This is a genomic window from Crossiella cryophila (genome assembly GCF_014204915.1).
Taxonomy (GTDB): Bacteria; Actinomycetota; Actinomycetes; order Mycobacteriales; family Pseudonocardiaceae; genus Crossiella; species Crossiella cryophila.
In genome coordinates this window covers 8,798,307-8,855,977 of record NZ_JACHMH010000001.1, presented here as the reverse complement: position 1 = coordinate 8,855,977, position 57,671 = coordinate 8,798,307, and the positions used below count along the sequence as shown (strand labels likewise).

Genomic DNA, 57,671 nt, shown 5'->3' with positions numbered 1-57,671 from the left:
GTTGACCTGGCGCTGACCCAGCCAGAAACCGCTCTGCCGATCGGCGTCCTGGGACAGCGCGGCGAACGCGGACTCGTCGGGGCCCGCCCGGTCCTGCCTGACCCACGCGGTGACCGCGAAGCTCTGGTCGGTGCGCAGCACGGACTCGCCGGTGCGCACGGTGTCGTTGGCACCGTCGAGCCGCACGCCGTTGCCCACCGCGCCGGGGGCGAACCGGGCGCCGGAGCGCAGCGTCATCGGCGTGCCGCCGGGCACGTTGTTGGCCGCGGTCGTGCCACTGTCCTCGTCGAACTTCCACTGCCCTGCCTGGACATTGCCGAGGCCGACCAGCGCCCGCACCTCATTGCCCAGCAACGCCCGGTCGTAGAGGCGGACCTCGTCGATCCCGCCCTTCCAGTGCTGCCCCAGTGAGCCTGCCCGGCCGATCTGGACCTCGCCGAAGGCGTTCCACAGCGCCGTGTTGCGCTGCGTGTCCCGGACCAGCGTGCCGTTGACGTACAGCCGCAGCGTGTTCACCCCGGCGTCGTACACCCCGGCGAGGTGCGTCCACGCCCCCGGCTGCGGCAGGCCGGCCGGGGAGGCGGCGAAGTCGTTGTCCGCGGCGGTGTCGGCGTGCCGGATGCCGAAGCCCCAGCTGTTGTTGTCCAAATAGGACAGTTGGAAGCCGGGCAGCGCCGTGCCGAGCTGGCTGACCGCGGTGGCGTTGTGCCCGGTGTGGCCCGGGTCCAGCCTGACCCAGGCGGACACGCTGAAACTGGTGTCGGTGCGCACGGTGTGCGGGGCGGTGAGCTGACCGTGCACCCCGTCCAGCGCGACGGCCGAGCCGACCGCGCCCGCGTCCGTCCAGTTCGAGCCCGAAGGCGAGCGGGTGGCGTCCCGGTCACCGAGATCGGCCTCGTCCCTGGTGTGCCCGTCCAGCGGCCACAGCGATTTCGGGCCGACCCCGGCACGCACGTAGAACCGGTACTGCGTCACGGGACTGACGTGGCCAGCCTTGTCCACACTGCGCACGAACAGGGTGGCCGGCCCGCCGCTGACGGGCGGCGCCAGGGTCACATCGCCGTCGCCGCCCAGGCGGGAGGCGTTCACCCGGATGTTGGGCGGATCGGTGAAGGAGTAGAGGTAGTGGTCGACGTCGTCGACACCGTTGGCCATGAAGTAGAACTTGTCGGCGACACCGGGACCGCCGTGCCACGCGTTGTCCGGCCGGTACAACGCGCTCTCCACCTTCGGCCCGATGGCAGGCGGGGTCCGGTCGATCACGAAGGACGGGCCGGCCTTCCACTGTTTGCTGTCCACCCAGCCGTCGTTGCCGGCCATGCTCCAGCTGTAGGTGTCCCCGTCGCGCTTGTCGGACAGGTCGAACGAGGCGGCGAAGGTGGAGCCGGAGTGCTGCTGCCCGGCGTCCAGCCACTTGCCTTCCTTGGGCAGCTGCGGCCCGTAGACGAAGACCCCGCCCTGCAGGCTGCCGCCGTCCTGGTCGGTGATCCGGCCCTTGAGCAGGACGCGGTCACCCTTCAGGTAGGACTTGCCCGCGCAGTGCGTGCACGGCTTCAGCACCGGATCGGTGGTGAGGTCCACCGCGTCGTCGGGGAAGTGGTTGTACTCGATGGTCAGGTGCGGGTAGCTCTCCGGACCGCCGTCGGGCTCGGTCTGGACGTAGAAGCGCTTCCACCCCGCGACGCCCGCCTCCGCGCGGTCCTTCAGCCCGAGCACCAGCCCGGTCCAGCCCTCGCTGGCCGCCGCCTGGGCCTGCGCCTTGATGTCGAACCCGGCCCAGTTCGGGCCACAGGTCTCGCCGGACTTGAACACCGGACGGCCGCTGCCGACCAGGTTGTTGGCGTGCCAGGCCGGCTGGTTGTTCCAGGTCGTGTCCGGCCCGACGTAGTTCAGGACGTGCAGGTCCATGTACGGCACCTGGCTGAAGTCACAGGTGTTCGCCCACTTCCAGCCCTGCTTGATGAGGAACTGCGCGTTCTTGATGAGCGTGCCCCGCAGCGGGACGGCGTCGAAGCCGAAGATCGCCCGGTCCACCGAGCCGTTCCCGTCCTCAGGCGACACCCCGATCCGGGCCACACCCCGGTACCGCGCCCGGTCGTCCTCCGGCGCCCGGTTCCAGTGCGGGGTGCCCGGCCAGCCGCTGCGCACCAGGGACCAGCCGTTGGTGCGCGGCGAGTGGTAGCTGTACTGCGGATCGATGGTGATGGGCAGCTTGGCCGCCGGATCGGTCAGCAGCGCGCGATCCGGCGTCAGGACGAGTTCCCCGCCCCCCACCGCGACCCCGACCGCGGCCGTGCGCTCGGCGCCGTCCCACATGCTCGCCGCCGGCGCGCTGAACACGGTCGCCCCCTCGGCGTTGACCGCCCTGAGCGCCCCCTTGGCATCGGTGCTCAACCTGACACCCTTGACGGTGAGCCCGAAGGCGATCCTGGCCAGCGCGGGATCGGCGGCCGCCGCCCGCGTCTTGACCACCAGCTCGTGCCCGAACCCCTCCCGCCCGGACCTGGCCCGCAGGTCGACTCCGGGCAGCACCTCGGGATAGGTCGCGGTATCACCACTGACCACCGGCGCGGGCAACGGCCGCGGCCAGGTCAACGCGATTTCCGCCGCACCCGCGGTCAACCGCGCGAACGGCTGTGCCCCACCCCCGGAGAACACCACCTCCGCCGTAGCCGCCTTGGCCGCGAACGACCCGTCCGAACGCTTGCCCAGCCGCGGATCCAGCTCAACCCAGCCGCCATCCCGCCTGACCCGCTCCGGAACGACCGACTGCTCCATGGTCATCGTCCCGCCGGGATTGGCGAAGAACCGCGCGTTCTCCGTCTTGAGCCCAGCCACCTCGACCTTCGTGCCCTGCCGACGAGCCGCGACCAGCGCCGCCCGCTCCTCCCGCTCCTCCCGCACCTCCGCGACCACCGGCTGATCGGCCTGCCGCCCACCCACCGGCCCCCACGCCACCACCACGCCCCCGGCCAACGCCAAGGCCACACCCCCGGCGACAAGTCTCCGCACGCCCAATTCCACTCCCTGGTGTGAAGGGCGGCCCATCCCCAGCGGGCCGCCACCCGAGAGATTTTGCGAAGGAGCCCTTCCAAATTCCTTCAACGCCGTTTGAATCACTTTTGAAGAGGGTGGTTGACCATCAAAACCCCAGCTCAAGCGGCATGCGGGATGGAAGGTTAAGTGGACGATGAAACCCTCGAACACTCGCTCGTGACCCGGTAATGTAAACCGATTCGCCACTCCTGGAGAGTCGAGGCGGGAAGTGTGGAGAATCGCGACAGGATTACGCTACTGAATTCCGGGTGGGATTTCCGCCTGTGATCGACCGGAGCGCGGGACAGAGGCCCCGGAGAACGCTGTCTCCAGGGCCGCACCGTGGACGGGGACGCGGAGTCGCTACCTGCTGCCCGCGCGCCGAGGATTCCGCGCACGGTAGAACCCGGTGACGAACGGGCGCACCACCTCGCCGCCGAACCGTTGGTGGACAAGGGTTTCCAAGGCGTCCAGCAGCTGTGCCCGTTCTTCGGGCGGATGACTCAGCACGAGCGCCATCGAGGCGTACAACGTGCGCAACCGGGCGGCGTCCATCCGCAGTTCGGACCGGATCACCTCGCCGCCGAACTCGGTGAACCCGGCCTTGGCGAAGTAGGCACGGTGCAGTTCGGCGTCGAGCTGAAACGGCGGGCCACCGGGGTCCATCACGGTGCCGGGCGACATCCCGAGGATCTCTTCGGCGGCCGCGTCGAACGCGTGTGGCCTGGCGGGATCCTCGAACATCATCCACCAGAGCGCGACCCACCCGCCGGGCCTGACGATCCGGCGCAGCTTCGCCAGACCGGTGTCCAGGTCAACCCAGTGGAAGGAGGTCGCGGCGACGGCGAGATCGAAGCCGCCCTCGGGTAACCCGGCCTCCTCGAACGGCGCTGTGATGACCTCGAGTGCGCTGTTGTCGTGCGTGCGCCGGAGAAAGTCGGCGAGAGGCGCGCTGGGCTCGACCGCGGTCACGGCGGCGCCTCGCGCGAGCAGCCGTCGGGTGACCAGGCCGGTCGCCGGGCCGATCTCGATCACCCGGGTGCCAGGCCCGAGGCCGCATTCGTTCGTGAGGATCTCGTAGACGCGGTCCGGGTAGTCCGGCCTTCCGGCGTCGTAGGACTCGGGGTCCTGGCCGAAGAGATGCCTGCCCTGCGCGACGTCGAGCTTCCTGGCCCCCATGGCGTCAGTTTAGTGGGGTGCTCGTGGGTGGCACTCACGAGCGGAGCAGTGGCACCAGGTTGCCGGGTTCCATTCGTATGGGTCGAGGCACCGCGGGTACCGGCGACTTCGCCTGGCGCATAAGCACTCAGTAGGCCGTGCTCCCCATTTGCTCCCCACAATGGCAGATGGCCTGCCGATGAAGATCATCGGCAGGCCATCTGACCAGGAATAACCGGTTGTGGGCGATACTGGGATCGAACCAGTGACCCCTTCGGTGTGAACGAAGTGCTCTCCCGCTGAGCTAATCGCCCGGGTCTTCCCGCCCTGCCTTCCGGCCGGGCAGGAAGAACATTACACGATCCACTCGCTAGCGCGAAAACGGGGTCCGCAACCAGGAGATGTCCAGGTCAAACCAGCCGGCGATCATGCCGAAGACGTTGAGCAGCCACAGGGTGAGCAGGACGATGAGGCCGGTGGCGGCCAGGACGCCCCAGCGGACGGCCCAGTGTTGTCTGCGCAGCCAGTGGGTCCAGGCGTCGTACTTGGACTTGGCGTAGGTGAGGGCCTTGCCCGCCCAGGCGAACTCGGTGGCCAGGATGGCCAGGCCGGCGAAGACGACCAGCCAGCCTGGGCCGGGGTAGGGGATGAGCACGACGCCAAGGGCGAGGACCAGACCGCCGACCACGCCGACGGCGATGCGGAAGACGAGTCGCAGGGTGGGGTTGCCGCGGATCCTGGCGGCGAAGCCCCAGCGTTGGGCGAGGCGGTCCAGCACGTGTGGCTGGGCGCCTTCCTTGGTGAAGCCCGCTGATTCGGCGGGGTGTTCGGAGGTGCTGCTCAGCGCCTACTCCAGGATTCCTTGGCCCACGACGGTGGTCGGGGTCGTGGGTGCGGCACGCCCGTTCTCCAGGGACACCGCGTAACCGGTGAACTGCGGCGCGTTGTCGGGCCAGCTTACGGTTCTCGGCTCGATTTCCGGGCCTGCCACGTCGAAGGCGCCCAAGGCCCGTGGGGCCTGGCCTGCGCCGGCGACGCCCCACAGGACGTAGGTCTGCTTGGCCTGGTCGTTGGCCGGGAGGTCCATCGGGACCACCACGCCCCGGTTGCCCGCGGCGACCACCATGGCCACCGGGTGACCGTCGCCCGCGGCGCCGATGAGGGCCCGGCGCATGTTGGGGTCGCCGACCAGTTGCACGGCCTTGGCGAGCGCGGCGGAGCGGCCTGCCTCGGCATCGCGTTCGGCGCCGAGTTGGACGACCCGGATGCCCAGTCCGCCGATGGCGACCACGGCGAGCACCGAGGCGGCGATGGCCAGCAGTGTCCGCCGGTTGCCCGGTCGGGCTGACTTCCGGGCGCTTCGCCGGATCGAAAGTTCATCATCAGGCTGCCGTTCGCCGACCGTTGACGACGCTTCGGCGATACCGCCGGAATGGCCGTCCGGGCGGGCGGGCACCTGGGGTTCCTGCTCGATTCGGGCGAGCAGGTTCGCCCGAAGGTGGACTGGCGGATCTTCCTGTGGGACACCGCGACCGAGTTCCGCGCTGATCTCCTGGGTGGCCGCGACCACGTCCTGGCAGCGCGGGCAGCCGGGCAGGTGCGCCTCGAACTCGGCCACCTCGGCCGGTTCCAGCACGTGCAGCGCCCAGCCGGTCGCCAGTTCCTCATGGGGGCAGTCCTGGCCCCGGTAGTCCGTGTTCACCGCTGCTCCCCGAGATCCCGGTCCTGTTCGTTCCCGCCGGTCAGCAGGGTGCGCAGCCTGCGCACCGCGGCGAACATGCGTGATTTCACCGTGCCGAGCGGGACACCGGTCAGCGCCGAGACCTCGCACTGGGTGTAGCCCCCGTAGTAGGCCAGCACGACCACTTCCCGCTGCTCGCCGGTCAGCTCGTGCAGGGCGTCGCGCACCTTCTCGCCGAGCACGCCGGCGATCGCCGCGATGTCGGCTCCGGGGTGCTCCTGCTCGCTGACCAGGGCCTGTTCCGCCTGTGCGGCCGATCGTTTGCGCTGGGTGTTCTCCCTGCGCACCGCGTCCACCGCGCGGTGGTGCACCACCGTCAGCAGCCAGGTCGACACGCTGCCCCGCTGCTCCTGGTAGCGGCCGGGATCCCGCCACAGTGTGAGGAAAGCCTCCTGCACCACGTCCTCGGCGAGCTGGGTATCGACACAGACACGTTTGGCCAACGAGTACGCCTGTCGGCAGTACCGGTCGTACAAGGCTGCGAACGCTACGCGGTCGCCTTCCGCCAACCGGGTGACAAGCTCGCCGTCGGTCACTCCTCCGGCGGGCCTGCCAGTCTGGGCGGCGGTGCTAGCGTGGTCGAGCCGTGCAGCCGGGGATCTCGGCCGATCAGCAACCAAGGGGTTCCTCACATCCAGCGTTCGCACGAGGGCGCGGACCGGTTCAGGCTAGACCTCGACGCCAAATCCAGAGACGATGACTGACCACTCAGCGCAACATTCTGGTCGCCCACCGAAGTAGTTCTGCCCCGGATGGGTGATCTATCGACAATAGGCGAGCGCAACTGGCCACTCTCGCGTCACAAATACATCGCACGGCCGTTCCCAGGGCGGCAGGCAACGGCAGCAGTGCAGAAAGGCGGGCGACGATGCGCAACGACCATGTGACCCTCCGCTCCACGGCGGTCTTCGATCTTCTGGCCCCGCGGACCCCCGCGGTCCCGGTGCAGGTCGAGCTTCGCTACGACACCCGTGACCCGTACGCGGTGGTAGCCGCGTTCCGGACCGGGCGCACCGGCTGGGTCGACTGGGTCTTCTCCCGCGACCTGCTCGCCGACGGCCTGATCGCCGACGCCGGCGACGGCGACGTCCGCATCCGCCCGGCCGTTGACGACCCCGAGGTCGTCGTGATCGAACTCAGCTCCCCGTCCGGCCACGCCATGTTCGAGGCCTCCGCGCAGGAGCTGGCCGACTTCCTGGACCGGACCTACGACCTGGCCGCCCCTGGCAACGAGAACCTGTGGGTCAACATGGACGAGGCCCTCTCCCAGTTGCTCTCCAACGACCTGAGCTGAGGAAACGGCGCGCGGTGCGGCGCGCGCCCGCGGTGGGGGACCCCCCGATTTGATCCGGATCCCCCTCGTCGGATAAGGTTCTCCTCGTTGGACGGCAAGAGCGAAAACCCCCGGTAACACAGGGGTAAGCACCACGGAAACTTCGCCAGGCCGAACGCACGCGGATGTAGCGCAGCTGGTAGCGCATCACCTTGCCAAGGTGAGGGTCGCGGGTTCGAATCCCGTCATCCGCTCTGGGCGGCTCGATCACGGGCCGGACCTCTGGAGGATCACGATCTTCGGATCGGGAGTCCGACAGGGAACGGCGGAGTGGCCGAGTGGCTTAGGCAAGGGCCTGCAAAGCCCTGTACGCGGGTTCGATTCCCGCCTCCGCCTCGGACGATTAGCTCAGCGGGAGAGCACTACCTTGACACGGTAGGGGTCACTGGTTCAATCCCAGTATCGTCCACTTAGTAGTTCAGAACGCCCGTCGGTGAAGGTGCCGACGGGCGTTCTGCTGTTTGGGCGGGGTTGCCGGGCTGGGGGTTTGATGGCGATCTACGAAGACCTGTCTCGCTACACCTACCAGCCGGTCGGGAAGTTGGGCGCCAAGGTGCTCAATGTCGGCTGGCTCGGCGCCGGGGTGGAGTTCGATCGGGGCGAGCCTGCGCCGGAATTCGTTGACTCGCTGCGGAAGTTGGCTGCTTTCGAGTCCGTGCGTCAGGCCAGGGGATACCACTACTGCTGGCTGTGTCAGGCGGTGCCGGGGTACGACTGGGAACCTGCTGAGATCCGCTGTGCGGAGCAGGAGCGCGGGGTGCTCACCCTTGGCAGCGCTGAGATCCACGTGCCTGGCGCCGGCGGAGTCGGCTACGCGGCTCCGGACCTGATCTGCCACTACGTGCTCGCGCACCAGTACTCGCCGCCGGCGGAGTTCGTTGACGCGGTGCTGGCGGCGAGTGCGCGTGGCGATGCGGAGTGGGTGCGGGTGAAGGCGGCGTTGCCGGTGGGCGCCGTGGTGCGCGGCGTCTCGGATTCCTGGAACTGGTTGGGATTGCGGGTCGAGCTGCGCGCGTTCCCGGGGGTCGGCGCCGGGGTGTCGTTCCGGGAACTCGGGGTGAGTTCCGTTGCCGAGCTGGACTTCGATTTCAGGGCTGCGCGGGAATTCGTGGTGCTGGACCACGAGGACGTGCGGCGGAAGATCGTGCTGCGGTTGGCCTAGGTCAGCCGGTGACGTCGATGACGGCCTTGGTGAACTCGCGCGGTGCTTCCTGGGGCACGTTGTGGCCGATGCCGGGGAGAACCCGGTGGTCGTAGCGGCCGGTGAACTTGTCGCGGTAGCCGGCGCCGTTGGCGGCGGCCCCGTCGAAGTCGCTGGCGATGGTGATGGCCGGGATGCTGATCATCGGGGCGGCGGCGAGTTTCTGTTCCAGGGCATCGTATTGGGGTTCACCGGGGGCCAGGCTCAGGCGCCAGCGGTAGTTGTGCACCACGATGGCGACGTGGTCGGGGTTGGCGAAGGACTGGGCGGTGCGCTGGTAGGTGGCGTCGTCGAAGTGCCACTTCGGTGAGCCGGTCTGCCAGATGAGTTTGTTGAACTCGGCGCGGTTGCGGGTGTAGCCCTGCACGCCGCGTTCGGTGGCGAAGTAGTACTGGTACCACCAGCCGAGTTCGGCCGCGGGCGGCAGCGGTTGCTGGTTGGCCTTGAGGTTGGTGATCAGGTAGCCGCTGACCGAGACCAGGCCGGTGAATCGTTCCGGCCAGAGCGCGGCGAGCACGGTGGCGGTCCTGGCGCCCCAGTCGAAACCGGCGATGGTGGCGCGCTGGATGCCCAGGGCGTCCATGAAGTTGATGATGTCGGTGGCGACGGCGGTTTGCTGGCCGTTGCGGGTGGTGGCGGGGGACAGGAACGTGGTGCTGCCGGAGCCGCGGAGGTAGGGGATGAACACGCGGAAGCCCGCGGCGGCCAGGGCGGGGGCGACGTCGACGTAGCTGTGGATGTCGTAGGGCCAGCCGTGTAGGAGGATGACGGGTTTGCCGTTGGCGGGGCCGGTTTCGGCGTAGCCGATGTCGAGTACGCCTGCCTTGATCTGTTTGATCGGGCCCCAGGTGGGGGTGTTGCCGGGGCTGGCGGTGGCGGTGGAGGTGGCTGGGGGTGGGGGCTGGGGCTGGGTGGCGCTGGGGCCTGCGGGGGTGCAGCTCGTGAGGGCGGCTGTGGCTGTGAGGGCGGCCAGGGCCTGGGTGAGCTGTCTCCTGCTGATCATGCGGACCACTCCTGCGACGGGGTTGCGTTTCCGGACACGTCGGGACGGTAGGGAGGGGGAGGGGGTGTTCGCGAGCATCGGGTGACGTTGTTGGCGTACGTCATGGGGGGCTTTTGGCGTGTTGGCCGTTCTCGTACGGCGTGTTGGCCGTTGTTGTACGGAGTGTTGGCCGTTGTGGGCGGGTTGGTGCACGAGCGAGGGTCAAGATCAAGGGCGTCCTCGCCGGACGGGCAGAAATCAAAGGATGGGGGGGAAAGTCAAAGACAAGAGCGCAGAGCAGTGCTCGTACGGTTCCCCCATCCCCGTCAGCCCTCCGATACCAAACCACATCCCGGGCAAGCGGCCGGTCGCGTTGGGGTTCGCCGGGTGGCGGTTTGTGTTGCGGGCCGCTTGCCCGGGATGCGGTGTGTCCTCTCCAGGCTGACGGGGATGGGGGAACCGCTCGGAGAGTGTTGAAAAGCCACCCCGGCTGCCTGTCCTCGGGCTTCGCCCGGTCGCGGCGCGTGTTCACCGCCTAGCCGCAGCGTTCCCGGGCTTCGCCCGCTTGCCCCCAACGCTCACCGCTCCGGGCTCCGCCCGCCCGGCGTCCCGCAACGGCCAACTTGGTGTCCCACAACGGCCAACATGCCGTACGACAACGGCCAACTTGGCGTACGAGATCGGCCAACACTCGGGTGGGGGTGGGGTGGGGTGGGCTGGGTCTATGTCTGGGGGGCATTGGTGGGTTGGGGGCGGCATTTCTCGGGGGTGGGTTTGGGTTGTAGTTTTTGGGGGAGCGGCTGGGAATGGCCGGTGGGGATTGTTTTTGGGTTTGGATTGGGGTTGTTGTGGCTGTTGGTGTGCGGCGGGTTGTGGTGGTTACGGGGGCTTCGCAGGGGATTGGGGCTGCTCTTGTTGCGGGGTATCGGAAGTTGGGGTGGGGGGTGGTGGCTAACTCTCGGAACATTGGTGAGTCGAGGGATCCGGGGGTTGTTGCGGTGGCTGGGGATATTTCGGAGGTGGGGACTGCTCGGGCTGTTGTTGAGGCTGCGGTGGGGGAGTTTGGGCGGGTTGATACGTTGGTTAACAATGCTGGGGTTTTTTTGGCTAAGCCGTTTGTTGAGTATACGGCGGAGGACTATGCGGGGGTGATGGGGGTTAATGTGGCTGGGTTTTTTGGGGTTACTCAGTTGGTGGTGGAGCGGATGCTTGTGCAGGGGGATGGGGGGCATGTTGTCAATGTGACTACCACGTTGGTGGAGCATGCGCTTAGTGCGGTGCCTTCGGTTTTGGCCTCGTTGAGCAAGGGTGGGGTGCAGGCGGCTACCAAGGCGTTGGCTGTGGAGTACGCGGGGCGGGGGATTCGGGTCAATGCTGTTTCGCCGGGGGTGATTGCCACTCCGATGCATTCGGTGGAGACGCATGCGGCGTTGGGTGGGTTGCATCCGTTGGGGCGGATTGGGCAGGTGGGGGACGTGGTGGATGCGGTGTTGTTCCTGGAGAATTCCTCGTTTGTCACCGGGGAGATTTTGCATGTTGATGGCGGGCAGAGTGCTGGGCACTGAGTGCGGGTTGCTTTTTTCTGGATTGGAAGGGGTTTGTTGTGCCTTTTGTTAGTGTTCGGGTTACTCGGGAGGGTAGTTCTCCTGGGGTGGAGGCGGTTACCGAGTCGGAGAAGGCTCGGGTGATCGCGGGGGTTAGTCAGGTTTTGCTGGATGTTTTGGGCAAGCCTTTGGAGTCTACTTTTGTGGTGATTGAGGAGGTGCCTTTGGGGAATTGGGGGTGGGGTGGGATGCCGGTGGCGGATTATCGGGCTACACGGGCTGTGGGGGGATCGGGCAGCAGTTGACGGCCGCGGCCGCGGCGGCCTCGATGAAGTGGCGGAGTCTGCGGTCCCGGTGCTGGGGCTGGAAGGCGATGGACACGGGGCTGGTGGGGGCGCCGATCAGCGGGACGAAGCGGACGGCGGGGTGGATGTTGCGGCGCATCGCCACCTCGGGGACCACGCCGATGCCTCGGTTGGCCGCCACTGATTCCAGCCACTCGTCGAAGTTGCGGGTTTCGATGATCCGCCGCGGGCCGTCGCCGTCCGGCCAGGACCAGGGGCCGGTGGTGCCGCTGACGGTGTTGACCACCAGGGGCCAGTCGGGGACCTCGGTCCAGTGCAGGCGGTCGGCGCCGGCGAGTTTGCAGTTGGCCGAGCAGACGGCGACCCGGACCTCGTCGAACAGGTGCAGCACCTTGGTGGCAGGGGTGGATGGGTGGCTGCCGCGGACTACCGCGACGTCGACCTTGCCCTCCTCGACCGCGGCCAGGGGGTCGTCGATGCGGATCAGGGAGACCGAGTTGCCGGTGGCCTTCTCGTAGTTGCCGACGGTGGTCTGGGCCCAGGGGTCCGGCAGCAGCCAGCTGAAGCCGAAGCGGATGGTGACCTGGGCTTTCACCGAGGCGAGGGTCTGGTCCATCGCGGTGAGGACCTGCTGGGCCCTGCCCAGGAAGTCGGCGCCGGTGGGGGTGAGGGCGACGTGGCGGGAGTCGCGGTCGAACAGCCGTACTTCGAGGGCGGCTTCGAGCTGTTTGATCGTCCTGGTCAGTGCGGGCTGGGTGACGATCAGGTGTTCGGCGGCCCTGGTGAAGGACAGCTGCTGGGCCACTGCCACGAAGGCACGCAAATGCCGGAGTTCGACGCCCATGACCGGCAAGTGTAGGCGGGGCCTGACGCCTGGGGGCCGGGTTCAGGCGGGGGTGGCCGGGTATTCGAGCAGGCGCTGGGCGGGGGTGAAGTTGGTGAAGGACCAGGTGCGCACGCCGTCGGGCCAGATCAGGGTCAGCTCGCCCTCGGCCGGGTGGTAGACGGCGGTGTGCAGGGTGCCCGCGCCGGTGGTGTAGCCGGTGCGGTGGCGGGGTCGGGTGAGCATGGCGGCGATGGCTTCGGAGACCTCGGGCCAGTGCCGGGTGCGGCCGCGCTGGGTGGGTTCGCCGGGGGTGAGGCGGTAGCCGGCGCGGGCGCCGGTGGCGTCGATGACGGTGAGGTCGTGCGTGCTGGCGGTGGGCCAGCAGGCCAGGACCTCGTCGACGGCGGCGACGGTGGTGCAGTGTTCGAGCAGGTGGCGGACGAGTAGCGGTCCACTGAGGCCCTCGGTGTGCCGGTGGTCGCCGCCGGAGGTGAGGGAGACGGCCAGGCCGTCCTCGTTCATGCCGTCCAGCAGGCCCCACAGGCCCGAGGTGGTGCCCAGGACGCGGCGGGTGCCGAGTTTGCTGAGCCACAGCGTGGACTCGTGCTGGTTGACGTCGATGTCCAGGTTGCGGATCAGGGAGGCGCCGCCGGTGCCCTGGGCACCGGAGACGACCGGGGCCGGCGGGTTGACGTGGGTGAGGAAGGCGGGCAGGTCCGGGTCGGGCAGCCCGGCGGCCTCGGCCAGGTCGGCGGCCAGGTGCGCGAGCGGGGAGCTGGTCAGGGACAGCACCGTGGTGCGCCAGGTCTGGGCGTCCGGGTGGTCGGCGGCCGTGGCCCGCAGCCGGGGCCAGTGCCTGCGCACGTGGTCGCGCCAGGCGGGGCCGGGACTGGCCTCGGCGAAGGCCCGGAACGTTGTGGAGCAGCGGATGTCGCCGGTCACCTGGCACCTCTCGGAGTCGCGGATCCTCGCTGCCCGATCGAACCCGCGGGGCCCTCGCGCGGCCACGCGGACAGACCGGCAGAAGGCCGCCCAGGCCCGGTTCTGCCGGTCCTTCCGCGTGGCAGCCGGGTGCCCTGGCGGGTGGACTCAGCGGCAAGAACTTCGCGATCTCGAGGGAGGTCACCGTGAGCACCGTGGCCGAGCTGCACGCCGAGCACCGGGAGGTCCTGCTGCGTTTCGCCCGCCGCCTGTTGCCGGGTGATCCGCACCGGGCCGAGGACGTGGTGCAGGAGTGCATGTTGCGGGCCTGGCGCAACAGCGAGACGTTGGCCGCGAAGGACGCCAGGGTGCGGGCCTGGCTGTTCACCGTGGCGCGCAACCTGATCGTCGACTGGGCGCGGCGGGACAACGCGCGTCCGGTGCTGCTGGACGACGATGATTTCGACGCGCTGCCCAGTGGCACGGACTTCGCCGACGAGGTGCTGGAGCGCTGTGTGGTGGACCAGGGGCTGGCGCGGCTGAATCCGATGCAGCGGCAGGCTTTGGAGCAGGTCTACCGGCTGGACCAGACCCGGTTGCGGGCGGCGGCGGTGATCGGGGTGCCGGTGGGCACGGTGAAGTCCAGGGTGCACCACGCGACCATCGCGATGACCGAGGCGCTGGCCGCGCACGGGGTCACCGCGGCGGGCTGGTGAGCGGGCCGGGTCAGGCGGATTCGGGTACGGCGAGGCCGAGTTGGGCGGCGAGCCGGCCCGCGGTGCCGCGCACGGTGGGCGAGTCGTAGCGGGCGCATTCGGCCAGCGCGCGCACCCGGTGCTCGCGGGCCTGGGCCGTTTCCCCGCAGTCGTCGGCGAGTTCGGCCAGCAGCACCAGCATCTCCACCCTGGCCTCGGACCAGCGGGCCTCGTCCAGGCTGGACAGCAGTTGTTCCCTGGCCTCGGCGGGACGGCCGGCCCGGATCAGCACCCGGCCCCGCAGGAAGCGCACCCGGGACAGGCCGGTGGACACCTCGTGTTTGCGGAACAGCGTTTCGGCCTCGTCCAGCAGGTCCAGCGCGGTGGTGACCTCGCCGGTGGCGGCCAGGCTGTCGGCCAGCCGGGTCAGCACCATGGACAGCAGTTCGTCGTTGCCGGGGGCGGTGGCCGAGCCGCGGTAGTGCGCCTCTGCCAGCCGGTTCACCGCCACCGCCTCGGGGTATTCGCCTGCCACGTGCAGCATCGCGCCGAGCATGGACAGCGCGAGGTGTTCGCCGTTGGGGTAGCCGGCTCGCTCGAACAGTTCGACCGAGCGGCGGGCGAGCCGGATGGCCTCCTGCGGGGTGGTCAGCCGTCGTTCGATGCCGGACCGGTAGTACCAGGCCCAGGCTTCGGCGAGCAGGTCGTCCGCTGCCACCGCGGCGGCCACGGCGAGCTGGTTCGCGGCCAGTGCCTCGCGGGCCTGGCCGCAGAGCGCGTAGTGCGCCCAGGCCAGGTAGTTGAACTGTTCGGCGCTGGCCTTGACCTCGCCGAGGGCCTGGGCCGAGGCCGCGCCGGCGCCGAAGACCTCCAGCCACAGTTCGCCGGTGCCGCGCAGGTCGGAGTACCAGTGCATGGCGGTGGCCAGGTCGAGGACCTTGCGGTGTTCGCCCGCGGCGGCGGCACAGCGCACCGCACCGCGCCAGTGGGCTTGTTCCAGGGCCAGCCAGGTTTTCGCGGTTTCCCGGTCGCGCACCGGGTCCGGGCCGTCGATGGTGCTCGCCGGGTCGGGCTGGTCGTGGTCGAAGTACAGGGCGGCCTTGGTGGCCACCGCGAGCAGCCAGTCCCGCATCCGCTCGTTGGCCGCGCGCACGTCCTCGGCGGTCTCGTCCAGTTCGAGGCGTTCCCTTGCGAAGACGCGCAGCAGGTCGTGGCTGGTGAAGCGGCCGGGAATATCGCTGAAGCCGAGCAGGCTGGCGTCGGCCAGCTCCTCCAGGGCGGCCTCGGCCAGGTGTGCGGGCTGCCCGGAGACCACCGCGGCCAGCTCGACCGAGGTGTCCGGGCCTGGCACGAGCGCGATCCGCCGGAACATCCGGGCGGCCGCGGGTTCGAGGTGGTGGTAGGACAGCTCGAAGGCGGCGCGCACCTGCAGGTCGCCGGCGGTGAGCACGGAGAGCCTGCGGCGTTCGTCGGCGAGCTGGTCGGCCAGGTGCGCGATGGTCCACTGGGTGCGGCTGGCCAGCCGGTTGCCCGCGATGAGCAGGGCCAGCGGCACGCCGCCGCAGAGGGTGGCGACCCGGCGGGCGGCCTCGTGTTCGGCGGCGACCCGGTGGGTGCCGGCGACCACGCCGAGCAGTTCGACCGCGCGGTCGCCGTCGAGCAGTTCCAGCGCGACCCGGTGCCGCGCGTCCAGTCCGGCCAGGGTGCTGCGGCTGGTGACCAGCACCATCGAGCCGGGGCTGGTGGCCAGCAGTGGGCGGATCTGGGCCTCGGAGGCGGCGTTGTCCAGCACCAGCAGCACCGAGCGGTCCTGCAGCAGTGAGCGGTAGAGGGCGAGGCGGTCGTCGGGGTCGGCCGGGATCTTGCGTTCGTCCACGCCGAAGCCACGCAGCAGCCGGTGCACGGCCCGGTCCGCGGAGAGTGGTTCGGGGTCCATGCCGCGCAGGTCCAGGAACAGGCAGCCGTTGCCGAACAGGCCGGTCAGCCGGTGTCCGGCGTCCACGGCCAGTGCGGTTTTGCCCGCGCCGGGCGGGCCGTGCACCACGGCGAGCTGGAGCCGGCCGTTGGCTTCGGCGTCCTTGGCGAAGGCGGTCAGCGCGCGCTGGTCGCGTTCCCGGCCGGTGAGTTCGGTGAGCACCGGCGGCAACGCGCAGACCGCGCTGGCCTTGGCCGTCTCCGGGTGCACCGGTTTGTCCTCGGCCACCGCGGTTTTGCGGCCGGCGCGGGCCAGTCCGATGAACTCGCCTGCCTCTTCCGGCGTCAGTTCCAGGCCGGTGACCAGTAGTTCCACCGTGCGCCGCTGCGGGCTGAGCGCGCGGCCGCGTTCCATGTCGCTGATCGCGCGCACGCTCACCCCGGTGCGTTCGGCCAGTTCCTCCTGGGTCATCGACAGCCGAAGCCGGTAGAAGCGCAGGAAGTCGCCGAACGCCGTCGTGGGCACCCGGTCATTCTGCCATGGCGACTTCCCGCCATTTCCCTGGTTATCCGGCGGTCAGGGCAGGTCGGCTGGTAGCAGCAGGCGGAGGTCGTGCACGGTGGGCGCGCTGGTTCCGCTGAGCCGCCCTGCCTGGCGGGTCATCATGGTTTCCAGTACCTGCCGGGCGTAGCGGGCGTTGCCGAAGGTCTCATCGCGTGGCACGGCGGCGAAGTGCTCGCGGACCGCGGTGATCGTCTCCGGCGCGCATTCGTAGCCGTTGCCGCCCGCCATCCGGTGCACGATGGTGACCAGGTCGTCGGTGCTGTAGTTGGCGAACTCGATGTGCCGGGAGAACCGGGAGGCCAGGCCGGTGTTGGAGGCCAGGAAGGTGCGCATCTCGGCGGAGTAGCCGGCGACGATGACCACGGTGTCGTCGCGGTGGTCCTCCATCAGTTTGACCAGGGTGTCCACGGCTTCCTGGCCGAAGTCGCCGCCGGCGCCGCCGACCGGGGTGAGCGCGTATGCCTCGTCGATGAACAGCACGCCGCCGCGGGCGCTGGTGAAGGCTTCCCTGGTGAGGTGCGCGGTGTGGCCGATGTAGCGGCCGACCAGGTCGGCGCGGGCCACCTCGACCAGGTGGCCCTTGCGCAGTACGCCGAGTGCGGCGAGCAGTTCGCCGTAGAGCCGGGCCACGGTGGTCTTGCCGGTGCCGGGTGCGCCGGCGAAGACCAGGTGGTTGCTGATCGCGGGCACGGGCAGTCCGGCCTGGCGTCGTTGCCGGGCGGTGGCGATCAGGTTGACCAGGTCGTTGATCGCCTCCTTGACGCCGCCGAGGCCGATCATCGAGTCGAGTCGCTGACGCAGTCCGGCCAGGGTGCTCTCGTCGTCGGGGGCGCCGGGATCCGCGCCGCCGGGCACGTCGGCCGGGAGCAGCAGGGACAGGCTCTGGTCGTCCGCCTCGGTTTCGTTGGCCAGCCGGAACGCCTGGCGGTCCACCATTTCCTCGAACACCTTGCGTGCGGCGCGGCCGTTGCCGAAGTCCTCACCGCGGGACATCTGTCCGAAGTGGACGGAAAGGGTGGTCCGGGTCTCCTCGGGCACCTGGTACTGGTGGGCGCCGCACATGCGCTGCACGATGGTGACGAGTTCGTCGGTGGTGTAGTTCTCGAACTCGATGGTGCGGGTGAACCGGGAGGCCAGGCCGGGGTTGGACTGCAGGAAGGCGTCCATTTCCTTGTGATAGCCCGCGGCGACCACGACCAGGTCGTCGCGGTGGTCCTCCATGAGTTTGACCAGGGTGTCCACGGCTTCCCGGCCGAAGTCGGGGCCGCTGCCCTTGCCCTGCGCGGTGAGTGTGTACGCCTCGTCGATGAACAGCACGCCGCCGAGGGCCTTGGTGAAGGTCTCGGTGGTCTTGATCGCGGTGCCGCCGACGATCTGCGCGACCAGGTCGGCGCGGGCCACCTCGACCAGGTGGCCTTCGCGCAGCACGCCGAGTTCGGCCAGGATGCTGCCGTAGAGCCGGGCCACGGTGGTCTTGCCGGTGCCGGGTGGTCCGGCGAAGATCAGGTGCCGGCTGGTGGGCGGGGCGATCAGTCCGGCTTCCTGGCGGCGGCGGGCCATTTTGTTGAGGTTCACCAGGGTTTTCACCTGGTGCTTGACCGCGGTGAGGCCGACCAGGGCTTCCAGCTTGGCCAGCGGCGCGTCCTCGTCGGGCTCGGCCTGCTGGGTCTGCTGGGCGGGAGTGGGTTCGGCGGTGGTGGTGGCGGTGCTGCCGTCGGTGTCCGGGGTGCGGTTTCCGGTGCTGGTCAGGTTTTCCACCGACAGCCGGGTGGTGGGCACGGTGACCCGCAGGCCGCTGCCGGTGTTGTCGGCGGTGGTGCAGTCCAGCACGCTGACCGCGTCCGCGGAGTCGATCCGCAGGCCGTCCCGGCCGTTGCCGCTGAAGTCGTCTGCGGTCAGTTTCGCCCGTGCGCCAGCGGAAAGGTGCACGCCGTGGCCGGTGCAGCGGCGGACCGAGGAGCGGGAGAGCACGAGTTCGCCGCCGTCGGCGACCAGCACACCGTCCGAAGTGGACTCGCCGATCTCGCAGTCCCGCAACGAACCCACGCCACCGGGTCCGATCAGCACGCCGGGTCCGGTGGACTGGCGCACCCGCAGGGAGCTGACGTACGGGCTGCCGCCCTCGGACACGCTCAGCCCGGCCTGCCCGGCTTCCCGGATCTCGCAGTCCTCCAGGCGGCCGCGGCCGTTGCCGGTGACCTCGATCCCGTTGCCCCGGCAGCCTTCCAGGGTGGCGCGGCGCAGCAGCGGGTTGGCCGCGGCGGCCACCTGCACGCCGGGTCCGGCGGTGTCCCTGATCTCCAGGCGGTCGAACTCGGCGGTCGCGCCGTCGGTGACCAGCAGGCCGACCGACTTGCCGCCACGCACGGTGGTGCGGGTGAACGACGGTCCGCTGGCCTCGTCGACCTGGATGCCCGCGCCGCCTGCCTCGGCGACCTCGCATTCCTCGAAGGAGCCCCGGGATCGGCCGGTGACCCGGATGCCCGCGCCGCCGGTGCGGGTGGTGCGGCAGCGGCGCAGCACCGGGTCCGCGCCCTCGGCCACGGTGATGCCGTCGCCGGTGGTGCTGGTGATCCGGCATTCCTCCAGCACCGGCGAGGCGTGCGTGCTGATGAACACGCCGCTGGCGGTGTCCCGCACGGTGGTGTCCAGCACGCGGGTGGCGCTGTCCTCCTCCAGGGCGATGCCGGGGCGTTCGGTGGCGGAGATGTCGCAGTGCGCGATGGTGCCCTGGGCCTGGCCGTTGGCGCAGACGCCGTTTCCCTTGGCGTGCCGCAGGGTGCAGTCGCGGACCACCGGGTTGCCGCGTTCGGCGATCACCACCGCGGAGGTGTGCACGTGCTCGATGACGCAGTCCTCGATGGTGCTGGGCGCGGGGGAGGTGACCACGATCCCGGCGCCCGCCGGGTTGGTGACCCGGCAGCCGCGCATGGCCAGGGAGCCGGAGTTGCGGGCCAGCACCGCGGTCCAGGCGGCGCCGATGATCTCGCAGTCCTCGACGGCGGCCTGGCCGCGCGCGATGTCCACCGCGGGCAGATCCTCGTGCTGGCCGCGCAGGACAAGCCCGGTGATCTTGACCGCCTCGGCGGCGAGCCGGAGGACGCTGCCCTGCCGGGACACGACTTCCACGCTGCCGCGGGCGTCGCTGGCCGCGATGGTGACCACCTTGGTGACTTCCAGGGACTCGTCGTAGCGGCCGGGCAGCACGGAGATCACCGTGCCGTTGCGGGCGTCCAGCAGCGCGGCGGAAATGGTGCGATAGCCGCTGTCCCGGTCCACCGTGAGCACGTGCCGTGACACGGGCGCTCCCCTCATCGTCGGTCCTCCGCATCGGGCAACGCAGTGGGGGGCGGATTGGGTTCACTTGCGCCCGGTCCTGCCGGTGGTTCTGCGTGTTCGGGGGTTGGCGGGGCGTGTTGCACTGGCCAGATGAGGCGACAGCTCGCAGTGGCCTGCGCGACCTTCGTGCTGGCCGCGAACGGCGGCGTGGCGGCCGCGCAGGACACCGTTCTCCCGCAGATCCCGCAGGTGTTGCGGGCCGGTCAGCCGTGCACCGGCTCCTCCGGCAAGAAGATCACCGAGACGCCGTGGCAGTTGCCGTACCTGGGCGCGGACCGGTTGTGGCCGTTGAGCACCGGGGCCGGGGTGACCGTGGCGGTGGTGGACACCGGGGTGGACTCGACCGCGGTGCCGGTGGAGGCGCTGGGGGACGCGGGCAAGGACTGTGTGGGCCACGGCACAGTGGTGGCCAGTCTGATCGGCGCGCCGGTGCGGGAGGGGTTCAAGTTCGCTGGGCTGGCACCGGGGGCGCGGGTGCTCGCGGTGCGGGGGACGGACAAGTCCGGGGTGCCGAGTGCGGGTGGGATCGCGGGGGCGATCGACGCGGCGGTGGCGGCGGGGGCGCGGGTCATCTGTGTTGCGGTCGGGGTCGCGGAGGCGGATCCGGGTCTGGGCAAGGCGATTGAGCGTGCGCTGGCCGCCGGGGCGTTGGTCGTGGCGGCCGCTGGGCCGGACAGCTTGCCGAACAAGAAGGTGGAGCCGGGGCCGTACTACCCGGCGGGATTTCCCGGGGTGCTCGCGGTGAGTGCGCTGGGTCCGGACGGGAAGGCCGAGGCCGGTAGCCCCGGAGTCCTTGCCGCACCAGGGAATCTGGTGGTGGGCACCGGGCCGGGTGGCGGGCAGGTGGTTGGGTCGGGACCGGCGTTCGCCGCCGCGCACGTCGCGGCCGCTGCCGCGCTGATCCGGGCCTACCGGCCGGAGATCACCGGTAGTGAGCTGGCGAAGCGGTTGCGGGACAAGGCGTATCGGCAGCCGGGGCTGGCCATGCTCGACCCCCTGGCCGCGTTGACCGCGAACCAGGCCGAGGCCCCGGTGACCGCGCGCCGTGAACCGGTCGCGCTGGCGGCGGTGCCGGATACCGTTGGGCCGCAACGGTCGGCGTTGATCGTGGCCGGGATCGTCGCGCTGGCCGGGTGCCTGCTGGGTGCGGTGGCCGTGGTGGTGCCACTGGGCCGCCGCCGCGGGTGGCGCGGCGGCGGCCGGTGATCACTTCGCGCTGAGCGCGGCCTCGTGGGCCGACAGCGCGGTCTGCACCAGGGTGGTCCCGCGCCGGGTGGCGTACTGCGCCCGGCCCGGGATCAGCGTGCGCGGCCGGACATCGCCGAAGACCAGGCCCTCGGAGTTGGGGCAGGACAACAACAGCACCGGGGTGTTGACCTCGACCAGTCGGCGCAGCAACGGATCGTTGCCGCCCCGGCCGATGCCGTTCGCGCCGCGGGCGACCACCAGGTGCAGGCCGAGCGCGTTGCCCTGGGCGAGTGCGTCGAACAGCGGCTGGAAGGCGTTGCCAGAGGAGGTGGTGACCATGTCGTAGTCGTCGATCACCACGAACACCTGCGGACCACTCCACCAGTCCCTGGCCCGCAGTCGCGCGGGTGAGATGTCCGGGCCGGGCAACCGGGTGTGCACCGCGCGGGCCACCCCGTCGATGAGTTCGCGTACCGAGTCCGCGGCCACCGCGTAGCCGAGCTGGTGTGCCTCGGGCACCGCCTCGTAGAGGCCCCGCCGGTAGTCCACGGTGATGATCCGGGCCTCTTCCGGGGTGTAGCGACGGGTGATGCCGTCGATGACCAGGCGCAGCAGGTTGGTCTTGCCGGTCTCCACGTCACCGACGACCAGCAGGTGCGGGCTGTCGGCGAAATCGTGCCAGAGGGGTTCCAGTTTCTGGTCGTCCAGGCCGAGTGGGATGCGCACATCCTGTTCGGGCGCGGGCAGTTCCGCGTGCGCCAGCACCGGGGGCAGCATCCGCACCGGCGGCGCGGCGGGTCCGGTCCAGGCGGTGGCGATCCGGTCGACCAGGGTGGCCACGTGTTCGGTGACCTCGCCGTCGACGCCGTCCAGGGACGGGAGTGCGGTGCGGAAGTGCAGTTCCTTCTCGGTGAGGCCGCGGCCGGGGATCTTCGGCACGGTGGCCGCGGCCCGCATGTTGATCACCGAGTCGACCGGGTCGCCCAGGCGCAGTTCCAGTTGGGTGCCAACGAGATCGCGCACCGCCGCGGCGATCTCGCTCCACCGGCCGGAGGCGAGCATCAGGTGGATGCCGTAGTTGAGACCGCGGGCGGCGAGTTCGGCGAAGACGGGCAGCAGGTCCATGAAGTCCTGGCGGATGGTGGACCAGCCGTCCACCACCAGGAACACGTCGCCGTGCCGTTCGCCGGGGAACTCGCCAGCGGCCCGCCTGCGCCGGTAGGCCGGCATGGAATCGACCGCGTGGTCGGTGAAGAAGCGTTCCCGGCGGGCCAGCAGGGCGGTGACCTCGCCGATGGTGCGGTGGATGCGGTCCAGGTCGAGGCGTCCGGTCACGCCACCCACGTGCGGCAGGCGTTGCAGGCCGGACAGGGTGCCGCCGCCGAAGTCCAGGCAGTAGAACTGGACCTCGGCCGGGCTGTGCGTGAGCGCCAGGGCGGTGATCAGGGTGCGCAGGGTGGTGCTCTTGCCGCTCTGCGGCCCGCCCACCACGGCCACGTGCCCGTCGGCGCCGGACAGGTCGACGATCAGTGGATCCCTGGTCTGCTCGAACGGCCGGTCCACCAGGCCGATCGGCACCCGCAGTCCGCCGCGGCCGGGCCAGTCGGCGGCGCACAGGCCGTGTTCGAGGGTGATCTCCAACGGTGGCAGCAGTTCGTCCAGGGAACTGGGTGCGTCCAGTGGCGGCAGCCACACCCGGTGCGCTGCCGGACCGCTGTCCCGCAACCGATCCACGGCCACCTCCAGGAGGCTGTGCGTGGAGACCTCCGGTTCCGGCGTGGGGGTGGGTTCGGGTTCGACCTCCCGGTTGGCCACGAACCGGGCGGTGAACGGCACGATCTGCTGGGCCACCACGGCCTGTTCGACGTTGCGGCGGGCGGTGCGGTGCGGGCCGGAGACGTAGGCGGCCTTGAACCGCTCCAGCGCGCCGACGCCGTTCTTGAGGAACCCGTTGCCAGGATCGGCCGGGAGTTGGTAGGCGTCGGGCACGCCGAGCACGCCGCGGCTTTCCATGGCGGAGAAGGTACGCAGGCCGATCCGGTAGGACAGGTGGGATTCGAGCTGGTGGATGCGGCTCTCGTCCAGGCGTTGCGAGGCCAGCAGCAGGTGCACGCCCAGGGATCGCCCCAGTCGGCCGATCATGATGAACAGGTCCATGAAATCCCGGTGCGCGGCCAGCAGTTCGCTGAACTCGTCCACCACCACGAACAGCGTGGGCAACGGGTCCAGTGGTGCGCCCGCGGCCCGCGCGCGTTCGTAGTCCAGGGCGGAACTGTGGTTGCCCGCCTTGCGCAGCAGTTCCTGGCGGCGGACCAGTTCGCCGTGCAGGGCCTCGCGCATCCGGCCCACCAGAGCGGCCTCATCGGCCAGGTTGGTGATCACCGCGGAGGTGTGCGGCAGGTCGTCCAGGCCGAGGAAGGTGGCGCCGCCCTTGAAGTCCACCAGCACGAAGTTGAGGATCTCCGAGGAGTGGGTGAGGGCAAGGGCGAGGACCAGGGTGCGCAGCAGTTCGGACTTGCCGGAGCCGGTGGCGCCGATCAGCATGCCGTGCGGACCCATCCCGGCCTGCGCGGATTCCTTGATGTCCAGTTCGATCGGCGCACCGTTCGCACCGACGCCCAGCGGCACCCGGAGTCGTCCGCCGGGACGCGGTGCGGCCCAGCCAGCGGCCACGTCGTGGGTCTGGATGTCCTTGATGCCCAACAGGGTGGTGAGGTCGAAGTCGGCGGACAGCGGTTCGGCGGAGCGGCGGGGCGCGCCCATCCGGTACGGCGCGAGCCGCGTCGCCAGCGCGGACGCGGTGGCCAGGCCCAGCCCGTCCGGCCGGCCGAGATCGCCTGCCACCTCCTTGTTGTGCTGGTCGACGGTGATCAGCTTGAGCGTGCCGTCCTCGATCCGCAGCCGCAGCGTTTGTGGATCGTCCTGTTCGGACAGTGCGCCGGAGAGGTCGAGCACGGTGGTGTTGCGGTAACCCGGTCCGGCCAGGCGCGCGGTGGGCGGGACCGGCACGCCGTCGACGAACACCATCACGCACGGCTCGCCGCGATCCGGCACGGCGTCCGGGTCGAAGGCCGGGCGACTGGCGAACTCCTCGCCGAGCGCGGTGTCCAGTTCGGACAGTGACTCCACCACCAGGCGGGTGGCGCCCGCACCGTCGGTCTCGTTCGGGTGCAGGTTGTGCGGCAACCACTTCACCCACTCCCAGTCCGCCCGGCGCTCCGGCGGGGTGAGCAGCACGATGCGCAGTTCGGCGGGGGAGTGGAACACCGCGAGGTGCGCGATCACCGACCTGGCCAGCGCCCTGACCCGCTCCTCGTCCCGCTGATCCGCCACCCGCAACAGGATCCGGGCGAAGGAGGGCAGGAACACCGCCACCGGCTGGTCGGCGACCGTGCCGTAGGCGTGGATGAACCGGCGCAGCGCGTGCGCGGACAGCGGTTCCAGATCGTCCACCGGCTTGGTGGACAACGGGTTCAGCCGCCAGGCCAGCCGTTGCGGACCGAGGGCGACGCGCACCTCGCCGAAGTCCTCGTCCTGGGCGTCCCGCTCCCACATCCTGCTCGTGCCCGGCAGCGACCACAGCGCGGCCGGGTCCGGATGCCGCCAGGCGAGTGCTTCGCGTTGGCGCAGCACGACTTCGCGCACCTTGCGGCGGGACTGGGCCAGGTAACGCAGGTAGTCCCGGCGGGCGTCGTTGAGCTTCTGCCTGCGCTCGCCCGCGCTGCGGCCCAGCTGGCCGATCAGCATGGCCATCGAGGACACCGTCATCAGCCCGGCGGCCAGATAGCTGAAGGCGCCGTTCTCCCCCGGCCGCACGAACAGCAGCACGGTCGCGGTGGAGGACAACGCCATCGGCAGGTACATCATGATCGCGCCCGCGCTGCGCTGGACCTCCGGCAGCGTGGGTGGTTCCTGGATGCTCAGCTCGCCCTCGGGCATCTCCGGTCCGGGCCTGCGCTGGCCCTTGCGGAACGTGATTACACTCAAGCCCGGATTCCTTCCCTAGCGGACGTGCTGTGGTGGCAGCTCCGCAACAGGTGACGAAATCCGACCACGCGACGGTTCACTCCGGTGCCGCGCGTCGGTCGCCGAGGAAAAGGCGTGTGCCATGGCGACCACTTCCGGGCTGTGCAAACTCCGGGTCCGGACCCCCTCCACCGGCTTCGAGCTGGCCGTGCCGGGGGACATCCCGCTGATCGAGATGATGCCGACCATCCTCGGCTACGCCGGGCCTGACCTGGCCGAAGCCGGGCTCGAACACGACGGCTGGACCCTGCAGCGACTCGGCGAGGCCCCACTGGACCAGGAGGCCACCGTCGACGCGCTCAACCTGCGCGACGGCGAGACCCTGCACCTGCGGCCACGGCGCGAGCAACTGCCGACCGTGCACTTCGACGACATCATCGACGGCCTCTCCACCGAGGCCCGCGACCGCGCCGACACCTGGAGCCCCGACGCCAGCCGGTGGACCCTCCTTGGCGGCCTGCTCGCCGTGCTCACCCTCGGCTTCGGCGTGCTGGCCACCGCCCCGAACACCTGGCCGATCCTGCTGGCCGCCGGACTGGCCGCGGTGTTCCTGCTGGTGTGCGCGGCCACCGCGGCCCGCGCCCTGGGCGACCAGCCAGCCGCACTCGCCCTCGCGCTGGCCGCGGTCCCGTTCGTCGGGCTGGCCGGATTCCTCATCCCGGACGGACCCGCCGGCGAGGTGCTCACCGGGGCCCGGATCCTGGCCGCCTGCGTGGCCGGTGCGGGCGCCGCCGCGCTGGGACTGGCCGCGGTGGCCGGGTCCGCGCCGGTGTTCGTCTCGGTCGCCACCACCGGCCTGCTGTGCGCCACCGGTGGGCTGGTGATGATGCTCACCGGGGCCGGCGCGGCTGCCTCGGCCACCGTGATCGCGGTGCTCGCCGTGCTGCTCGGCGCGTTCGTGCCCAGGGTCGCCTTCCGGCTGTCCGGACTGCGGCTGCCCGCGCTGCCCACCAACGCCCAGGAGTTGCAGGAGGACCTCGAACCGCACGCCGGGGACGAGGTGGTGGCCAAGGGCCGGATCGCCGACGCCTACGTCACCGCGCTGTTCGCCGCGGTCGGCGCGGCCTGCGCGGTGGTGCTCACCTTCGTGGTGCAAGATCCGTCCTGGCAGGCCACCACCTTCGCCGCGGTGCTCAGCGCGTTGCTGCTGGTGCACGGCCGCGCGCTGGGCAGTGTGTGGCAGCGGCTGTCCGTGCTGGCACCCGGCGGGTACGGCGTGCTGTGGCTGCTGCTGGCGGTGCACGAACGCGCACCCAAACCCCTGGCGCTGGTGATCGGACTGTTCGTGCTGGCCGCGGTGCTGATCGTGGTCCGCTGGACGCTGCCCGGCCGCAGGCTGCTGCCGCAGTGGGGGCGGCTGGCCGACATCGCGGAGAGCGTGGCCGCGTTCTCCCTGCTGCCACTGGGATTGTGGCTGCTCGGCCTGTTCGCGTACATGCGCGGGATCGGGGGCTGAGCCGTGAACTCCAAGACCGACCAGGTCCAGGCACACCGATTCATGATGGGCCGGCTGTCCTCCGCGCTGCTGCGGGTGGACCCGGACGCACCCGAGAGCCCACTGCACCGCACCTACCGGGGCAGCACCATCGGCGGCCTGATCGCCACCCTGGTCTGCCTCGGCCTGCTGGTGTTCGGCCTGATCTCCCCTGGCGGCAACACCTCCTGGAAGGTGGAGGGCGCGCTGGTGGTCTCCGACACCACCGGCGCCCGATTCCTCTACGCGGGCGGGAAACTGCTGCCGGTGCTCAACCTGGCCTCCGCCAAACTCGTCGCCGGGGACCGGCTGGTGGTCAAGCACGTGGCCGATGCCTCGCTGCGGGACGTGCCCAGGGGTGACGCGCTGGGCATCATCGGCGCGCCCGACGCGCTGCCCACACCCGCCAGGGACCCGTGGGAGGTGTGCGCGGCGGTCGGCCGGGACCAGGCCGGGAGCACCGCGCTGCGGATCGGCGGCGGCTCCGGGCGGGCGCTCGGACCCGACGACGCCGTGGTGGTGATCACCCCGGACGGCGTGACCTCCTTGCTGTGGCAGGGCAAGCGGCACCGGGTCGCGACGAACCGGGGTGCGCTGGATGCCCTGGACGGCATGCCGCAACCGGTCAAGGCCCCCGCCGCACTGCTGGACGCGTTGCCGGTCGGCCCGGACTTCGCACCGCGCACCCTGGCCGGACTCGGCGCGCCCGGACCCGCGCTGGGCGCGGTGGACTCGCGGATCGGCCGGTTGTTCACCGTCTCCGGCGAACCATCCCAGCGCTATGTCCTCACCGGCACCGGACTCGCGCCGATCTCCGAGCTGGAAGCCCGGTTGCTGACCGCGGATCCCGAACTCCGCCGCGCCGCCTACGGTGGCGGCGAGGTGCTGGTGACCCCGCTACCCGGCCGCCTGGTCAGCGAGAACCTGGCCAAGGCCGAACCGCCGCCGCCGGTCAAGCCACCGCGCGCGGTGACCCTCCACAGTGGACAGAGTCTGTGTGCGCTGGTTACGCCGGATGGCGGCACCCCGCGAACTCAGCTCACCGTGTCCGACCAGGTCGCCGCGGTCGGCGCGCCGCCACTGGCCCAGCCGGGCATCGCGCCGCCGTGCGCGCGGGTGGACCGGATCACGGTGCGGCCGGGGACCGGTGCGCTGGTGAAGGCCACCGCCGCCTCCGGACGGCTGGGCGACGCGCTGTACCTGGTGACCGACACCGGCGTGAAGTACCCGGTGCCGCCCGAGGGCGCCAAGGCCCTGGGCTACGGGGCCACCGCCGCCGTGGGGCTGTCCACCAGCCTGCTGGCGTTGCTGCCGACCGGGGCGGCGCTGGACCCGGCCGCGTTGCGTGGTGGCGGCACCGTGCTGCCCGCGGCGACCGCCTGCACTTCCTGACCGGCGGAACCGCAGGCGGTTTCTGCCGGTGGTTCAGCATGGTCCGCCCGCCCGCGAGTTGATGTCCTGGGGGCGGAGCGCACCACGGGAAAGGACCCCACCGGATGAGCACGCCGTACTTCCAGAAGACCGACACCGGCATGAAGGGTGGCTACCAGGCCATCCAGACCTGCCTGGACAGCTGCCGCGCCATCGGCGGCGCCGTCGCCAACATCTCCACCGACCTGCGCGGGAACTGGCAGGGCCAGGCCTCCCAGACCTTCCTGAACAACCTGCAGGCCTGGATGGAGGACTACAACCGGATCGTCAACTCCCTGGACGAGATCGGCGAACTGGTCGGCATCAGCGACCAGCAGATGAACGACGTCGAGGCGGACATCGCGCTGCTCTCCCAGGGCGCCTTCACCGGTGGCGACGGCGACCGGGTTTTCCGTTCCCTCACCTCCTGATCACCGCACCGCAGCAGAGGAGCAGCAGCATGCACGACGGATTCTCGGTCAGCGGCAACCTCCCGCACCTGGCCGACCAGATGCAGGCCCAGACCAAGGCGATCCTGGACGCGCTGGCGCAACTGCGCAGCCAGATCAAGCCGATGGCCGAGACCTGGACCGGTGACGCGGCGAGCATGTGGGAGCAGGTGCAGGGCACCTGGACCAGCGCCACCAACGACATGCAGACCCGCTTCGGCAAGGCCCAGGTGACGCTGAACCAGTCCTACGACAACTACCGGCGCACCGACGCGAACATCGCGGGCAAGTTCACCGGACTGTAAGCCGGGATCCGGTACTGGGAAAGGGAAACGGGCATGGGTGACGAGAAGCCGGACAGCGGGGACATCAAGATCACCGTCTCCCGGTTGCAGCAGTTCCAGAGCAAGGTGCTGCAGCCGATGGTCGACGAGCTGGCCGGCAACGAGCACGTGCGGGAACTGTCCTATGTGCTCGATGAGAAGACCCGCAGCCTGCTCGCGGGCTCGGAGAGCTTCCAGCCTGCCAAGGTGCTGATGGACCGGTACGAGTCGGCCACCGGCACCGCGCCCACGCTGCACACCCAGTTCCAGGAACTGCGGACCTCGCTGGAGCGGCTGAACAAGAACATCGGCGACGTGGTGCGGATCGCGCTGGCCGGTGAGGACGAGAACATCAAGCTGTCCACCGAACTCAGCGCGTACCAGCTCGGCGTGATCTTCGGCGGCAAACCGGCCGCCGGGCCCGGCACCGGCGGGAGCTGACCCGCGATGGCCAACGAAGCCCCACTCGGTCCGGTGGACTGGTCGAAGTGGACCTGGGAACAGGCCCTCAACATCTTCCAGGACGGCGCCACCTATCCCGTCGTGCCCAACCGGCAGACCGTGGCGGGCGCGAAGTGGCTCAAGTGGGACTGCTGGAGCGCGGTCAACGGCGAGCTGGGCAAGAGCGGCGACAAGCACGAGTACTACGTCAAGTACGCCACGAACTGGATGAACTACTGGGGTGTGGCCGACACCGACTCGGAAACGCTCACCAAGCCGATGAACGAGTTCTACGGCAACGCGCGCAAGATCGTGGACTCGCTGCGGGCCGGGGTGAACACGGTGGCGCAGCCGGAGACGTTCAACCGGGCCTTCCGCACCCTCAACGGCGCCAAGGATCTGCTCAACTCCCAGGCGGCCAAGCTCAAGGCGGAGCAGAAGACCATCGGGCACAAGGGCGACGACCTCCAGGGCGCGGGCGCGACCGCGTTCTGGAAGTTGCTGGGCGGCCTGGTGTACAAGTGCGAGGACGTGGTGCGCCAGCTCGGCGTGCGGCAGGGACACGCCTGGAACGCGCTGGCCGATGCCCAGGGCTGGCTGGACAACCCGGCCACCAAGGAGATCGACGAGGCCAAGGGCGGCCTGCTGGTGGCCATCGACAAGATCTCCGCCGCCTACACGGACTGGTTCTCCGCCAAGCCGGTCAGCTACGACACCGGGATCTTCGGCCGGATCACCAGCACCGGCTCGGCACTGGCCTGGCCGGGCGGCGCGTTCACCGCGGTGTGGACCTGCGAGGAGTTCCGCCAGGACCTCAAGGCCAACGAACCATCCGGGTCCAGTTACTGGAGCGGGGGCGAGCAGTTCCCGCGCAGCAGCAAGATCGGCGCGGACGCCCGCAACGCCGCGTTCTGGAACACCCTGGAGGAGATCGCCAAGAACCTGTGGCTGGAACACCTCCGGACCACATTGGACGGTCCGGCGGCCAAGGCGGTGCAATCCCTCGGCGCCAGCTACAACGAGGCCGCGACCTACCTGCCGACCATCATCACCCCGGTCCAGCTCGACCTGAGCAACCCCAAACCGCCGCCCCCGCCCGGCGGTGGTCCGCCGCCGCCCCCACCACCCGGTGGGCCCAAGGACGGACCGCCCAAACCGCCGCCGGGCAAGGACGGTCCGCCGAAGCCGCCAGGCACGGGCGGACCCAAGGGGCCCAAGGACGGCAAGGGAAATCCGCCGCCACCCATCCCGAACCCCGGTTCGCAGGGGCCGGGCACGGGCAAGAAGGATCCGACCAACCCCAACGGCCCCAACGGTCCCAACCGGCCGGGCCCGGACTCGGTGCTGAAGGTGCCCGGCAAGTCCACCATCGGCGCCGACGGCGTGGTGCGCGGCCCGGACGGCAAGCCGTTGCTGGACGCCTTCGGGCGGCCGATCATCGTGCCGCCCGGGTCCCGGATCAACTCCGACGGTGAGATCGTCGGCCGCAACGGGACCAAGCTCACCGAGAAGGACCGGCTGTCCCGGCCGGAGACCACCGCGCCGGGCGACAAACCCGCCGAGTCCGAACTGGACAAGTACCTCAAGTCCCTGCGCGGCAACAACACTCCCGCCCCGCCGACCCTGCTCTCCAACACGCCACCACCGCCGTCGGTGACGCCGAAGGGGCCACTCGGACTCCACAGTGGAGGGTCCAGTTCCGGGCCCTCGCTGGGTTCGGGCGGCGGCCAGCACCAGCAGCAGGGCGCACCTCCGCCGCCGGCGTCAAAAACAGTGACCACCGAGGGCGGCCCGTCGCTGCTCAAGGACCCGCCGGGCACCGGTGGTCAGGGCAACGGACTGGGTGGAGTGCCGTTCTACCCGCCCACCGCGGGCGGTCCGGGCGCGGGCGCGCCTGATCAGAACAAGGGTGAACGCGACCGGTCGACCTGGCTGGCCGAGGACGAGGAGACCTGGGGCACCGACCCCAAGCTGATGCCCGCGGTGCTGGGTCGCCGCAGGCGGGGCCGGGCCACCGCCGGCGGCCCCCGCAACCACGCACCGGGAGGATCCGATGGCCGACTGGCTGGCGGCACAACTGCACCAGGCCATGGACACGCTGAGGGAACAGCGTGACCGGATCGAATCGGCGAAGGCCGACCTCGCGGCCCGGACGGCCTCGGCGACCTCCGCGGACCACCTGGTGACGGTGACCGTGGACGCGCAGAACGCGGTGGTGGGACTGAAGTTCCACACCGCCAAGTACCGCACCATGCCGCCCGAACAGCTCTCCCGCACCCTCCTGGAAGTGCTGGAGCGGGCCCGCGCGGAAATGGCCGAGGTGACCCTGGAGGTCTTCGGGCCGTTGCTGGACCAGCGGGCCGACCTGCGGGCCGCGATGGCCGGGGAAACCCCGGCGGATGCCGCGTTCGCCGCGATCTGGGACGAGGCGCCGCCGGACGCCCTCCGCCGCGAGCGGGGCTGATCGGCATGCGCTGGGACGAGGCCATCAACTTCTTCAGCGACAACGGGGTCGCCACCAGCACCTACCCCACGGTGCCGGAGCGGGCCACCGTGATCGCGCCGCGCTGGCTGTCCTCGGACTGCTTCCGCAGACCACGCGGACCGGCCAACCACCTGCCCAGCAACATGTGGCACGTCGAGACGATGACCCTCTACACCTCCTACTACGGGGTCGCCGATCCGACCTCGGAGCTGGAACAGGCGATGAAACCGTTCTACGCCAACGGCGCCAAGATCCTGGACGCGCTGCTGTCCGACTACAGCACGGTGGCCAACCGGGCCACCTTCGAGCGTGCGGGCAGCACCCTGAAGGGCGCGGCCGACTGGCTCACCGCCCAGGTCACCCCGCTGAAGACCGAGCGCGACCAGGTGGGTCACCGCGGCGACCACTTCCAGGGCACGGGCGCGAACGCGTTCTGGAACGTGCTCGACGACCTGATGTACAAGTGCGGCGACCTGGTCGCCCAGCTCAGCAAGGTGCGCACGGCCTGGGACGCCCTCGGCGATGCCAAGGAGGCGCTGCGGCAGGCCACCGTGACGCTCAACGACGGCTACCAAGAGTGGCTGGGCGAGAAGTCCTTCAGCTACGACACCGGACTGGGTTTCCCGGTCAGCGGCAAGGGATCCGCGCTGGCCTGGCCGGGCGGCGCGATCACCGCGATCTGGACCTCACCGGAGCTGGTGGCCGACTTCCGCGCACACGGGCCACGGGACTACCACAAGGACGAGGAGAGCTACCCGAGGAGCACTCTGCTCGGCGGCAAGGTCACCGAGGGCGGGATGTGGGAGCGGCTGGAGATCGCGGCCAAGAAGATCTGGGGCGACCACCAGGCGGCCACTTTGGACGTCGCCGCGACCAACGCGATCACCAAGCTGGACAAGGACTACCGGGCCGCCGCCACGCACCTGCCCACCGTCGTCACCCCGGTCCGGTTCGTGCTGCCACCGGGATCGGGCCCCGGCCCCGAAACCGGGCCTGGCCCCGGACCCGGCCCGGACGGCGGACCCGGCGCACCCGAGGGCGGCGGCGGGCAGAGTGAGATCGGCGGCGGCTCCGTGCCACCGCCACCGCCGCCCGGCCTCGGCCCGAACCCCGGTCCGAAGGGGCCGACCAGCGTGATCAGCGGGCCCAACTCGATGATCAAGGTGCCAACCGGATCGCACGTCGGCACCGACGGCACCGTGTACGGACCCGACGGCAAACCCGTGCTGGGCCCGGACGGCCGACCCATCATCGTGCCGCCTGGGTCCAGGGTCACCCCCAACGGCAACATCGTCGGACCACGCGGAAACGGTCGCCTGGAACAGAAGGACCGCATCCGCCAGCCCTTCCAGCCGCCGGGCGGCAGCGGACCGCAGACCGGCGGCCAGTCACCGGTGGAGCGCTACCTCCAGTCCCTGCGCCGCACCCCGCCGCCGCTGCCACCCCTGCGCCCGCCCAACGCGGCACTGCCGATGACCATGTCCAGCGCCGACCCGCTGTCCGTCCACAGTGGACTTGGTCCGGCCGGTGGCGGCAAGGTCGGCCTGTCCCCGTCGGCCACCGCGCCGTACACCGCCACCGGCGGCGGCAAACCGGTCGTGCCGACCCTGGGTGGACCGTCCGGTGTGGACGGTCCGAAGGGGAACGCCGGGAACGGCGGCGTGCCGTTCCACCCGCCCACCGCGGGCGGACCCGGCGCCGGCGCGCAGGGCAAGGGCGACCGGGACCGGGACACCTGGCTGGCCGAGGACGAACAGACCTGGGGCACCGAGACCGTGGTGGCCCCTGGCGTGCTGGGCCGCCGCAAACGCCGGACCCGGTTCGCCACCGGCACCCGGCTCGGCGCGCCCGCGCTGCCCGGCCCGCCGCCGGGACTGGACGACCGGACCGCCGGGCACGGCACCGCGAACGGATGAGGAGCACAACACCATGAGCAGCAACGGGATGGCCGCCGACCCGGACATGATCGCCTACGTCGGCACCCAGTTCCGGCCGATCGCCCAGCACCTGTACCGGCTCGGCCAGGGCGGCGAGGAACGGCTGGCCCTGCTGATCGCCGCCTGCGGGGACGACGACATGGGCCGGGAGATCCGGGAACAACTGCTGCCCACCGCCAAGATCATCGAAGAGGCGGGCGGCTCGATCGGCGCGGCGGTGGAGAACACCGGCAACGTGATGTCGGCGCTGGCCTTGCAGCTCAAGGCGATGGAGCGGAACAACGCGGCCAACGTCGGCCACGGGTTCAAGCGCTGACCAGACAGATTCAGCACAGAGAGCGGGAACCAACCATGTCCACCGAGAGCCAGGCCGCCACCGGCGTCGCGGTCAGCACCCCGGAACCAGCACCCGCCGCGCCGGCGGAGACCACCGTGGCGACCGCGCCGGTCGCCGCCAAGGCCCAGGCGGCCGGGACCGTGCCGCCGGTGGTCGAGGGCGGCACCGCGGTCAGCGGATCGGCGCCCGGCAAGGTGTCCAAACCGGTGATCGTCGCGGCGGCGGTCGCGGGCGCCGTGCTGGTCGCGCTGCCGATGAGCCTCAGCGGTCTGCTGGAGGACAACGGCCCCGGCGAGGGCCCGGCGCCCACCGGGTACGCCCAGGCAGGTCAGCCCGCCAACGGTTTTGTGCCGGGAGTGGCCGATCCCACCGTCGACAACGTCACCGGCTCCACCCTGGCCCAGCCGTCCCCGCCGCCACCGGGCCCGCCCGCCACCGGCCAGCCCGGTCAGCCGGAGCAGAAGTCCGGTGAGTCGGCCAACCCGGGAACCCCTGCCGCACCGGGGAATCCGCCAGCGGGCAACCCGCCACCCCCGCCCCCGCAACAGGGTCAGCAGCCGCACAAGGCGCAGGCGCCCACCTACGAGGGCATGGCCGGGCCGGGATGTGCCGGCAGCACCAGGTTTTCCGGGGTCGGGTTCTACCGTGACGGCAAGGCGGGCTGGGTCGACCAGGGCAACGGCGGCTGCGGCACCTCCTACGTCTCAGTGCCGATGTCCGGCGACGCGAACAAGGACGACAGCAGCGCGTACGGGCTGTGGACCTTCAACACCGGCCCGGTGACCACCGGCAACTGCACGGTGTTCGTGTTCGTGCCCAACGGGAACGCCACCCAGGTCGGCGGCAGCCCGACCTCCTACCGGGTGTTCGACCGGTTCGAGATCGGCAAGGGCAGCCCGATCGGCAGCTTCCAGGTCAACCAGGTCGCCCAGCGCGGCAAATGGGTGCAGGTCGGCCAGTTCCGGGTGAACGGGGCCAAGCTCGCGGTCCAGCTGCTCACCAGGGGCAAGGACTGGGACGGCTCCGGCAAGACGTACGCGCACCACGCCGCGGCGATGGTGAAGGCCCAGTGCCAGGCGTGATCACCGCCTAGGTCCAGGCTCAGGTCCACTGTGGAGGTTCGGTGCCCAGCAAGTTCGACGGCGGAGACTTCGGCGATGTGCCGGCCTGGGCCCGAACCCTCCTGGAAATCCTCGGCATGTCCTGGCCTGCCGCCAACCAGCACCGGTTCCGGCGGCTGGGCGAGGACTACGACCAGGTGGCGCGGAAGTACGCGGACACCCCGCAGCTGATCGCCGACATCGAGAAGCAGATCCGCCAGCACTTCGACATGGGTGCCGCGGAACAGTTCCGCACCAGCATGAAACCGCTCACCGACGGCTCGCCCAACCTGCTGGAGGAGCTGTCCACCGGTGCCAAGGGCATCGCCGACGGCAGCCGCAAGATCGCGCTGCAGGTGGAGTACGCCAAGTACTCCGCGATCGGCCAGCTGTTCCTGCTCGCCTACGAGATCGCCATGGAGTACGCGCTCTCCGCGATCACCGGCGGCGCCTCGCTGGCCAACCTCACCTGGCACTACGCCGCCACCCGCCAGTACCTGATGGCGATCTTCAAACAGCTCACCAGGGTGGCCACGCTGGAGGTCTTCATCGGCGTCTCCGGCGGCCTGATCATCGACGCCGTGGTGCAACGCCTGCAACGCGAACGCGAGTCCTGGGACACCGAGGCCACCATGCAGACCCTGCTCTCCGGGGTCATCGGCGGTGTCATCGGCGGCACGGTCGGCGAACTCGGCGAGGCCCTCGGCCGCAAACTCGGTGGCCTGCTCGGCAAGGACTACAGCAAACTCGCCACCGACGACCTGAAGAAGTCGGTCAAGGACCTCGACCTCCCCGGCGCCGACACCTGGCTCAACGACCTCGGCCGCACCCTGTCCGACCGCGCGGGCAAGGAACTCGGCAACCCCGCCACCGCGTTCACCAAGCAGTCCATCGAGAACTTCGCCAAGCAGACCGGCGACCGTTTTGTGGCCGCCTTCGGCAAGAACCTGGGCGAGGACACCGCGCGTCAGCTCGGCCGCGACTACGCGAAGTCCTTTGTGGACAACTGGGCGCGCCATGGCCTTGACGGAACCCCTGCCTTCCGCAACAGCCTGCGCGATGTCCTGGCGCCACAGTCCGGCAAGCTCGGCAAGGACGCGGTGCGGTTGCTGTCGCAGGAAGTGCCGGATGTACTGGCCCGCAACACAATCGACCACCTGGGTGGGAACCTGGCGGCGAAGGCGGCCATGTACAGCACGATGTTCCTGGCCGAGGGCGTGTCGGGGGTCATGACGATGGCGGTCATGGCGCAGATCGACGGGCAGGAGGTGGGGGCGGCTGAGTATGGGATGGGGTTCCTGAGCGGCACGGTGATGGGTGGGATCGGGCACGGGATCGAGCATGTCGGGACGAATGCGCTGGATTCGGTGGTGAATGCGGCGAAGGAGAAGCTTGGGGCGTTGACGGGGGGTGTGGCGGGGCTGGGGGCTGCTGCGCAGGCGGTGGGGGCTCCGGTTGGGGTGGAGAACAAGGGCGGCACGGCGACCGCGGAGGGCAAGCCGGAGTCGAAGGCGACGAACGCCGGTGGGCGGGCCGTCGCCGAGACCAAGACGGGGCAGGGCGAGACCCGGCCCGCACCGCCGCGCACCACCTCGGCTTCGCCGACCGCCTCCGCCTCGACTGCTCCGGTCACGACGACCTCTTCCGCTCCACCCGCCAAGGCGACCGCCGCTGCCCCAAGCGCCACCGGCACGTCGTCGACCAAGGTGATGGCCGGTGGCGGGGTTTCCGCCCAGCCGCCGATCGTTCCGACTACCTCCACCCCGGCTGCCGCCACTGGTTCGCCGCCCACGGTGACGACCGGTGGTGGGGTCTCCGCTCAGTCCTCGACCGTTCCGACTATCGCCACCGGTCCGCCGTCCACGGTGACGACTGGTGGCGGGGTCTCCGCCCAGCCCTCGACCGCCCCGACCGCCGCCACCAGTTCGCCGACCACGGTGACGGCCAGTGGCGGCAACTCCGACCAACCCTCGCCGACCACCGGCGTCCTGACGGCCGACTCCACCACGCCCGCTCCGCCGCTCACCCCCACGAGTGACCTCACCGGTGAGTCACCGATTGATCCCGCCACCCCGGCGGCCGAGGTCGCTTTCCAGCCCGGCCCCACTGACGCGACGACCCTGCTGGCCACCGCGGAACTCCCACTCACCATCCCCAGTACTCCCGAGCTGTCCACAATGGACCACATTGCAACCAAGGTGCCACGCACCCTGCAAGCCCGGCAGGCGCGGGCGGCCCGGACCGCGAAAGCCCTGCGGGACGCGGAAGTCGGCGCCCGGAACCAGGCCCGGCGGGCCGAGGAGTTGCTTCGGGAACTGGATGTGTCGCTGGACTGGTCCGCCGCGGTGGCGGCCGCCGGGATCCGGACCTCTGACGGGACCGCCGGTCATCACCTGCGCGCCGCGGATCGGAACGCGGAGGCGGCGCGGCGGCGGTTGGCGGTCGCCGCGGGTGCGGACCGGGAGTCGTTGAGTGCCGAGGTGGTTCGGACCCAGGTCGAGTTGCGGGCCGCCTGGTTGGGTTTTGTCGAGGGCAAACGGGATGCGTGGCGGGCGGCCGAGGAAGCGGTGGACGCCGAGTCCGCCCGGCTGGCCACTCCGCCGAGCGGTCCCGAGGATGCGGCGTGGCGGCACAGCCGGGTCACCACCGCACCCTGGTTCGCCGTGGACAAGCCGTTGGACCCCACCGCTTGGGAAGGTCAGCGGGCCACCACGCCGCGCCGGGCGGTGGACACCGAGACCGCCGATGTGCTGACCACGCTGTTCAGCTCGGCGGACAAACGGTACACAGGGCTGATCCGCTACGGCGTCAGCCGGTTCGAGGTTGACGGCCGCGGGGTCACCGAGTTCACCGTGCCGATCAACCTGGTGCCCGGAGCAGGTGTCGGTCCGGATCAGCTCGACCAGCTTCGCGTCCGCGCCCAGACCGGCCTGGACACCCTGATCAACCAGCGTTACGGCCTGCCCAACGGCGACCAGTTGCACGTCCGGGTCGAGTTCACTGCCAACCCGGGCCTCGACGGGCACGACGTCCTGGTCGACCCCGGGCAGCGCACCACCCAGACCACCTGGCAGCCGAGTGCGACCGCGGTGGACCTGGCGCATGAGCTGATCCACTACCTCGGGCCGGGGGACGAATCACTTGACCCGGACCGGGTTTTCCTGCGGCGGGCCGATGACGGTGCCGGGGCGGTGGTGACCGGTGATCGCAGCCTGATGGGTGGGGATGAGGGTGAGCTGCGGTTGTTGCCCCGGCATGCCTGGATGATCCACCGGGTTCTGCTGGACCAGGTGGGGTTGGCGCGGCTCACAGATCCGGGGCAGGACGCGTTGCCGGGGGCGGCGGGTGCTGAGCGGATGGTCACCAGGCCGGCGCCGGGGTCGCTGCCGGGAGCCCTGGTCGAGTTCGATTCGAAGTCGGATTCGCCTGGCCCGCAGGCGATCGCCGGACTGGTCGAGCTGGCCGACCGGCTGGTCGGGCGGGTGGTGGAGATCCGGGTCGAGGGCCGGGTGGGGAACAACCCGCGGGCGCAACTGGCGAGGCAGCGTGGTCAGCAGCGGCTGGATGCGGTGGTCGCGCGGCTCGCGGGGTTGGTGGCGGACCGGGGGATCGCGGACCGGGTGACGATCACGCCGGTGCTGGCCGAGGGGCCGGGGCGTGGGCTGAGTCAGGATCGGGGCGGGGCTGAGTTCCGGGCTCGCCGGACGGTGTCGGTGTCGGTGCTCGACCGTGGCCCCGTCGCCGCGACCACGGCCGTCACCACCGAGCCCGCGACCACGGTTGAGCCGATCGTCGATGCCGCGCCCGAGGTCGTCGAGCCCGCCACCGATGCCGAGCCGGTGCCCGACCTCGTCGAGCCGCCGGTCCCCGACGCGGGTGCCGACTACCCCACCGCGGCCGCCTTGATCACCGACCTGGTCAACGCCGTCCGGCCCGAGCCCACCCCGCACGACCTGCTCGGCCCGGACCTGTTCGACCTGCGCACCGCGTCACCCCCGCCGGACTTCCTCGCCGGACTCGACCAGACCACCCTCACCACCGGCCAGCTGCTGCAACTCCTGGAGACCCTCAACCTGACCCTGGACGCGCCGCCCGACGCGCTGACCGGCGACACGCTGGACGATCCCGCGGACTGGGTCATCCCTACCGAACGGTCGGTAGACGCGCTGACGCAGTGGGCGCCGGGTGTGGTGCCGCCGTTGCCCAATCCGAGTGAGCTGCCCGCGTTGCTGCACGCGATCTGGTTGGGTGGTCCGCTGCGTAACACCGGGCACATGGCCGGTTTCCGGCGGAACTACGGCGCGGCCGCGAACGGCTACGCCGAGTACTACCGCGCCGTGCTGTGGACCGATGTGCCGAGGGCCCGGTTCGAGGCGGCCGGACAACCCGGTGCACCGGCCGAACTCGCCGAGGTCAGGGACATGCTGGACTGGGCCAGGGACAACCAGGTCCGGCTGGTCAACGTGGACGAGGTGTTCAACTCCGCCGCGCCCATGCGGTTGCAGCAGTACTACCGGGTGGAGACGGGCAAGCAGATCGGACCGGGTTACGCCGCGGCCAGTGACATCCTGCGGCTGGAGGTGCTGGACCGGTTCGGCGGCATCTACAGCGACGGCGACAACCTCTTGGAGGACCTGGGCGAGGTGGAGGAGATCGCGGCCTCGGCCGCGGGCTTCGCGGTCAACAAGGACAGGGAGGGCAACACCGGCAACTCGGCGTTCGTGCTGCCGCGCGATCACCCGTTCGCCCGGCTGTACCTGGCGGCGGTCGAAGAGAACTACGGCCGCCACCAGCACGAGCTGTTCCCGGCGGAGATCGCGGGCTGGGCGCCGGGGTTCTTCGACAGCGAGATCGGGCGGGTCAACCGCAACTCGGTGATGTGGCGCACCGGCCCCAACGTGCTCACCGGCCTGGCCGGACAACTGGGTTATACCAACGGGATCGCGGACTACCCCGCGCTCACCGGCATCGTGATGAACAGCGCCGCGAGCTGGCTCCGGCCACTGCCCGCGCCCGCCCCGGAACCACACCGCGAGCACACCCTGGACCTGACCAAGAAGATCGTGCAGACCCTGGTGCGCGACATCTACAACCGGGACGGCGACCTGCACCTGACCGCGGTCGAGGAGGCGGTGGGCAAGCACCCGCGGCCGGATCTGGTGTGGCAGGCGGTGCTGGGGTTCCTCGCCGGTCAGCCCGAGTTGGCGGAGCGGGTGCGGCGGGTGACCGACGGCCGGTTCCGGGATGGCGCGCGGCAGGAGGTCGGCGTGCCGACGGCGGCGATGGCGTTGCTGGATGTCACGCCGGACACGGAGCAGACCTGGCTGGGGGAGTTCTCCCGGGCGGCGAGGTTCCGCTCGGTGCCGAAGACGCCCGGATTCCCGCTGACCACAACGGCATCGGACCCGGCGACAACACCGGACACGGCATCGGACACCGCCGCGACTTCGGACATCGCCGCGCAACAGCCGCCCGCGGCCGCGCAGTCGCCGGAGACCGTGCCACCGATCGCGCCTCAGCCTCAGCCCGGGTCGCAGACCCAGACCGAGCCCCAGACCGAGCCGGAGTCCGCCGAAACCCCCGCCACCCCACCCCTGGACCGCGCGCGGATCTTCGCCGACGAGTCCTGGCGGCACAGCGACCGCGACCTCACCCACCCCGACGCCACCTGGGCCACCCACGCCAACCCCGTCCCCGCCACCCGGATCAACGCCGTCCGCGACCAGGTCCCGCCCCACCGCCACCGCGCCGAATCCGGCGGCCTCACCGACAACAGCGTCATCACCATCGAGAACGGCGAACCCCGCTTCCACCTCAGCACCTGGCAAAGCCCGGTCGGCTACGAGACCCGGCGACTGAGTTTCGGGCCCGGCCAGGTCGTGCAGGACCGCACCTTCCGGCTGCATCTCAACAACCCCGGCGGTTACGACCTCACCGCCTTCAAAGAGGCCGCCCGGGACGGCAATGACCAGTTCTGGAACCGGGGATTCGCGTTGCCGCGCGGGGATCAGCTGCACGTCAACATCGAGTTCACCGACGATCCGGCCCAGGCCACCGGCGTCATCACGGTCACCGCGCCGGGCACCCCGGCCAACCAGCTCAACATCCCCCTGGACGCCACCTCGGCGCAGTTCGCGCACGAGATCGGCGGGCACTTCGGCGGGCTGGACGACACGTATCACGAAGGACCGCAACAGAATCCGAGCATCTTCCAGCACCACCGGGGCAAAACCGTCCGGCACCTGGACGGCACCACCTCGATCGTGGGCCGGGGGCGGATCGTCAACGACGACAACATCATGGGGCAGCACGCGGCCCAGGTCACCCCGGCCAACCTGTGGCTGCTGGACCAGCGCGGGCCGAGTCCGGAGGTCATCACCCCGGCCACTGTCGGGCCGGACGACCGGGTCGCCGCGCCGCCGGTCAACCCGAACATCAACGGGCCGGTGGGCAATCCGGGGCGCAACCTGCTCAACAAGCCGCGGTTGTTCGGGATCGCCGAGGTGGAGCGGAATCCGATGACCGGCGCCGACACGGTCCCGCTCGGCATCTCGCTGCCCACCAAGAAGGGCGACGAGTCGGTGGCCAGGATGTGGGCCGAGAAGACCACCACCCGGCCGGTCCGCGCGTACAACACGCTGCACCCGAATTCGCCCGCCACAACGCATCCGGCGCCCTGGGACAACGAGGATCCCGCCCGGCAGCCGATTTTCGTCTACCTGCACGCCGGTCCCGAGCGATTCAAGATCAGGACTACCGGCGGCACGTTCCGGGTGGACGGCGCGACCCTGGCCGACGCGGTGCTGGCCGATCCGGACTTCCGGCAGACCGCCCAGGACCGTCCTGACGCGCCGATCGTGTTGCTGGCCTGTGAATCCGGGCAGCTGAACGCGCCGGGCGGGGGTGGCTACGACTTCCGCCGGGCGCTGGTGGAGCGGGGGCATGAGCGGCAGGTTTTCGCGCCCACCCAGACCATCAACCTGGTGCCGGTCTTCGCCGCGATCAACGTGGACAAGGGCGGGGTGTTCGTCGAGATCGCCACCCACCCGGCCGACGCGGTCAAGATCCCGGGCTTCCCGGCTGCGTTGCCGGACAACGTGATCGCCTTCGCCAAGGGCTCGCGCGCACTGGACGCCGAGGCGATGGCCGTGCTCGAACGGTTCGCACAGCGGGCCGTGGGGCAGGCGCGGATCCGGCTCACCGGGCACGGCAACGCCGTGTTCGGGGGCGTGGACACCGGCAGGGCGCGGGCTCAGGCGGTGTCGCTGGCGTTGCGGCCGCTGGTCGGTCCGGCGCCGGTGATCGAGGTGGCGGCGGAGCGGAATGCGTTGCCGCCGTTGGTGTCCGGCGATCCGGCGGTACGACGGCGCTCGGTGACCATGGCGTTGATCGAACCCGGCCGCGAGCCCCGCCCGCACCTCGACCTGCGTGAGGGTGAGGAGGTCACGGACTGGCTGTCGCGGACCGCGGTGCTGCTGGGCGAGGCCGCTGATCTCTGGGCTGACTCACCGTTGCTCGCGCACGTGCGGACCAGCCTCGCCGCCGGTTCGGGGCGGCTCAAGGAGATCACCCTGCGGCTGTCGGTCGATCCCGGTGGCCCGGCGCCCAGACTCGGGCGACTGCTCGGCGCACGGGGGCATGCCTGGGTGGAATTCGTGCTGCCGCAGGGGCGGGGGAGCGAGGCGATCGGGTTTCACCGGCAGGGGCCGCGATTCCAGGACCTCGGGCACACCGCGACCGCGAGCTACGAGGTGCCGGTCGCGGCTGAGGATGCGTTGCTGGCCTTCGATTTCGCGTTGCGGCACCTGCGCACCCCGCATCGTGTGCTGTCCTTCAACTCGGTGGACTTCGCGCGTGGCCTGTTCCAGCACGTCTCGGGGCTGCCCGCGCCCTCGGCGGGCTGGCTGGCCAACGGGCCGGACGACCTGGGCAGGCGGTTGCGCGAGCTGGCCGAGTCCGGACCGGCCGCCGAGGTCGAGCGGGTGCCGCCGCACGTGGACGCGATCGGCTTCGAGCTGGGACAGGACACGGTGCTGGCCGCCGTGTTGCCGCCGCTGGACCGGTTCGCCCGCGCGGTGCTCACCGAGTCGATCGATCCGCCGCCGCGGATCCAGATCGTGCTGACCCACGGCGACAACACGGCCCTGGCGGCCCCGCGCGCACAGCAGCTCACCGCCGCGGTGCGCACCGCGCTGACCACTGCCGGATCCAACCTGACCGGCATTGACGTGCAGACCGTGCACGACCCCGCCGCGACCGTGGATTCCGCCACCGTGCGGCTGATCCGTCCCGAACCGCCCCGGCCCGCCAGCACGCCGATCATCCCGGCGGGGCAGTCGGTCAAGGCTTGGCTGGATGGTCAGGCGATGCTGAACCGGCCGGTGCGCAACGCGTTCATCAACACCCTCAAACGCACCGCGCTCGTCGACGCGCTGGAACAACTGCGGCTGCTGGGCGCGGACCGGCCGGTGTTCCGGCTGCGGCTCAAGACCGAGCGGCGGGACCTGCCTGCCCAGGACGTCGGTCACGCCTGGGCCGAGATCAGGGACCCGTTCATGGGCGTTACCGTGCTCGATCTGATGCCCGCCCAGTCTCTCGGTGTGCCCTGGGCGGCGGTGCCGGGGGAGGTGCGGGCACTGAGTCAGGAGGACCATGAGGCCACCTTCACCGCCGAGTTCCCGGCCAGTGCCAACGACATCATCCGTGGCCTGGACACGGTGCTGTCCCTTGTGGAGGATCAGTACCAGCTCACCCGGCACAACTGCACCCACTTCGTACTGGCCCTGCACCAGGCCGTGATCGGCGCGCCCGCCCCGTACGCGGGCCGCTGGATCCAGGGCCCCACCGACCTGGAACGCACCCTGCGCGCCCAGACCCCGCACCTCATTGCCCGCCCCGGTTTCCCCACCGGTGAGGTCCCGGCCGCTCTGCCCCGCCGCGAGAACCCGTTGCGGGTGACCGAACTGTCGCGAAACCCGTTGTCCGGCAACGAATTGACCACCGTGGCCGAGTTCTCCCGGCTCGCCGGGACGGGCAACCTCACCCCCGAGACGCCGGACCTCGGTGACGCTCCCGACCTGCTCGCCGCCGCCCTGGACACCCCGGGCGAGGTCGAGTTGAAGCGCCGGGTACGTGCCCTGGCCGTCGACGCGCTGACCCTGTCCACGCTCGTCCCGTCCCGCGACAACACGCTCAGTCTGCTGTCCCCGCAACGGCTCCAGACTTTGCTGACCGACCTCACCGAGGCCGTCCACAATGGACAGGATCCGATCGCCGCGGCCGGACTGGACTACGACCCTGGCGCGCCACTGCCGCGCAGGCTGGTCGAACTCGGCCTGCTCGACGTGCCACCGGCCCTGCGTGACGCGCTACGGGCCGACCCGCTGTTCCAGGACCTGCTGCGCAACCCGGATGCCCTGTCCGAGGCCCTGTTCGCCGCCTCGGGCGAGTTCACCGCGGCCTTCGACACCGCCACCCAGCACGGCGTGCCGCCGATCCGAACCCTGACCCGGCTCGGCCAGGCGGTGCCCGGACTCACCGACATCCTCAACCAGGCCAACGAAACCGAGGAACGAGCGGCTCGCTGGGCGGTCGGACTGCTGCTGTCCGCCCCGGTCCCCATTGATCCCGCACTGCGCGCCGTGGTCGGCGGAACGCCCGGACCGGCGACTCGTCCGGCCGGTGGTTCCTGGGCCCGGGAGCACGCCGTCCGGGAGTGGTGGCGCTCATCCGATCCGGCCGTCACCCCCGACCACCGTGTCACGGATCCGTTGTCCTGTCAGGACATCCAGCACCTGCGCGACCAGACCCCGCCGCTCCGCGTCAGCTCCGAGGACGGCGGGCTCACCCGAGGCGGTCGGCCGTGGCACGGCCCGATCGGCTACGACCTGCGGCACCTGGAGGTCGCCGGTCGCCGGGTGCGGCTGCACACCGTCCGGCTGCACCTGGAAGGCCCGCATACCCCGGAGTTCCGCGCCAGGGTCGAAGCCGCGGCCGACCGCTACCTCAACCAGGGCCACCGCCTGCCCAGTGGCGAACAGTTGCTCGTCGAGGTCGAGTTCACCGACCGCGCCGACGCGCACGGCGTCGTCCACGTCACCAGCCCCGGCACTCGCGCCGACCAAACCCACTGGCCCGCGGACGCCAGGGAGATCGAGTTCGCCCACGAACTCGGTCACTTCCTTGGCCTGCACGACGAATACCTGGACGACATCGACGATCCGGCCGTCTTCCAGCACCGCGCGGGCGCAGGCCGGGTCGCCACCGGACCCGGCCTGATGACCGCGGCCGCCACCACCGGCGAAGCCGTGCTCGAACCCCGCAACCTGCACCTGCTCTGGGACCGCGCGAACAACCTGCTCGGCGAAAACCCGTTGCCCACAAAGGAATCCGTCACCGAACCGGGTCCGGGCTTCCTCGCCTCCACCGCCGACGAACGCGAGTTCCGCGCCCATCCGGAACTCGCCGACTACCTGCCCCAGGTCGCCGAGGTGCTGGCCCGGCACCCGAACCTGGCCGCCACCGGCGAGGCCGAACTGGCCGCCGTCCGCGCCTACACCGACACCCTGTCCCCGGCCATCGACAACCACTTCAACGGCAAACCCGCACCCGCCTACACCGAACCGCTGATCCGCCTGCTGTCCTCCGCCGTCACCCGGCTGCCCACCCGCTTCACCGGCATCGCCACCCGCTGCCAGATCATGGACCTGGCCGAGGCCCGCGCCTTGTTCGTCAAGGGCAGCGTTTACACCGACCGTGGGTTTTTCCGGGCCAGGGCAGGCGAACTACGCCTGTTCCCGACCCGTCAGGTGATCGTCACCGCCCAGGTGCACAACGGCGCGTACCTGTCCTCGGTGTCCCGCTTCGCAGGTGAACGCGAGGTCCTGCTGCCACCCGGCACCCGGTTCACCGTCGCCAGTGCCAGGGAGAGCAACGGTCAGCTGGAGGTGACGCTGCGCCAACTCGACCCCACGCCGACCCGGATCCACCCGCCGTACCAGGGATTCCCCGGCCCGGTGGACACTTCGGACTTCATGGAGAACCAGCTCTCGATGATCCGGTTGCTCGGCGAGGACCCGGAAATCGAGGTCTCCCTGGCCACGGGGGACACCCGCGCCTTCCGCGACGAACTGGGCCGGGCCCGCCATCGACTGGCAGGACGACCGGCCGCGCCCGCGACCATCGAGGTCAGGGCCTGGCGATCAGCGGCTGAGCTGGACGAGTACCGGCCGGGCCGGGTTGTCACCGAACCCAGGGTGCTGATCGGCGGCGGGACCGGCGGCAATGTCCGGTTCGTCGTGCAGGCCAACGCCGCGCACACCGTCGAGGAGCGGATCGTGGTGGCGCCAGGGAAGTCCTTCCGGGTCAACGAGGTCGAGCGCTCGGCGGACTGGACGGGGATGACCGTGATCCACCTGTCGGAAACCACGCCGGACCAGGAGATCACACCCGACCCGGCCGCCACCGCGACCAACGCCCCCGCACCCCCGGCGGCCCCGCATACCGAACCGGACGCGCCCACCCGGCCCGCCGGTCCGACCGCATCCGTCGCCGCCGAGCCTGCCGTGCCGTCCTCGCCGGTCGCCACTGAGTCCACTGTGGACACAACCCTCGGCGCTGCCGTCTTCGACGCCCTCGTCCCCCGTCCGGCCCCCATCCCCACCACCCCGCTCGACGGCAACCGCGGCATCCGCCTGTCCGACCCCACCCTCCCCGACCTCCCCACCCACGACGGCTACTTCACCTTCCTCGCCCACGGCGACTCCACCGGCAATCCCTTGCACAACAACACCCCCCTGACCCCACGCACCGTCGCCGACCTCCTGCTCCGCGCCCACCGGGACGGCCACTGGGACGGCGCGAAACCCCTCCTTTTCGCCTCCTGCGGCGCCGGCCAGGGCGGCCGTGAATCCTTCGCCGCCAAGGTCCTCGCCGAACTCCGCGCGCACGGCATCACCGCCGAGGCCCTCGCCCCCAACGGCCCGGTCTACTTCGTCCCCGGCGGCACCGGGCAGCTCATCGTCGCCAGTGGGGTCGGCGTCGACGCCACCGGCAGGCCCGCGTTCGAACCGGGCGGCACCTGGGTCCGGCTGGCCAACGACCAGGTCGAAACCCTTGGCGCGCAACTTGATCCGGAGCCAGCGGAACTCCCGGTCAGTGATCTGGACGGGGCCGTGCGGCTGGGGATCACCGCCGAGGAAGGCGCGCTCTACCGGCATCCGGACTACCTCGCCAGGGTCGCCGACTACGAATCCGCGCTGGGCGCGCATTTCTTCCACGATCCGGCGGCCACCACCGAACTGCGGAACACCTTGCAGCGCCTGGTAAGCCTGCTGCCCAGGGCCACCGGGCCGGAGTTGTGCGCGCGGTTCGCCGGTGGGGATCCGACCGTGCTAGGCGAGCCGGATCGCGGGCTCAGCACGGCTCAACTCGCCCAGATCGCCGCCCAGGGCAACCAGCGGGAGCTGGCGGCCGCCGTGCTCAACGTGGCCTTCCAAGGCGGTCGACTGAGTCTGGCCGGGGTGCTCAACCCGATCATCGGCACCAGGAACTGGGCTCTCGCCGAGCGGCTCGGGCTGGATGTGGACTGTCTCAAGGCGCAGGCCGAGCACCGGGAACGGGGCATCGAGCACGTGCTCGCGGTGGTCCGGGAGGCGGATCCGCACCAGGCCGTGCCCTCGGCCTGGCCGTCGGGGCAGGATCGGGCGGCCAGGGCACTGGAGATCGCACAGCTCATCCGGCCGCTGCTCACCAGGGCCGAGGGCTGGGAAGCGGACGCGGGGGCCTTCGCCGCGGACCTGTGGCGCACCACCGAACTGGCCGAACCCGACTGGCGCCCCGGCCGCCTGACCAGCGCCGATCTGGACGGGAGTGGGGTGGTGCCGAGTGCGAGGGAACGCCAGGGCCTCGATGACGGGACCCTGCGCTGGGTGCCGCGCCCGGCCAAGGTCGAGCTGGACCGGGACACCGCCCGGCACCACCTGGCGCAGGCCCGCGGGATCCGGCTGACCGGCGGGGCGGCGCTGAACGTGGCCAAGGCCATGTACGCCTACCGACTGGTCGGTAGAGACGCGGGAGATCCGGAGCGGTTCCTGCACGGGCTGCTCGGCTGGTTGCTGCCCACCGGCGAGCACTCACTGCACGAGGTGCTCACCGCGGCCGCGGTCAGCGGCAGCTTCCCCGCACTCGGCCGCACCCTCACCGAGGACGCCGCGATCCTCTACCGCGAGCTGCCCGGCCTGACACCGACCGACCGGGCCCAGCTCGGCAGGCCGCCGCACGAACAGCTCTACCTGCACCTGGCCCGCACCGGCGGACTCGGCGAGGCCCGGCCGCACCTGCTCGGCGACTCCGAGTGGCGGCGGAACAACGTCGGCCAGGAACACCCGACACCGGATCCGCACCGGCTGGCCGGGAGCTGGTTGCTGCGGCACGACCTCACCGCCGAAGCCCTGCTCGACCGGCTGGGCCTGGCGCACTTCCTGGCCTTCTCCCTCTACACCGACACCAGCTTCCCGCTGATGAACGCCCTGCTCCGGGCCCCGATCGGGCAGCGGCAGGTGATGGCGGTGCAGCTGACCAACATGGTGCGCAACCGCCAGCCCGACGCCTGGCCGATGGCCCTGCAATCCGATCCGGTGGTGGCGCAGCTGCTCAACCAGGCCGTCCCGGCGCTGGACAGCCCGGACTGGCCCGAGTTCATCAAACCCGTGCTGGGCAGGGTGAACGCGCACCTGGACCCGCTGATCAACGAGATGTCCCTGCACTGCCACCTGCTGATGGACGCGCTGCGGCTGCTGCCGCCCGCACTCGGCCAGGTCTGGCGCGGCGACTTCTCCGTCGGCGACACCGGCACCTGGTACGGCCGCTGGCTCTCGCCGATCCTGGGCCGCACCGACATCACCTTCACCGAGTTCACCAGCACCAGCCGCGGCAAGGCCACCGCGATCAACTTCGCCACCGCCAAACCGGCCACCGCACTCGCTCACCCGGTGCTGCTCAAGATCGAGACCGCCGGGGCACACGGGCACGACATCGCGCCGTTCTCCGCCGTGCCGAACGAACAGGAGGTGCTGCTCGCCCCCGGCGCAAAGATCACCGTGAGCAAGCGGCACACCGTCCAGTTCGCCAAGGGCGACGTGCTGGAGACCACCGCCACCGAACAGGGCCCCAGCCTGGCTTTCCCGAGCGGCACAACCGAATCCGAGCGACGGCGGATCCGCGCCAGGTCCTTGGACGGGCTGACCCGGCTCAACAACGGCGTGCCGGTGCGCGAATCCACCGACCTGACCGGACTCGCGCCACGCATCGGCGTCACCGGCCCGGACCACGGCAGGCACGTCTGGGGCCTGACCACCCTGCTCGCCGCGATCGACGGCCCGGCCCGCGACCTCAGCCTGGACCGGCTGACCGCCATGCGCGCGCTGGTCGACCTGGGCACGCCGCGGTTCGTGCTCGCCGAACAGTCCGCCGAGGGCGTCAAGCGCCTCAACGAACTCGCCCGCCGGGTCTGGCCCCTGGACGCGCTGCGCTTCACCGACGAGGGCCTGGACGGTCCGCGCCGACTCCTGGACCTTGCCGCCGACCTGTTGGCACGCAACGAGAACGTCACTGTGACCGACCTGGACCGGCGCTGGCGGGCCCAGCACCCCGAGTCCGATCCCGACCAGCAGCCGATGCCCGCCCAGGCACCCCCGCCGGACGCCCTGGACGACCTGATCCTCCAGCACGCCAACGACTTCGGCGGCCAGCGGGTGCTGCTGGACGACCCCAGCCTCACCCCGGAGCAGCGCAACGCCTTCACCAAGGCCGTGCTGGCCATCCCGCCCAGCCAGACCTACTTCACCCTGCTCGTGCACAACACCGGACAGGGCGGGCTCAACGTCGGCTGGAACGGCATGCCGGTCACCGGCTCCCGGCTCGGCCGCCTGCTGATCACGTTGAAGGACAACGGTCTCTGGGACGGGCAGCGGCCGATCCGGCTGGTCTCCTGCGCCGCCGCGCTGGGCACCGCCAACTCGGTCGCCGCGGCCCTGGCCGAACGCCTGCACCAGCACAACCTCAGCACCGGCGACTCGCTGCGCGCCGAGGTCTACGCGCCCACCGGACCGGTCTGGTTCCTGCCCACGGGCAGCACCGGCGAGCTGATCGCCGGTCCGGCCGTCGGCGCCGACGCGATCGGACCGGCCTACGTGCGGGGCGGCAACTGGATGTGGTTCCGGCCCGCCCCCAACGGCGACATCCTGCACACCAAGATCGGCGCCTACCTGGCCGAACACCACCAGCCACCCGGCGAACTGCCCGCCGGACTGCACCAGGTCGCCGATTCCGCCGTGCTCACCGACATTCCCGGCACCGTGGCCTTCGGCGGCGAGCTGTACCGCGACCCCGGCTACCCGGACCGGGCGGAACGCTTCGAGGACGCCATCGGGCAGCACGCCTACCACTCGGTCGGGGCGATAGCGGCGGCGCGGGCCGGACTGCACCGGCTGCACCAGGTGCTCAGCCAGGCCCACCCCGACCGCGCCGACGTGCACCGGGCCTTCCTCAAGGGCGATCCCGGCTCGGCCGGGCAGCTCGGCCACCTCACCGCCGAGGGCTTCGCCGAGCTGATCGGCACCGGCAACCTGCGTGAGCTGATGACCGCCTTCTACAACGCCGCCTACTTCGCCGGATCCCCGCTCGGCCTGCAACCACTGCTGAACACCTTGGTGCGCACCGAGAACTGGGACCGGGCAAGGGAACTCGGCCTCAACCTGCCCGCGCTGCGCGCCCAGGCTGCCTACCTCAACGGCCCGCTGCGCCCGGTGCTGCACCGGCTCGCCGGGGTGGTGTCGGAGACCCTCGGCCGCACCTTCGACCTGGACGTCTTCGCCGGTGGCAACGTGCTCGCGGCCAGCCCCGACTGGCTCGGCGCGGGTGGCGAGTACCTGACCAGCCTGCGTGCCCGCCGCAACGGCGGCCCGGACCGCCGGCTGGACGCCCGGTTCACCCGCACCCCGCGTGAGCTGCGCGAGCTGGGCATCGAACTCAGCCAGCGCGAACTCGACTACCTGCTGCGTAACCCCGGCCTCTCGCCGCTGCTCGGCCTGGTCTCCCCACTCGGCGACCCACTGCCCGGTCACTCCGGCCCCGAACTCCCGCTGAGCTGGGTCTCCGGTCAGCAAGCCCTCGATCTCGACACCACCTCGGCCTGGCACCGGGACCGCACCGCACAAGGGTTCCGGCTCATCGCGGGGGTCTCCGGCACCGCGGCCAAGATGGCCAATGCCGCACTGCTGCTGGGGATTCCCGGCCAGGACCCGGCCGCGTTCACCCAGGCGCTGCTCGGCTGGATGCTCACCGGCCGGGACCACTCCGCCTACGAGATCCTGGCCGGGGCCGGACTGGTGTTCCCACTGCCCGGGGTGGACCTCGCCGACGCGGCGACCATGTACCGCAGCCTGCCCGGCATCAGCCTGGCCGAGCTGCGCGCCCTGCCCGGCACCGACGGCCTGCTGCCGCACGAGGCGGTGTACCTGGCGCAGGCCGACCCGGCCGAGGCGACCGTCGCCCGGCACAGCCTGGCCCGCTTCCGGGACGTGGCGGGGGAGCCGGCGGTGCGCACCTGGCTGGCCCGCAACGACCTCACCGCCGCGGACGTCCTGGCACTGCTCGCACCCGCGCACGTGGCCGCCCTGCGCGCCTACCGCGGCCCGGCGCACCAGACGATCACCGCGCAGCTGCGCACCGGCGGCCCGGACCGGCACGCCCAGCTGGTCCGCGAGGCCCTCGCGCTGCTGCCCCCGGTGCGCGGCACGGTCTGGCACAGCGGCCCGCGCACCGGCCCACTGCAACCGGGCCACGGCGTCACCCGGTCCCGCCAACGGGCCGAGGAAGCCTTGCCGCCCAACGGAATGCTGCTCCGAGCCGAACTCACCGGCCGGGCCGCCAAGGACATCTCGATCTTCGCCGGAGCCCCCGACGAGGTGCTGCTGCCGCCGGGCACCCAGCTGCACGTCACCCGCCGCGAGCAGCTGTCGGAGCACCTCCTGGTCGAGACCGCCGAACCCGAACCGGAGTTCCCGCCGCCCGCCGACCCGGACCACCGCACCGCCCGGCAGCGGGCCGACCGGGTCCGCACCGCACTGTCCGCGCTCACCGGCTCGGCCCCCGCCGACCGCGCCGACCTGGCCGGACTCGCCAGGCAGCTCGGCGTCGGCCACGCCCGCCCTGCCCTGGACGCGGTGTGGGCAGGCCAGTCCCGGCGGCAGGACGGCCTGGCCGCCTGGCGGCTCGGCCTGCTCGCCGACGAACTCACCGGACCACTCACCCTCGACCGGCTCACCGCTGTGCGCCGCAGCACCGACCTGGCTGGCGGCATCAGCCGCGACCACCTGGCCGACCTGCTGCGCGACCTCGACCACCGGCCGGCCGGTGCCCCGGTGCACAACGAGGAGCTGAACCGCCTGATCGAGGTCGTGCAACGGCTCAAACGCCCCGGCACGGCGGTGCCCCTCGACGACCTCAGGACCTCCTGGCCCTACCTGTTCCCGCGCTAAGCCAGCGGTCACCAGCCCGACCCACACCCCGCCGGCGTGTTGGCCGTTCTCGTACCCAGTGTTGGCCGAACTGGTACACCCTCCGGCCAACACACCGTCCAGAACGGCCAAGACACCGTCCAGTTCGGCCAACACACCGTACGAGAACGGCCAACACGGTGGGGTGGGGAACTGCTGATCGGTTCTGCCTGTGCTCCTGCGTGGTCTGGGGTGGGGTGGTGGGGTGTGCTGGTGGGGTGACCACTGCTGCGGAATTTGTCCTGGCCAGGGTGTTTGATCATGTGGACCCGGTGAGCGGTCCTGGGTTCGCCGTTGACCATCCTCGGGTGGCGGATCCTGTTGAGGGGCAGGCCATCGCTGACTATCTGGACAGTGGCACTCCGGTGCTGGTGACGCCGACGCTGCTGGACGATGTGCTCGATCCGGGGCGTACCGCGGTGGTGCCTGTCAACTTCTTGACAGACGGACGATGGGTGTGGACGGACACCATCACCTACTACCTTCAGCGGCACGGACTCCTCCCGGAGCCGGAGTTGCTCGCGCACCTTCGGACCCAGGGCCCGGCCGCCGCCCCGGTGGCGGCCGAGACCGTGCACCGCGCCGTCGGTTTTGTGCTCACACCGCGGGCGAGCTGACCAGGGTAGTTTTCCCGTCATTTCGGCGTTACACTGGTTTCACAAATATTCAAGTTATTATTCCGGCTGCCCAAAAGGGCGGCCAAAAGGTCGTGATCCGCTGTCTGCGGGGTCAGTCCGGCCAAAGTGCCCACGGACTGTCGGTGGTGGCGATTATGTTGTGGATCTCCGCCCGGCGCCCGAATGTGTACGACAGTTTTTCGTTTCGGGACGCCTGAAGTCTGTTTGTTTCAGACCATCGACGTGTGTTGCCGAAGCGAAGGGCCCACTGTGACCGTTGACGTCTCCGACCGCACCGCCGTACGCCCAACCAGCGCGGGCTTCGGCCTGGAGCTGCCCGCGGGTTCGACCTCATGGCCGGTCCTGCTGGACCGGGTCGACCAGCTCTCCGCACGCGAGCTGGAAGTGTTCCTCCGCCTCGGCAGTGGTGCGTCCAATCGGGCGATCGCGGGCAGGCTGGGCGTGACCGAGCGGACGGTCAAGGCACACGTCGCCCAGGTGATGGCCAAGCTGCTGGTGGAGTCGCGGCTACAGGCCGGGCTGGTCTCGCTGATGTTCCAGCTGACCTTCGACGACGCCCTTCCGGGGGTGTCCACAAATTGCGGCCACCCGGCCCAGGGCTGCCGGAACCGCTATTGAACCAAAGTTCTATTGAGCCGGAGTCGGGTCTCCGGTCAGGCTTAGTCAGATATTTGCGGAGTCACGCGAGTGGACGGGGGTCTCTTGGGATGCGTTCCTACAGTTCCTATATTGCCGGTTCGGATTACCCTGGAGATTCCTGGGTCTACACCATCAACGCCAACGCATTCCTCAACGACTTCATGTCGAACCTGAAGGTCAAGCGCGAACTGGAACGCGGCAGCCGCGACGACGGGGCCGAACTGCCCAACGTCACCGCCCGCTGCGCCGTGACCAGCGACGAGCACCTGCAGGAAGCCCTGGTCAAGGCCAGGGAGGCGGCCCCGGTCTGGGGCGCCTTCCCGCTGGAGACCCGGCTGCTGCTGGCCCAGCGGGTGCAGGAGGAGGTGACCCGCAGGCGCGAGGAGTTCATCGACGTCCTGGTCGCCGAAGGGCACCCGCGCAAGCTCGCCGAATGGGAGATCGCCGGCATCCAGCAGGCCGCCACCAAGGAGAACCTGGACCTGTGGCGCAGGCAGCTGCACGAGGAGCACCAGGTCGGCCCGCGCAAGCTGCGACTGGTGCGCAAGCCCGACGGCGTCGTGGTGCTGAGCCCGCCGCAGAACGCGGCCGCGTCCAACTCCTTCCTCGGCGTGCCCGCACTGGTGGCTGGCAACGCGCTGGTGGTCAAGGCCCCGCGCAGCTCGCCCTACGGCGTGATGTTCGGCTGGCGGGAGATCGTCGCGCCCATCCTGGAGGAACTCGGCGCCCCGCCCGGCACCCTCAGCCTGGTCTGCGGCCAGCCCAAGAAGATCATGGGCCAGTGGCTGGACAGCCCACTGGTCGACGACATCTTCTTCTTCGGCGGCAGTGAACGCGGCATCCAGCTCGGCCAGGAGGCGGTCGCCCGCGGCAAGAAGCCGATCCTGGAGCTGGCTGGCAACGACGGCGTGCTGGTGTGGAAGGACGCCGACCTGGACCTGGCCGCCGAGGCGCTCACCGAGTGCTTCTTCGGCTCCGGTCAGATCTGCATGGTGCCCAAGTACGCCATCGCGCACCCCGACATCGCCGACGCGCTGCTGACCAAGCTGACCGCGCTGGTCGCCAAGATCCGCCCCGGCTACCCGGACGACCCCGAGGTGCTGCTCTCCCCGGTGATGCGGCCGGATGAGTACTTCGCCTGCCTCAAGGAGGCCGTCGCCGCAGGCGCCGAGGTGATCACCGGCGGGCACCGCCTGGAACTGGACGGCTCCGCCACCGACACCGGCCCGTTCATCGCCCCGACCGTGCTGCGGGTGGACGGCCTCGACGGCGCCCGCGAGCTGACCGCGGTGCGCGAGGAGACCTTCTTCCCGCTGCTGCCCATCGTGGTCCCCGAGACCGACGACGGCACCCTGCTGGATGCGGCCATCGCCTTCCTCAACGCCAACCAGTACGGCCTGCGGAACTCCTTGTGGGCCAAGGACCCCGAGGTGATCGAGGCGGTGGCCAACCGGGTCAACACCGGTGGCCTGCTCAAGGTCAACGACTCGCACATCGGGTTCGTGCCCTACCTGGCCAGCCACGGCGGCACCGGCCTGACCGGCGGCCCCTTCGGCGAACTGAACTACCCACTGCTGCGCACCTCGCACCTGCAGGGCATCAGCATCGCCGAGGGCGTGCAGCCGCGCCTGGCGGTGTTCGAGACCGGAGCCGCACCGGAGGCGACTCGATGAGACTGCTCGACCAGGAACGCCAGACCTGCGAACGATTCCTGCCCGGTCTGGACGGCAAACTCGCCGCGATCCCGTTGCTGGACCTGGAATCCCCCGGCGGACCCGGCATCGAACTGTTCCGTGCCGCCGGCGGTCCCGGACTGCTCATCCCGGCCAAGCACAACGGCGGCGGGGCCACCGCGGTGGACGCGGTCCGGGTCACCAGGGCACTGGCCGCGCGCTCGCCCTCGCTGGCCGTTGCCACCACCATGCACCAGTTCTCCCTGGCCAGCCTGGTCGCGCTGGCCGAGCACAGCACCGGCTTCGAGTGGATGCTGCTCGACGGGGTGGCCACCGACCAGCGGCTGATGGCCTCCGGATTCGCCGAAGGCCGTACCGCGCAAGGGATCCTGGCCCCGACCATGAAGGGCGTCTGGGACGGCACCAACTGGCGGATCAGCGGCCGCAAGCAGCCGTGCAGCCTGTCCCGGTCGATGGACCTGCTCACCGCGAGCGTGGCCCTGGAACAGCCCGACGGCAGCACCGTCACCGCGATCGCGATGATCCCGGCTGCCTCACCCGGCATCTCGGTCACCCCGTTCTGGGGCTCCTGGGCACTGGCGGGCGCGGAGTCGGACACGCTGATCCTGGAAGACGTCGAGGTGCACCCCGACCTCATCGTCGAACTGCGCACCGGCCTGGACGGCGAGCTGGACGACCTGCAGACGCTCGGTTTCGTCTGGTTCGAGCTGCTGGTCACCGCCTGCTACCTGGGCACGGTCATGGCACTGGTCGAACGGGTGCTCGACGCGGAGAAGGGCACCCCGCACGAACGACTCGGGCTGGCCATGGCGGTGGAGGGCGCCGCGCTCACCCTCGACGGCGCGGCCCGCAACCTGGATGAGGGCGACGCCGGCAACGACGGCCTGGCCCGCGCGCTGATCACCCGGTTCACCATCGCCGACACCATCCGTTCCACCGCGGCCACGGCGGTGGAGCTGTTGGGCGGCATGGCCTACATCCGATCCTCCGAGGTCGCCTACCTCTCCGCGGCCGTGCACGCCATCGGCTTCCACCCACCGTCCCGGCACAGCTCGGCCGACGCCCTGCTCGGGTGGTTCTCCGGGCGTCCCGTCGTCCTCGACTGAGACCCCAGGGAGCCACATGTCCAGCACCAGCACCGAACCCGGCTACCCGGAGGTGCTCGACCTCTACCGCAAGAACCTCTCCCGCGGCCGGGCCAAGATCTCCGAGGTCTTCGGCACCCAGATGGAGATGTCCTCGCGCGGGGAGTGGATCGAGACCTCCGACGGCGGCCGCTACCTCAACGCCGGCGGCTACGGCGTGCTCATCCACGGCGCCCGACACCCGCACGTGGAAGCCGAGGTCATCCGGCAGATCCAGACCAGCCCGATCGCCTCCCGCATCCTGCTCGAACCGACCGCGGCGCGGGCAGCGCAGGCACTGGCCAGGGTCACCCCGGAGGGCCTTGAGCACGTGCACTTCGCCGGCTCCGGCACCGAGGCCACCGAGGCCGCGCTCAAACTCGCCCGCACCCTGGGCAAGACCCGGCTCATCTCCACCGTCGGCGGCTACCACGGCAAGACCTTCGGCGCGCTCGCGGTCACCGGCAACGACCTGTACCAGGCCCCGTTCCGGCCGCTGCTGCCCGATGTCAGCCACGTGCCCTTCGGCGACGCCGCGGCACTGGCTAGCGAACTCGCCAAGGGCGGCCCGGACGCCTGCGTCATCCTCGAACCCATCCAGGGCGAGGGCGGCGTGCGCATCCCGCCCGCCGGTTACCTCGGCGCGGTGCGGGCGCTCTGCGACGAGCACGGCGCACTGCTGGTGCTGGATGAGATCCAGACCGGCATGGGCAGGCTCGGGCACTGGTGGGGCGCCGACCGCGAGGACGTCACCCCGGACATCCTGTTGGCAGGAAAGGGACTCTCCGGCGGGATCGTGCCGGTCTCGGCGATGATCGCCACCCCGGCGGCCTTCCGCGCGTTCAACCGGGACCCGTTCATCCACACCTCCACCTTCTCCGGCGCGCCGATCGCGATGGCCGCGGCCCGCGCCGCGATCGAGGCCATCGAGCAGGACGGCCTGGTGGAACGGGCGGGCAAGGTGGGCGAGGTGCTGCTCACCGGCATGCGCGAGATCGTCGCCCGCCGCTGCCCGCAGCTGGTCACCGAGGTCCGAGGGGTCGGCCTGCTCATCGGCGTCGAACTCAAGGGCGCGGGCCTGGCCGGTGCGCTGCTCTCGGAGATGGTCAACCGGCACCTGATCGTCAACTACTCCCTCAACGCCGGCGCCGTGCTGCGGTTCACCCCGCCCGCGGTGATCAGCGAGGAGGGCATCGAGTTCCTGCTTTCCGCCTTCGACGGCGCCTGCGCCGAGGTCGCGGCGCGCTACCCGACCGCCGACTCAGTAGGAGCGAGCTGACGTGCGTCA

The 57,671-nt window shown here is 70.7% G+C and carries 34 protein-coding genes and 4 tRNA genes (2 of these 38 cut by a window edge); 26 read left to right on the top strand and 12 right to left on the bottom strand.

Going from position 1 to position 57,671, the window contains the following annotated elements:
• From HNR67_RS46530 to HNR67_RS37945, 6 genes are all read right to left on the bottom strand, one after another.
• Nucleotides 1–3,012 carry the 5' portion of a LamG-like jellyroll fold domain-containing protein gene (locus HNR67_RS46530; RefSeq protein WP_185008005.1) on the bottom strand. Its footprint begins 1,620 nt before the window's first position, so the window shows 3,012 of its 4,632 coding nt (coding positions 1–3,012); its start codon is at nucleotides 3,010–3,012; its stop codon lies beyond the left edge, outside the window.
• 387 nt (nucleotides 3,013–3,399) lie between these two features.
• Nucleotides 3,400–4,215, bottom strand: a complete 816-nt coding sequence (locus HNR67_RS37965) for a class I SAM-dependent methyltransferase (RefSeq protein ID WP_185008004.1) — start codon at nucleotides 4,213–4,215, stop codon at nucleotides 3,400–3,402.
• A 221-nt stretch (nucleotides 4,216–4,436) separates the two neighbouring features.
• Nucleotides 4,437–4,508: transfer RNA gene (locus HNR67_RS37960), tRNA-Val, on the bottom strand.
• A gap of 56 nt (nucleotides 4,509–4,564) precedes the next feature.
• On the bottom strand, nucleotides 4,565–4,972 hold the full coding sequence (locus HNR67_RS37955) for a TIGR02611 family protein (RefSeq protein WP_185008002.1): 408 nt from the start codon (nucleotides 4,970–4,972) through the stop codon (nucleotides 4,565–4,567).
• Between the two features lie 69 nt (nucleotides 4,973–5,041).
• Nucleotides 5,042–5,896 carry an anti-sigma factor gene (locus tag HNR67_RS37950; protein WP_185008000.1) on the bottom strand — a complete coding sequence of 285 codons (855 nt, stop codon included), beginning with the start codon at nucleotides 5,894–5,896 and terminating at the stop codon, nucleotides 5,042–5,044.
• A complete protein-coding gene (locus HNR67_RS37945) occupies nucleotides 5,893–6,471 on the bottom strand; it encodes a sigma-70 family RNA polymerase sigma factor (RefSeq protein WP_312989001.1) in 579 nt (192 codons plus the stop codon). The genes HNR67_RS37950 and HNR67_RS37945 overlap by 4 nt, the downstream gene beginning before the upstream one ends.
• Before the next feature lie 332 nt (nucleotides 6,472–6,803).
• On the opposite strand from HNR67_RS37945, the gene HNR67_RS37940 reads away from it, so the two are divergent.
• From HNR67_RS37940 to HNR67_RS37920, 5 genes are all read left to right on the top strand, one after another.
• Nucleotides 6,804–7,229, top strand: a complete 426-nt coding sequence (locus tag HNR67_RS37940; protein ID WP_185007996.1) for an SsgA family sporulation/cell division regulator — start codon at nucleotides 6,804–6,806, stop codon at nucleotides 7,227–7,229.
• A gap of 160 nt (nucleotides 7,230–7,389) precedes the next feature.
• Nucleotides 7,390–7,462: transfer RNA gene (locus HNR67_RS37935), tRNA-Gly, on the top strand.
• Nucleotides 7,463–7,532: 70 nt separating this feature from the next.
• A tRNA-Cys gene (locus HNR67_RS37930) sits at nucleotides 7,533–7,604 on the top strand.
• A gap of 1 nt (nucleotide 7,605) precedes the next feature.
• Nucleotides 7,606–7,677 (top strand) — tRNA-Val (locus HNR67_RS37925).
• 81 nt (nucleotides 7,678–7,758) lie between these two features.
• The gene (locus tag HNR67_RS37920; protein ID WP_185007994.1) at nucleotides 7,759–8,430 is read left to right on the top strand and encodes a DUF7919 family protein; all 672 of its coding nucleotides are present in this window, start codon (nucleotides 7,759–7,761) and stop codon (nucleotides 8,428–8,430) included.
• Between the two features lies 1 nt (nucleotide 8,431).
• Here the strand turns inward: HNR67_RS37920 and HNR67_RS37915 are convergent, their stop codons facing one another.
• Complete coding sequence (locus HNR67_RS37915) at nucleotides 8,432–9,472, bottom strand: alpha/beta fold hydrolase (protein WP_185007992.1); 1,041 nt, start codon at nucleotides 9,470–9,472, stop codon at nucleotides 8,432–8,434.
• A 785-nt stretch (nucleotides 9,473–10,257) separates the two neighbouring features.
• On the opposite strand from HNR67_RS37915, the gene HNR67_RS37910 reads away from it, so the two are divergent.
• Together HNR67_RS37910 and HNR67_RS46810 are read left to right on the top strand one after the other, a co-directional pair.
• Nucleotides 10,258–11,016 (top strand): SDR family NAD(P)-dependent oxidoreductase, encoded by a 759-nt coding sequence (locus HNR67_RS37910; protein WP_185007991.1) that lies wholly within the window; start codon nucleotides 10,258–10,260, stop codon nucleotides 11,014–11,016.
• A gap of 38 nt (nucleotides 11,017–11,054) precedes the next feature.
• Nucleotides 11,055–11,300: a tautomerase family protein gene (locus tag HNR67_RS46810; RefSeq protein ID WP_185007989.1), complete on the top strand. Its 246-nt coding sequence runs from the start codon at nucleotides 11,055–11,057 to the stop codon at nucleotides 11,298–11,300.
• Here the strand turns inward: HNR67_RS46810 and HNR67_RS37900 are convergent.
• Nucleotides 11,266–12,144, bottom strand: a complete 879-nt coding sequence (locus tag HNR67_RS37900) for a LysR family transcriptional regulator (protein WP_185007987.1) — start codon at nucleotides 12,142–12,144, stop codon at nucleotides 11,266–11,268. The genes HNR67_RS46810 and HNR67_RS37900 overlap by 35 nt on opposite strands.
• 42 nt (nucleotides 12,145–12,186) lie before the next feature.
• Nucleotides 12,187–13,068 carry a carcinine hydrolase/isopenicillin-N N-acyltransferase family protein gene (locus tag HNR67_RS45335; RefSeq protein WP_185007985.1) on the bottom strand — a complete coding sequence of 294 codons (882 nt, stop codon included), beginning with the start codon at nucleotides 13,066–13,068 and terminating at the stop codon, nucleotides 12,187–12,189.
• Nucleotides 13,069–13,253: 185 nt separating this feature from the next.
• On the opposite strand from HNR67_RS45335, the gene HNR67_RS37890 reads away from it, so the two are divergent.
• Nucleotides 13,254–13,763 carry a sigma-70 family RNA polymerase sigma factor gene (locus HNR67_RS37890; RefSeq protein ID WP_312988996.1) on the top strand — a complete coding sequence of 170 codons (510 nt, stop codon included), beginning with the start codon at nucleotides 13,254–13,256 and terminating at the stop codon, nucleotides 13,761–13,763.
• 10 nt (nucleotides 13,764–13,773) lie between these two features.
• On the opposite strand, the gene HNR67_RS37885 is transcribed toward HNR67_RS37890, so the two are convergent.
• Complete coding sequence (locus HNR67_RS37885) at nucleotides 13,774–16,182, bottom strand: ATP-binding protein (RefSeq protein WP_185007983.1); 2,409 nt, start codon at nucleotides 16,180–16,182, stop codon at nucleotides 13,774–13,776.
• A 51-nt stretch (nucleotides 16,183–16,233) separates the two neighbouring features.
• Entirely contained in the window at nucleotides 16,234–19,521 is a 3,288-nt protein-coding gene (locus tag HNR67_RS37880) for a right-handed parallel beta-helix repeat-containing protein (RefSeq protein ID WP_312988994.1), read from the bottom strand.
• 129 nt (nucleotides 19,522–19,650) lie between these two features.
• Here HNR67_RS37880 and HNR67_RS37875 point away from each other — a divergent pair, with 129 nt between their 5' ends.
• On the top strand, nucleotides 19,651–20,766 hold the full coding sequence (locus HNR67_RS37875; protein WP_221490187.1) for a S8 family serine peptidase: 1,116 nt from the start codon (nucleotides 19,651–19,653) through the stop codon (nucleotides 20,764–20,766).
• On the opposite strand, the gene eccCa is transcribed toward HNR67_RS37875, so the two are convergent.
• Nucleotides 20,767–24,735 carry a type VII secretion protein EccCa gene (gene eccCa, locus HNR67_RS37870; protein WP_246492688.1) on the bottom strand — a complete coding sequence of 1,323 codons (3,969 nt, stop codon included), beginning with the start codon at nucleotides 24,733–24,735 and terminating at the stop codon, nucleotides 20,767–20,769. It lies immediately after the preceding gene.
• A 121-nt stretch (nucleotides 24,736–24,856) separates the two neighbouring features.
• On the opposite strand from eccCa, the gene eccD reads away from it, so the two are divergent.
• From eccD to HNR67_RS37785, 17 genes are all read left to right on the top strand, one after another.
• Nucleotides 24,857–26,230 carry a type VII secretion integral membrane protein EccD gene (eccD, locus tag HNR67_RS37865; RefSeq protein ID WP_185007980.1) on the top strand — a complete coding sequence of 458 codons (1,374 nt, stop codon included), beginning with the start codon at nucleotides 24,857–24,859 and terminating at the stop codon, nucleotides 26,228–26,230.
• A 3-nt stretch (nucleotides 26,231–26,233) separates the two neighbouring features.
• Nucleotides 26,234–27,640, top strand: coding sequence for a type VII secretion protein EccB (gene eccB, locus HNR67_RS37860; RefSeq protein ID WP_185007978.1), 1,407 nt, complete (start codon nucleotides 26,234–26,236; stop codon nucleotides 27,638–27,640).
• Nucleotides 27,641–27,744: 104 nt separating this feature from the next.
• Complete coding sequence (locus HNR67_RS37855) at nucleotides 27,745–28,089, top strand: WXG100 family type VII secretion target (protein WP_185007976.1); 345 nt, start codon at nucleotides 27,745–27,747, stop codon at nucleotides 28,087–28,089.
• A gap of 29 nt (nucleotides 28,090–28,118) precedes the next feature.
• Nucleotides 28,119–28,412 carry a WXG100 family type VII secretion target gene (locus tag HNR67_RS37850; protein WP_185007974.1) on the top strand — a complete coding sequence of 98 codons (294 nt, stop codon included), beginning with the start codon at nucleotides 28,119–28,121 and terminating at the stop codon, nucleotides 28,410–28,412.
• A gap of 33 nt (nucleotides 28,413–28,445) precedes the next feature.
• Nucleotides 28,446–28,871, top strand: coding sequence for a hypothetical protein (locus HNR67_RS37845; RefSeq protein ID WP_185007972.1), 426 nt, complete (start codon nucleotides 28,446–28,448; stop codon nucleotides 28,869–28,871).
• Nucleotides 28,872–28,877: 6 nt separating this feature from the next.
• Nucleotides 28,878–30,986, top strand: a complete 2,109-nt coding sequence (locus tag HNR67_RS37840) for a hypothetical protein (protein ID WP_185007970.1) — start codon at nucleotides 28,878–28,880, stop codon at nucleotides 30,984–30,986.
• Nucleotides 30,925–31,335 (top strand): YbaB/EbfC family nucleoid-associated protein, encoded by a 411-nt coding sequence (locus HNR67_RS37835; RefSeq protein WP_246492687.1) that lies wholly within the window; start codon nucleotides 30,925–30,927, stop codon nucleotides 31,333–31,335. The genes HNR67_RS37840 and HNR67_RS37835 overlap by 62 nt, the downstream gene beginning before the upstream one ends.
• 5 nt (nucleotides 31,336–31,340) lie before the next feature.
• Nucleotides 31,341–33,272, top strand: a complete 1,932-nt coding sequence (locus HNR67_RS37830) for a hypothetical protein (protein WP_185007968.1) — start codon at nucleotides 31,341–31,343, stop codon at nucleotides 33,270–33,272.
• 13 nt (nucleotides 33,273–33,285) lie between these two features.
• Complete coding sequence (locus HNR67_RS37825) at nucleotides 33,286–33,609, top strand: hypothetical protein (protein ID WP_185007966.1); 324 nt, start codon at nucleotides 33,286–33,288, stop codon at nucleotides 33,607–33,609.
• A gap of 35 nt (nucleotides 33,610–33,644) precedes the next feature.
• The gene (locus HNR67_RS37820; RefSeq protein ID WP_185007964.1) at nucleotides 33,645–34,712 is read left to right on the top strand and encodes a hypothetical protein; all 1,068 of its coding nucleotides are present in this window, start codon (nucleotides 33,645–33,647) and stop codon (nucleotides 34,710–34,712) included.
• A 41-nt stretch (nucleotides 34,713–34,753) separates the two neighbouring features.
• The gene (locus HNR67_RS37815) at nucleotides 34,754–52,270 is read left to right on the top strand and encodes a WXG100-like domain-containing protein (protein WP_185007962.1); all 17,517 of its coding nucleotides are present in this window, start codon (nucleotides 34,754–34,756) and stop codon (nucleotides 52,268–52,270) included.
• A gap of 326 nt (nucleotides 52,271–52,596) precedes the next feature.
• Nucleotides 52,597–52,905 carry a hypothetical protein gene (locus HNR67_RS37810; RefSeq protein ID WP_246492686.1) on the top strand — a complete coding sequence of 103 codons (309 nt, stop codon included), beginning with the start codon at nucleotides 52,597–52,599 and terminating at the stop codon, nucleotides 52,903–52,905.
• A gap of 270 nt (nucleotides 52,906–53,175) precedes the next feature.
• A complete protein-coding gene (locus HNR67_RS37805; protein WP_185007958.1) occupies nucleotides 53,176–53,544 on the top strand; it encodes a helix-turn-helix domain-containing protein in 369 nt (122 codons plus the stop codon).
• A gap of 89 nt (nucleotides 53,545–53,633) precedes the next feature.
• Entirely contained in the window at nucleotides 53,634–55,238 is a 1,605-nt protein-coding gene (locus tag HNR67_RS37800) for an aldehyde dehydrogenase family protein (protein WP_185007956.1), read from the top strand.
• Nucleotides 55,235–56,365 carry an acyl-CoA dehydrogenase family protein gene (locus HNR67_RS37795; RefSeq protein WP_185007954.1) on the top strand — a complete coding sequence of 377 codons (1,131 nt, stop codon included), beginning with the start codon at nucleotides 55,235–55,237 and terminating at the stop codon, nucleotides 56,363–56,365. The genes HNR67_RS37800 and HNR67_RS37795 overlap by 4 nt, the downstream gene beginning before the upstream one ends.
• Before the next feature lie 16 nt (nucleotides 56,366–56,381).
• Entirely contained in the window at nucleotides 56,382–57,662 is a 1,281-nt protein-coding gene (locus HNR67_RS37790; RefSeq protein ID WP_185007952.1) for an aspartate aminotransferase family protein, read from the top strand.
• A 1-nt stretch (nucleotide 57,663) separates the two neighbouring features.
• Nucleotides 57,664–57,671, top strand: partial view of a type II toxin-antitoxin system RatA family toxin gene (locus HNR67_RS37785; protein ID WP_185007951.1) — the 5' portion only. 478 nt of this gene lie beyond the right edge of the window; the window shows 8 of its 486 coding nt (coding positions 1–8); its start codon is at nucleotides 57,664–57,666; its stop codon lies beyond the right edge, outside the window.

What these genes read in the sequence shown, in the direction of transcription:
- HNR67_RS37790 (WP_185007952.1), top strand. Translation starts at nt 56,382, where the DNA reads ATGTCCAGCACCAGCACCGAACCCGGCTACCCGGAGGTGCTCGACCTC.
- HNR67_RS37855 (WP_185007976.1), top strand. Translation starts at nt 27,745, where the DNA reads ATGAGCACGCCGTACTTCCAGAAGACCGACACCGGCATGAAGGGTGGC.
- HNR67_RS37835 (WP_246492687.1), top strand. Translation starts at nt 30,925, where the DNA reads ATGGCCGACTGGCTGGCGGCACAACTGCACCAGGCCATGGACACGCTG.
- HNR67_RS37900 (WP_185007987.1), bottom strand. Translation starts at nt 12,144, where the DNA reads ATGGGCGTCGAACTCCGGCATTTGCGTGCCTTCGTGGCAGTGGCCCAG.
- HNR67_RS37850 (WP_185007974.1), top strand. Translation starts at nt 28,119, where the DNA reads ATGCACGACGGATTCTCGGTCAGCGGCAACCTCCCGCACCTGGCCGAC.
- HNR67_RS37875 (WP_221490187.1), top strand. Translation starts at nt 19,651, where the DNA reads ATGAGGCGACAGCTCGCAGTGGCCTGCGCGACCTTCGTGCTGGCCGCG.
- HNR67_RS37910 (WP_185007991.1), top strand. Translation starts at nt 10,258, where the DNA reads ATGGCCGGTGGGGATTGTTTTTGGGTTTGGATTGGGGTTGTTGTGGCT.
- HNR67_RS37915 (WP_185007992.1), bottom strand. Translation starts at nt 9,472, where the DNA reads ATGATCAGCAGGAGACAGCTCACCCAGGCCCTGGCCGCCCTCACAGCC.
- HNR67_RS37920 (WP_185007994.1), top strand. Translation starts at nt 7,759, where the DNA reads ATGGCGATCTACGAAGACCTGTCTCGCTACACCTACCAGCCGGTCGGG.
- HNR67_RS37845 (WP_185007972.1), top strand. Translation starts at nt 28,446, where the DNA reads ATGGGTGACGAGAAGCCGGACAGCGGGGACATCAAGATCACCGTCTCC.
- HNR67_RS37800 (WP_185007956.1), top strand. Translation starts at nt 53,634, where the DNA reads ATGCGTTCCTACAGTTCCTATATTGCCGGTTCGGATTACCCTGGAGAT.
- HNR67_RS37840 (WP_185007970.1), top strand. Translation starts at nt 28,878, where the DNA reads ATGGCCAACGAAGCCCCACTCGGTCCGGTGGACTGGTCGAAGTGGACC.
- HNR67_RS37830 (WP_185007968.1), top strand. Translation starts at nt 31,341, where the DNA reads ATGCGCTGGGACGAGGCCATCAACTTCTTCAGCGACAACGGGGTCGCC.
- HNR67_RS37825 (WP_185007966.1), top strand. Translation starts at nt 33,286, where the DNA reads ATGAGCAGCAACGGGATGGCCGCCGACCCGGACATGATCGCCTACGTC.
- eccD (WP_185007980.1), top strand. Translation starts at nt 24,857, where the DNA reads ATGGCGACCACTTCCGGGCTGTGCAAACTCCGGGTCCGGACCCCCTCC.
- HNR67_RS37965 (WP_185008004.1), bottom strand. Translation starts at nt 4,215, where the DNA reads ATGGGGGCCAGGAAGCTCGACGTCGCGCAGGGCAGGCATCTCTTCGGC.
- HNR67_RS37940 (WP_185007996.1), top strand. Translation starts at nt 6,804, where the DNA reads ATGCGCAACGACCATGTGACCCTCCGCTCCACGGCGGTCTTCGATCTT.
- HNR67_RS37820 (WP_185007964.1), top strand. Translation starts at nt 33,645, where the DNA reads ATGTCCACCGAGAGCCAGGCCGCCACCGGCGTCGCGGTCAGCACCCCG.
- HNR67_RS37795 (WP_185007954.1), top strand. Translation starts at nt 55,235, where the DNA reads ATGAGACTGCTCGACCAGGAACGCCAGACCTGCGAACGATTCCTGCCC.